This window comes from Vibrio antiquarius (assembly GCF_000024825.1).
GTDB classification, from domain to species: Bacteria; Pseudomonadota; Gammaproteobacteria; order Enterobacterales; family Vibrionaceae; genus Vibrio; species Vibrio diabolicus.
In genome coordinates this window covers 286,697-344,367 of record NC_013456.1, presented here as the reverse complement: position 1 = coordinate 344,367, position 57,671 = coordinate 286,697, and the positions used below count along the sequence as shown (strand labels likewise).

54 protein-coding genes (2 of these 54 running past the window's edge) are annotated in these 57,671 nt (G+C 45.7%); 36 read left to right on the top strand and 18 right to left on the bottom strand.

Annotated elements, in window-relative coordinates:
• The 3 genes from VEA_RS01665 to VEA_RS01655 form a co-directional block, all read left to right on the top strand.
• Window positions 1-2,672: the 3' portion of an EAL domain-containing protein gene (locus VEA_RS01665; RefSeq protein WP_006741762.1), read on the top strand. It extends 454 nt beyond the left edge of the window; the window shows 2,672 of its 3,126 coding nt (coding positions 455-3,126); the start codon falls outside the window, past its left edge; it ends in the stop codon at window positions 2,670-2,672.
• A 90-nt stretch (window positions 2,673-2,762) separates the two neighbouring features.
• Window positions 2,763-3,542 (top strand): class I SAM-dependent methyltransferase, encoded by a 780-nt coding sequence (locus tag VEA_RS01660; RefSeq protein WP_012841237.1) that lies wholly within the window; start codon window positions 2,763-2,765, stop codon window positions 3,540-3,542.
• Window positions 3,543-3,728: 186 nt separating this feature from the next.
• Window positions 3,729-4,301: a hypothetical protein gene (locus tag VEA_RS01655; protein WP_012841236.1), complete on the top strand. Its 573-nt coding sequence runs from the start codon at window positions 3,729-3,731 to the stop codon at window positions 4,299-4,301.
• A 72-nt stretch (window positions 4,302-4,373) separates the two neighbouring features.
• Here the strand turns inward: VEA_RS01655 and VEA_RS01650 are convergent, their stop codons facing one another.
• Both VEA_RS01650 and uspA read right to left on the bottom strand, forming a co-directional pair.
• A complete protein-coding gene (locus VEA_RS01650; RefSeq protein WP_006741764.1) occupies window positions 4,374-5,252 on the bottom strand; it encodes a carboxylate/amino acid/amine transporter in 879 nt (292 codons plus the stop codon).
• Window positions 5,253-5,316: 64 nt separating this feature from the next.
• A complete protein-coding gene (gene uspA, locus VEA_RS01645) occupies window positions 5,317-5,742 on the bottom strand; it encodes a universal stress protein UspA (RefSeq protein WP_005379165.1) in 426 nt (141 codons plus the stop codon).
• A 281-nt stretch (window positions 5,743-6,023) separates the two neighbouring features.
• Here uspA and ftnA point away from each other — a divergent pair, with 281 nt between their 5' ends.
• From ftnA to VEA_RS01630, 3 genes are all read left to right on the top strand, one after another.
• Window positions 6,024-6,551: a non-heme ferritin gene (gene ftnA / locus VEA_RS01640; RefSeq protein WP_005379167.1), complete on the top strand. Its 528-nt coding sequence runs from the start codon at window positions 6,024-6,026 to the stop codon at window positions 6,549-6,551.
• A gap of 91 nt (window positions 6,552-6,642) precedes the next feature.
• Window positions 6,643-6,966, top strand: coding sequence for a universal stress protein UspB (uspB, locus tag VEA_RS01635; RefSeq protein WP_005394407.1), 324 nt, complete (start codon window positions 6,643-6,645; stop codon window positions 6,964-6,966).
• A 180-nt stretch (window positions 6,967-7,146) separates the two neighbouring features.
• The gene (locus VEA_RS01630) at window positions 7,147-8,340 is read left to right on the top strand and encodes a BaiN/RdsA family NAD(P)/FAD-dependent oxidoreductase (protein ID WP_006741765.1); all 1,194 of its coding nucleotides are present in this window, start codon (window positions 7,147-7,149) and stop codon (window positions 8,338-8,340) included.
• A gap of 96 nt (window positions 8,341-8,436) precedes the next feature.
• Here VEA_RS01630 and VEA_RS01625 read toward each other — a convergent pair whose 3' ends face one another.
• Window positions 8,437-9,780: a sigma-54 interaction domain-containing protein gene (locus VEA_RS01625; RefSeq protein ID WP_012841235.1), complete on the bottom strand. Its 1,344-nt coding sequence runs from the start codon at window positions 9,778-9,780 to the stop codon at window positions 8,437-8,439.
• A 433-nt stretch (window positions 9,781-10,213) separates the two neighbouring features.
• On the opposite strand from VEA_RS01625, the gene VEA_RS01620 reads away from it, so the two are divergent.
• The 5 genes from VEA_RS01620 to VEA_RS01600 all read left to right on the top strand — a co-directional run bounded on the left by VEA_RS01620 (window position 10,214) and on the right by VEA_RS01600 (window position 13,529).
• Window positions 10,214-10,765, top strand: coding sequence for a BON domain-containing protein (locus VEA_RS01620; RefSeq protein ID WP_012841234.1), 552 nt, complete (start codon window positions 10,214-10,216; stop codon window positions 10,763-10,765).
• Between the two features lie 45 nt (window positions 10,766-10,810).
• Window positions 10,811-10,987: a DUF1328 family protein gene (locus VEA_RS23050; protein WP_012841233.1), complete on the top strand. Its 177-nt coding sequence runs from the start codon at window positions 10,811-10,813 to the stop codon at window positions 10,985-10,987.
• Between the two features lie 8 nt (window positions 10,988-10,995).
• Window positions 10,996-11,193 (top strand): hypothetical protein, encoded by a 198-nt coding sequence (locus VEA_RS01610; protein ID WP_012841232.1) that lies wholly within the window; start codon window positions 10,996-10,998, stop codon window positions 11,191-11,193.
• A gap of 103 nt (window positions 11,194-11,296) precedes the next feature.
• Window positions 11,297-11,728, top strand: a complete 432-nt coding sequence (locus tag VEA_RS01605) for a hemerythrin domain-containing protein (protein WP_005394414.1) — start codon at window positions 11,297-11,299, stop codon at window positions 11,726-11,728.
• 142 nt (window positions 11,729-11,870) lie between these two features.
• Window positions 11,871-13,529, top strand: a complete 1,659-nt coding sequence (locus tag VEA_RS01600; RefSeq protein WP_006741767.1) for a diacylglycerol kinase family protein — start codon at window positions 11,871-11,873, stop codon at window positions 13,527-13,529.
• A gap of 205 nt (window positions 13,530-13,734) precedes the next feature.
• Here VEA_RS01600 and VEA_RS01595 read toward each other — a convergent pair whose 3' ends face one another.
• Window positions 13,735-14,133 carry a hypothetical protein gene (locus VEA_RS01595; protein WP_005379193.1) on the bottom strand — a complete coding sequence of 133 codons (399 nt, stop codon included), beginning with the start codon at window positions 14,131-14,133 and terminating at the stop codon, window positions 13,735-13,737.
• 155 nt (window positions 14,134-14,288) lie between these two features.
• Window positions 14,289-14,726: a DUF2383 domain-containing protein gene (locus VEA_RS01590; protein ID WP_005394423.1), complete on the bottom strand. Its 438-nt coding sequence runs from the start codon at window positions 14,724-14,726 to the stop codon at window positions 14,289-14,291.
• Window positions 14,727-15,089: 363 nt separating this feature from the next.
• On the opposite strand from VEA_RS01590, the gene VEA_RS01585 reads away from it, so the two are divergent.
• Genes VEA_RS01585 through VEA_RS01570 form a run of 4 tightly spaced genes read left to right on the top strand, consistent with a single transcriptional unit; the run spans window position 15,090 to window position 17,351 of the window.
• The gene (locus tag VEA_RS01585; RefSeq protein ID WP_005394426.1) at window positions 15,090-15,338 is read left to right on the top strand and encodes a hypothetical protein; all 249 of its coding nucleotides are present in this window, start codon (window positions 15,090-15,092) and stop codon (window positions 15,336-15,338) included.
• 46 nt (window positions 15,339-15,384) lie between these two features.
• Complete coding sequence (locus tag VEA_RS01580; RefSeq protein WP_005394427.1) at window positions 15,385-15,897, top strand: hypothetical protein; 513 nt, start codon at window positions 15,385-15,387, stop codon at window positions 15,895-15,897.
• Window positions 15,887-16,237, top strand: a complete 351-nt coding sequence (locus VEA_RS01575; RefSeq protein ID WP_012841230.1) for a hypothetical protein — start codon at window positions 15,887-15,889, stop codon at window positions 16,235-16,237. Before VEA_RS01580 ends, VEA_RS01575 begins: the two co-directional genes overlap by 11 nt.
• Window positions 16,238-16,280: 43 nt before the next feature.
• On the top strand, window positions 16,281-17,351 hold the full coding sequence (locus tag VEA_RS01570) for an AI-2E family transporter (protein ID WP_006741768.1): 1,071 nt from the start codon (window positions 16,281-16,283) through the stop codon (window positions 17,349-17,351).
• Between the two features lie 18 nt (window positions 17,352-17,369).
• Here VEA_RS01570 and VEA_RS01565 read toward each other — a convergent pair whose 3' ends face one another.
• Window positions 17,370-19,817: an EAL domain-containing protein gene (locus VEA_RS01565; protein WP_006741769.1), complete on the bottom strand. Its 2,448-nt coding sequence runs from the start codon at window positions 19,815-19,817 to the stop codon at window positions 17,370-17,372.
• 191 nt (window positions 19,818-20,008) lie between these two features.
• Window positions 20,009-20,917, bottom strand: coding sequence for a DMT family transporter (locus tag VEA_RS01560; RefSeq protein ID WP_006741770.1), 909 nt, complete (start codon window positions 20,915-20,917; stop codon window positions 20,009-20,011).
• 168 nt (window positions 20,918-21,085) lie between these two features.
• Between VEA_RS01560 and rmuC the strand changes: the two genes are divergently transcribed.
• The 7 genes from rmuC (at window position 21,086) to tatC (ending at window position 27,275) form a co-directional block, all read left to right on the top strand.
• Window positions 21,086-22,618, top strand: a complete 1,533-nt coding sequence (gene rmuC, locus VEA_RS01555) for a DNA recombination protein RmuC (RefSeq protein WP_006741771.1) — start codon at window positions 21,086-21,088, stop codon at window positions 22,616-22,618.
• A gap of 78 nt (window positions 22,619-22,696) precedes the next feature.
• Window positions 22,697-23,476 carry a bifunctional demethylmenaquinone methyltransferase/2-methoxy-6-polyprenyl-1,4-benzoquinol methylase UbiE gene (ubiE, locus tag VEA_RS01550; RefSeq protein WP_005394436.1) on the top strand — a complete coding sequence of 260 codons (780 nt, stop codon included), beginning with the start codon at window positions 22,697-22,699 and terminating at the stop codon, window positions 23,474-23,476.
• 11 nt (window positions 23,477-23,487) lie between these two features.
• The gene (locus VEA_RS01545) at window positions 23,488-24,123 is read left to right on the top strand and encodes a ubiquinone biosynthesis accessory factor UbiJ (protein ID WP_006741773.1); all 636 of its coding nucleotides are present in this window, start codon (window positions 23,488-23,490) and stop codon (window positions 24,121-24,123) included.
• Window positions 24,120-25,754 carry a ubiquinone biosynthesis regulatory protein kinase UbiB gene (gene ubiB / locus VEA_RS01540; protein WP_006741774.1) on the top strand — a complete coding sequence of 545 codons (1,635 nt, stop codon included), beginning with the start codon at window positions 24,120-24,122 and terminating at the stop codon, window positions 25,752-25,754. Before VEA_RS01545 ends, ubiB begins: the two co-directional genes overlap by 4 nt.
• Before the next feature lie 52 nt (window positions 25,755-25,806).
• The gene (gene tatA / locus VEA_RS01535) at window positions 25,807-26,052 is read left to right on the top strand and encodes a Sec-independent protein translocase subunit TatA (RefSeq protein ID WP_005382958.1); all 246 of its coding nucleotides are present in this window, start codon (window positions 25,807-25,809) and stop codon (window positions 26,050-26,052) included.
• A gap of 3 nt (window positions 26,053-26,055) precedes the next feature.
• Window positions 26,056-26,454, top strand: a complete 399-nt coding sequence (tatB, locus tag VEA_RS01530) for a Sec-independent protein translocase protein TatB (protein WP_012841229.1) — start codon at window positions 26,056-26,058, stop codon at window positions 26,452-26,454.
• 68 nt (window positions 26,455-26,522) lie between these two features.
• The gene (tatC, locus tag VEA_RS01525; RefSeq protein WP_005394442.1) at window positions 26,523-27,275 is read left to right on the top strand and encodes a twin-arginine translocase subunit TatC; all 753 of its coding nucleotides are present in this window, start codon (window positions 26,523-26,525) and stop codon (window positions 27,273-27,275) included.
• A 460-nt stretch (window positions 27,276-27,735) separates the two neighbouring features.
• Here tatC and VEA_RS01520 read toward each other — a convergent pair whose 3' ends face one another.
• Window positions 27,736-28,497, bottom strand: coding sequence for a TatD family hydrolase (locus VEA_RS01520; protein ID WP_006741775.1), 762 nt, complete (start codon window positions 28,495-28,497; stop codon window positions 27,736-27,738).
• 184 nt (window positions 28,498-28,681) lie between these two features.
• Here VEA_RS01520 and hemB point away from each other — a divergent pair, with 184 nt between their 5' ends.
• The 4 genes from hemB (at window position 28,682) to spfP (ending at window position 33,953) form a co-directional block, all read left to right on the top strand.
• On the top strand, window positions 28,682-29,743 hold the full coding sequence (gene hemB / locus VEA_RS01515; protein WP_031777176.1) for a porphobilinogen synthase: 1,062 nt from the start codon (window positions 28,682-28,684) through the stop codon (window positions 29,741-29,743).
• A gap of 127 nt (window positions 29,744-29,870) precedes the next feature.
• Window positions 29,871-30,305 (top strand): GNAT family N-acetyltransferase, encoded by a 435-nt coding sequence (locus VEA_RS01510; protein WP_012841227.1) that lies wholly within the window; start codon window positions 29,871-29,873, stop codon window positions 30,303-30,305.
• A 620-nt stretch (window positions 30,306-30,925) separates the two neighbouring features.
• Window positions 30,926-33,712: a DNA polymerase I gene (gene polA, locus VEA_RS01505; RefSeq protein ID WP_006741776.1), complete on the top strand. Its 2,787-nt coding sequence runs from the start codon at window positions 30,926-30,928 to the stop codon at window positions 33,710-33,712.
• A gap of 193 nt (window positions 33,713-33,905) precedes the next feature.
• A complete protein-coding gene (spfP, locus tag VEA_RS24690) occupies window positions 33,906-33,953 on the top strand; it encodes a small protein SpfP (RefSeq protein ID WP_438356636.1) in 48 nt (15 codons plus the stop codon).
• Between the two features lie 507 nt (window positions 33,954-34,460).
• Here spfP and yihA read toward each other — a convergent pair.
• Entirely contained in the window at window positions 34,461-35,120 is a 660-nt protein-coding gene (gene yihA, locus VEA_RS01500) for a ribosome biogenesis GTP-binding protein YihA/YsxC (RefSeq protein WP_005394452.1), read from the bottom strand.
• A 159-nt stretch (window positions 35,121-35,279) separates the two neighbouring features.
• Between yihA and VEA_RS01495 the strand changes: the two genes are divergently transcribed.
• From VEA_RS01495 to hemN, 5 genes are all read left to right on the top strand, one after another.
• Window positions 35,280-35,897 carry a c-type cytochrome gene (locus VEA_RS01495; protein WP_005379248.1) on the top strand — a complete coding sequence of 206 codons (618 nt, stop codon included), beginning with the start codon at window positions 35,280-35,282 and terminating at the stop codon, window positions 35,895-35,897.
• An 839-nt stretch (window positions 35,898-36,736) separates the two neighbouring features.
• Window positions 36,737-37,375 (top strand): class I SAM-dependent methyltransferase, encoded by a 639-nt coding sequence (locus VEA_RS01490; RefSeq protein ID WP_006741778.1) that lies wholly within the window; start codon window positions 36,737-36,739, stop codon window positions 37,373-37,375.
• Entirely contained in the window at window positions 37,375-37,917 is a 543-nt protein-coding gene (yihI, locus tag VEA_RS01485) for a Der GTPase-activating protein YihI (RefSeq protein ID WP_005394455.1), read from the top strand. Before VEA_RS01490 ends, yihI begins: the two co-directional genes overlap by 1 nt.
• 7 nt (window positions 37,918-37,924) lie before the next feature.
• The gene (locus tag VEA_RS01480; RefSeq protein ID WP_005379254.1) at window positions 37,925-38,413 is read left to right on the top strand and encodes a DUF2489 domain-containing protein; all 489 of its coding nucleotides are present in this window, start codon (window positions 37,925-37,927) and stop codon (window positions 38,411-38,413) included.
• Between the two features lie 184 nt (window positions 38,414-38,597).
• The gene (gene hemN / locus VEA_RS01475; protein WP_006741779.1) at window positions 38,598-39,989 is read left to right on the top strand and encodes an oxygen-independent coproporphyrinogen III oxidase; all 1,392 of its coding nucleotides are present in this window, start codon (window positions 38,598-38,600) and stop codon (window positions 39,987-39,989) included.
• Between the two features lie 69 nt (window positions 39,990-40,058).
• Here the strand turns inward: hemN and add are convergent, their stop codons facing one another.
• From add to glnA, 6 genes are all read right to left on the bottom strand, one after another.
• Window positions 40,059-41,063 carry an adenosine deaminase gene (add, locus tag VEA_RS01470; protein WP_005395038.1) on the bottom strand — a complete coding sequence of 335 codons (1,005 nt, stop codon included), beginning with the start codon at window positions 41,061-41,063 and terminating at the stop codon, window positions 40,059-40,061.
• Window positions 41,064-41,210: 147 nt separating this feature from the next.
• A complete protein-coding gene (gene gepA, locus VEA_RS01465; protein WP_005395037.1) occupies window positions 41,211-43,757 on the bottom strand; it encodes a phosphodiesterase GepA in 2,547 nt (848 codons plus the stop codon).
• 102 nt (window positions 43,758-43,859) lie between these two features.
• Window positions 43,860-45,263, bottom strand: a complete 1,404-nt coding sequence (glnG, locus tag VEA_RS01460) for a nitrogen regulation protein NR(I) (protein WP_005395036.1) — start codon at window positions 45,261-45,263, stop codon at window positions 43,860-43,862.
• A 56-nt stretch (window positions 45,264-45,319) separates the two neighbouring features.
• Window positions 45,320-46,330, bottom strand: coding sequence for a nitrogen regulation protein NR(II) (gene glnL / locus VEA_RS01455; RefSeq protein ID WP_230198188.1), 1,011 nt, complete (start codon window positions 46,328-46,330; stop codon window positions 45,320-45,322).
• 168 nt (window positions 46,331-46,498) lie between these two features.
• Window positions 46,499-47,080, bottom strand: coding sequence for a DUF4124 domain-containing protein (locus tag VEA_RS01450; protein ID WP_012841225.1), 582 nt, complete (start codon window positions 47,078-47,080; stop codon window positions 46,499-46,501).
• Between the two features lie 196 nt (window positions 47,081-47,276).
• Window positions 47,277-48,686, bottom strand: a complete 1,410-nt coding sequence (gene glnA / locus VEA_RS01445) for a glutamate--ammonia ligase (RefSeq protein WP_005395023.1) — start codon at window positions 48,684-48,686, stop codon at window positions 47,277-47,279.
• A gap of 530 nt (window positions 48,687-49,216) precedes the next feature.
• Here glnA and typA point away from each other — a divergent pair.
• Together typA and VEA_RS01435 are read left to right on the top strand one after the other, a co-directional pair.
• Window positions 49,217-51,046, top strand: a complete 1,830-nt coding sequence (typA, locus tag VEA_RS01440) for a translational GTPase TypA (protein WP_006741782.1) — start codon at window positions 49,217-49,219, stop codon at window positions 51,044-51,046.
• Window positions 51,047-51,126: 80 nt separating this feature from the next.
• Window positions 51,127-51,669, top strand: coding sequence for an AAA family ATPase (locus VEA_RS01435; protein WP_012841224.1), 543 nt, complete (start codon window positions 51,127-51,129; stop codon window positions 51,667-51,669).
• A 31-nt stretch (window positions 51,670-51,700) separates the two neighbouring features.
• Here the strand turns inward: VEA_RS01435 and VEA_RS01430 are convergent, their stop codons facing one another.
• Window positions 51,701-52,342, bottom strand: coding sequence for a DUF2959 domain-containing protein (locus VEA_RS01430; protein ID WP_006741783.1), 642 nt, complete (start codon window positions 52,340-52,342; stop codon window positions 51,701-51,703).
• A 34-nt stretch (window positions 52,343-52,376) separates the two neighbouring features.
• On the opposite strand from VEA_RS01430, the gene VEA_RS01425 reads away from it, so the two are divergent.
• The 3 genes from VEA_RS01425 to VEA_RS01415 all read left to right on the top strand — a co-directional run bounded on the left by VEA_RS01425 (window position 52,377) and on the right by VEA_RS01415 (window position 54,751).
• Entirely contained in the window at window positions 52,377-53,321 is a 945-nt protein-coding gene (locus VEA_RS01425) for a virulence factor BrkB family protein (RefSeq protein ID WP_005379281.1), read from the top strand.
• Window positions 53,293-53,727, top strand: a complete 435-nt coding sequence (dtd, locus tag VEA_RS01420) for a D-aminoacyl-tRNA deacylase (protein WP_012841223.1) — start codon at window positions 53,293-53,295, stop codon at window positions 53,725-53,727. Before VEA_RS01425 ends, dtd begins: the two co-directional genes overlap by 29 nt.
• A 106-nt stretch (window positions 53,728-53,833) precedes the next feature.
• Window positions 53,834-54,751 carry a bifunctional GNAT family N-acetyltransferase/hotdog fold thioesterase gene (locus tag VEA_RS01415; RefSeq protein WP_005395003.1) on the top strand — a complete coding sequence of 306 codons (918 nt, stop codon included), beginning with the start codon at window positions 53,834-53,836 and terminating at the stop codon, window positions 54,749-54,751.
• A 13-nt stretch (window positions 54,752-54,764) separates the two neighbouring features.
• Here VEA_RS01415 and VEA_RS01410 read toward each other — a convergent pair whose 3' ends face one another.
• Entirely contained in the window at window positions 54,765-56,843 is a 2,079-nt protein-coding gene (locus tag VEA_RS01410) for an AsmA family protein (RefSeq protein WP_006741785.1), read from the bottom strand.
• Between the two features lie 192 nt (window positions 56,844-57,035).
• Window positions 57,036-57,671: the 3' end of a phosphoenolpyruvate carboxykinase (ATP) gene (gene pckA / locus VEA_RS01405; RefSeq protein ID WP_005395000.1), read on the bottom strand. 993 nt of this gene lie beyond the right edge of the window; 636 of the gene's 1,629 nt are visible here — the last part of the coding sequence; its start codon lies beyond the right edge, outside the window — the gene reads right to left on this strand; it ends in the stop codon at window positions 57,036-57,038.

Here is a 57,671-nt window from a genome sequence, read left to right as displayed (position 1 = left end):
ATTACACCCAAATTCTTATTGTCAGTGACCATTCCGTAACGGGAGAGGTATTACGCTATCAAATCGACGATTTTGTACATGAACATCCGCAATATCGCGACAAAATTGTGCAAGTTATTCCCGACAGTATCATTGACTTAAAGCAACAAGTGGCGAAGCTGAATAAAGATAAAGTCGTCCTGTTTTGGACTTATTACCGAGATAAACAGGGTGTGGTTGGCAGTGAACGTGACTGGATTGGCGTTAACAGAGCCTCAAATGCGCCGTTGTTTATGGTGCACGACATTGGCTTAGGGCATGGTGCGGTTGGTGGCGTGATCCAAAGTGGTTATCGGCATGGCATTGAGAGCGCTGAGATACTTGAGTTTGTGTTGGATAACCCTGACCAAGCTCTGCCAGCCGTGAAGAAAAGTGATTCTGAAATCAAGCTCGATTATCAAGCTGTAGTGCGCTGGGGGCTGGGTGCTGAGCAAGAGGTCTCTGCGGTATTTTTTAATAAACCGATGAAGTTTTCTGAGCGTTTTGCCAAAGAAATTCGCTTGTTTGGTAGCCTGTTTGTGGTGATGTCGGTGGTCATTTTGTTGATGGGTTACTATTTACAGCGGATTCGTCGCAGCGAGAGTGCCGCGCGAGAAAGCCAAGCCATCTTAGAGTCGATTTTTGATCAGAGCATGCAGTATATGGGCATTTTGGATGCCAACGGTGTACTTAAATCGGGCAACGATCACCTGCAATCTTTGCTGTATCACCAAGGGCTGCGTTTAGACCGACCACTTTGGTTTCATCCCAATTGGAGTGAGAAAGCACAATCGTTGCTTGAGGCGTATTTCCACGCGCCTCACCATCAAGTGTCGACGTTTGAGGCTGAAATTTGGAGTAAAGAGCACGGTACATTGGTGTTGGAAATTTCACTCAAGCCTTTTTCTCAGCAAGTAGGAAATCAAAACCAATACTTGTTTGAAGCGCGCGATATCACTAGTCGTAAGTTGATGGAAGATAAGCTCTATCAACGCGAATCAACCCTGCGTAACTATTATGAGCAACAGCCAGTCATGATGGTGACGCTCGACAGCAATAACCGCATTCAAGAAGTGAATCGATTTGCTCAGCTACTCCTCGGCTACAAACCGATGGACATGCTCGGACACCGCCTAAGGGAGTTTTATTTTGATGACAAGGTACTGTTTCCTCGCCAAGTGCTATTGCAACCCAATCAACAGGTGCATGGGGTCTGGCGACGTGAAGTCGAGTATCGCCATGCAAACGGTCATCGTGTTTGGGTACGCGAGAACATTCGTCCACTGAGTGAATCTGATCAGCTATTGATTGTGGGTGAAGATATTACTGAAACCAAACAGCTTTCCGAGAAATTGGAATATCAAGCGCGCTATGACTTACTGACAGGTACTTATAACCGAAACCACTTTGAACTAGAGCTCAAGACCGCACTGCGTGAGGTGGACAGCCATCGTCGCGTCCACGCCATGCTGTACCTCGACTTAGATCAGCTAAAAGTCCTCAATGATACGGTTGGGCATGATGCGGGTGACGCGGCGATTCAATTTTGCGCCAGCATGTTAGAGGAAGTGCTGCCATACAATTCCATCTTGGCTCGAATGGGAGGCGATGAGTTTGCGGTACTACTCAAAGATTGCGACGAATACGGCGCCATTAATATCGCCAAACTGATCATCTCGACGTTGAGTGAACATCTCTTTATTTGGGAAGATACGCGCTTGTTCATCAGTTGTTCTATTGGTATTCGTATCATCGACCATACGGCAGAGACGCCGCAAATGGTGCACGCTCAAGCAGACTCTGCGTGTCATGCCGCCAAGGAGCAAGGCCGTAACCGCTACAATCTGTTCAGCTTAGATAACGAAGAGCTACAACGTCGCCAGATGGAAATGCAGAGCGTCAATTTGGTGCATGAGGCATTGTCGAATCAGCGTTTAGAGTTGTTTGCTCAACCGATCAAAAGCTTACAACAGCACGATGCTCAGATGTATTTTGAGATTTTAGTGCGCATTCGCAATGGATATGGTGATTATGTTTCTCCTGCACTGTTTATTCCGGCTTCCGAGCGCTACAACATTGCGCATTGGATTGATAAACAGGTCATTACTCAAACGCTAGAATGGTTTGAGCAACGCCCAGAGGTGGTTGAAAAACTCGGCCGTTGTTCGATAAACCTTTCAGGTCAATCTATGGGGAATCAAGAGTTTATCGATTTCTTATTGGAGCGATTGGAACGTTCGTCCATGCCGTGTGAAAAAATCTGTCTAGAAATCACCGAGACAGCAGCGATGAGTAATCTTGAGCAAGCCATTGAGCTCTTCACCAAGCTCAAAGCGCTGGGTTGCATGATTGCATTGGATGACTTTGGTTCGGGCTTGTCTTCATTTGGTTACTTAAAGAAACTTCCCGTTGATATCGTGAAAATTGATGGTCTTTTCGTGCGAGATATCAACGTAAATGAAATGGACCGTGTGATGGTTCGCTCGATCAATGATCTGGCAAAACAGCTAGGCAAAGTGACGGTGGCGGAGTTTGTCGAAAACGAACAAGTCATGCAGCATTTGATCGATCTTGGTGTGGATTATGGCCAAGGCTACGGTATTGGGCATCCTCAACCGCTTTCTGAGTTAGTTGAGCGACTGACGGCTGAGTAGTCCTGTCATATCAAGCTCAACCTAGCATTGAGAGGTAACTTAGGTATACACTCAGCGCCAGTTACCGCGATTTTTTATTGGAGCCTCCTTTTGCAACTGCAATTGATCTGTGAAGACCCGTCTCAACAACCTCATCTGGATGAACTGGCAGCGCGCTGGCAGCTTTCTCACACTGACGAGAGCGATTTTGCTTTGGTGCTGACCACCGAGCGTTTAGAGCTGCGTAAAGTGGATGAGCCAAAGTTGGGCGCTATTTTTGTCGATTTAATTGGTGGCGCAGTGGGGCATCGCCGAAAATTTGGTGGTGGTAAGGGCCAAGCCATCGCAAAAGCCGCAGGTTTGAACAAAGGGGCAACGCCAACCGTTCTAGACGGCACGGCGGGGCTGGGACGTGACGCATTCGTTTTGGCTTCGCTCGGCTGTAAGGTACAGATGGTGGAGCGACACCCGGTAGTCGCAGCGTTGCTGGATGAAGGTTTGGCTCGCGCGAAACAAGACCCTGAAATTGGAACTTGGGTATCAGAGCGTATGTCGCTGATCCATGCCTCCAGTCATGATGCATTGGAACAGCTGGCACAAGATGAAGACTTTGTTCAGCCAGATGTGGTGTATCTCGACCCTATGTATCCGCACCCAGAAAACAAGAAGAAATCGGCGCTCGTAAAAAAAGAGATGCGCGTTTTCCAATCGTTGGTTGGCGCCGATTTGGACGCCGATGGTTTGCTAGATCCTGCCATGGCGTTAGCCACAAAACGCGTGGTGGTGAAGCGCCCAGACTATGCAAACTGGCTGAACGAGCAAAAGCCGACTATGGCGATTGAAACCAAAAAAAATCGCTTTGATGTCTACGTTAAAGCCTCAATGGCATAACTTCCTGACCGCTCAACTTTTCTTGTCACAGTACGGTGTATCGTGCTGTGATCAAGACTCTCTTTCTGAATCGTTACTGATAGTTTTCTCTTGCTAATTCTCCTCCCTGACTGTATATCTAACTAAGAATTATTATTATTTCACTTGTTGTGATGCGGTCGATAATTGGGAAGCTGGAGTAGTAGAATGGCTAAACGCTTATGTAAAATGAGTCGTAAACAGATCGCGGCGGAGCTTGGCGACATCCATCGTTTAGTTGTCGCACCAAAGTTTGTTTGTCGCTCTTGCGCACGCTCTTCAGCGGCCAAAGATACCCTGTGTAAGCCAGCCGCTATTCCGCCGCAAAAATGCCAAGACAAGCCATTGAACGAGCAACAATCATGTGGCTTATTGGCTGAAGCGCTGCCAGTACAACCGATTCCTATGACAACAAAACAAAGCAACGAAAAAGCAGCGATTGTGAAGCGTGTTGTTGAGCGCGTGAAAGAGAAAAAGCAAGCCGAAAAATCCCTGGAGCCAGTAAGAACCGACGCACCAGTATGGTTTGATTTAGCGGATAAAAAATCGCTTAAGAAAGCGAAAAAAGCACTGAAAAAGCATTATAAGCAGCAGAAGAAGTTGTTAAAAGTAGCGAAAAAACAACAAAAGTTACTTAAGCGTCAGCGCAAGCTTGAAGCGCGCAATGCGAAGCTAGAGGTGTTGCTATCAACGCCACCTAATGCGTTGATGAGAACAAGCTCGCAAGTCAAAGTGCATTAATCTAATCCAAAAAAACGCTCTCCAGTTGGAGAGCGTTTTTTATTGTCGGTATGTGTGTTGGGAGCGGTCGCTTTACTTCTTGGCGTAGCTCATTTCGACGCGCTTTTTCACCCAGGTTTCGTTAATCCATAGCGATAGCATGATGATCGCACCGCCAATGGCGAGTCGCATGACATCAACATCGCGGTTCCAAATCACAATGTTCACAATCAAACCTGCTGGCACTAACGCGTTGTTCATTACTGCAAGTGCTCCTGCGTTTACCATGGTTGCGCCTTTGTTCCACGCGAAGTAACCAAAACCGGAAGCAATTAAACCAAGGTACGTCAGAATGCCCCATTGCGTTGCGGTGGTGGGTAGTTTGTCGAGGTTGCCCATCAGAGCGAAAGCCACGGTTGCTACACAAAGCGCACCTAAGTAGAAGTAACCAAACACGGTGTGTTGTGGCAAATCAACCGGCTCACTTTCCATGATGTATTTGTAGCCTACCTGACCAATGGCAAAACAGAGGTTTGCTCCTTGTACGACCAAAAAGCCCAGCAGGAAGTCTTCATTAATGCCTGCAAACTTAATCCAGGCTGCGCCAAATACAGCAATCGCCGCGGTAACCAAATACCAAGGTGAAAAGCGACCTTTCAAGAAGTCATAGATCAGCGTGACGTAAATGGGTGTGAATACGGTGAACAGCAATACTTCTGGCACGGAAAGGAGCAAAAAAGATTGGTAGTAGAAGCAGTACATCAGACCAAGCTGAAAGCCACCGACCGTCATCAGTTTCGCGATTAAGGATTTGCTAACGCCACGGAATTTTAAAAAGGGAATGAAAACCAGACTCGCCAGTGCCACGCGCATGAACACCGAGAACCAAGAATCAACCTGACCAGCGAGGTAAACGCCGATCAGGCTAAATGAGAATGCCCAAAGTAGGGTAACTGCGGATAGATAAGCCATGGATGAGAATCTTTATCAACAACAAATGTGCCCGCAGTCTAACCAAGTTTTAACGTCGCGCCAATCAGTCTTTTAGCGGTACGACCAGCATATCGACTGGAGAGCAGTTAATCAGTTGTCGAGTCGAAGACAGAATCTTGCTCCAGAAATCTTGGTGATGACCACAAACCACCAAATCGATACTGTAGTCTTGAATGGTATCGCACAGCTCATTACTCAAATCGCCACTACCGACTAAAGTATGGGCAATTGGGTATTGCGCATATTCTGCGAAATTCGCCAATTGTGTGCGCGACGCTTCCATTGCTTGATGTTGCGCTTCAGCCATATTGATGTCGATAAGCCCGGTGTAGAGCTCTGCGTAGTTCACGTCGATGTGAATAAAAGAGACTTTCGCATCCAGAGGTTTAGCCAGTGATACGGCTTTTTTAATCAACACTTTACTGTCGTCTGACAGGTCGACTGCCACAAGTATGTGTTTGTAACTCATATTGCTATCTCCTTGTAAGGTCATAGTTTTAGATTAGCACTAACCCCCAAAAAAATTTGCTGAAGTGATCTCATATCAGTGTCGTAGGTACAAAGTCTTGTCTCAGTAATCATGTTATAGTGGCGTTATACCCAAGTGACTTTGAGATGCGGAGTTCAGCGCTCCGTTACTGACTATAGTTCAAGTAAAACCTTGCCTCTGATGTAGAGCAAGTCAATCTCGCGGCGTCGTTTATCTCGAGGTTACTTGGGTATATTGCATGCACATTAATAGGAGTTAACATGCTGTCTCAAACTATGGTCGAACAATTGAATGAGCAAATTAACCTAGAATTTTTCTCATCCAATCTATACTTACAAATGAGTGCTTGGTGTGAAGACAAAGGTTTTGAAGGTGCGGCTGAATTTTTACGCGCTCACGCCGTAGAAGAAATGGAGCACATGCAACGCCTATTCACCTACGTAAGTGAAACTGGCTCAATGCCAATTTTGGGCGCTATTGATGCACCAAAGCATGATTTTGCTAGCTTAGGTGATGTTTTCCGCGAGACCTTCGAACATGAGCAAATGATCACGGAAAAAATCAATAAATTGGCACATGTTGCATTTACTAGCCAAGACTACTCAACGTTTAACTTCCTACAGTGGTACGTGTCTGAACAGCACGAAGAAGAGAAGTTGTTTAAAGGGATTTTAGATAAGATCGAATTAGTAGGTGAAGATGGTAAAGCATTGTTCTTCATCGACAAAGATCTAGCACAAATGGCGAAAGAAGGTTCATCTTCAATCATGGATGCTCCAGCTGCGTAAACGCGTTTTTTGACGCTATAAGTAGCGGGTAAAGACGAAGCATTGATCGTCTTTTTCTCTTGAGCATTGTTGAAGATGTAGGGAGGAAAAGATGATCAGTGGAGACACAATCTTATTTGCGCTAATGGTGGTAACTGGAGTCAACATGATCCGGTATCTCACCGCTCTTCGTTCTCTAATTTACATCATGCGTGAAGCGCATCCGTTGTTATATCAGCAAGTTGATGGCAATGGCTTTTTTACCACCCATGGAAATGTCACCAAACAGGTGCGTTTGTTCCACTACATCAAAAGTAAAGAATATCACCATCACCACGATGAGATTTTTACTGGTAAGTGCGAAAGGGTGCGTGAGCTATTTGTTTTATCGACCGCTTTGCTCGGTGTTACCCTACTCGCGGCCTTCATTCTTTAAAGAATCAATAATCTAGCGAGTTAATCTCCTAGGATTGTACGGGTATGCATAGCGCTTACCGTTTAAGCGCTTTTCCCCTTCGAGATTTGTCGGTAGAATGTCGCGCCTAGAAAGCAAGGATGTGCAATGTGCACATCCTTTTTTATTTCGATTCGATCCCAATCAGTCTAAGAGCTACCGATGAGTAAGAAATTTGATGTTGTTGTAATTGGCGCAGGTGCAGCGGGTTTGATGTGTGCTGCAGAAGCCGGCAAGCGAGGCCGCCGTGTTTTGGTGCTCGATCATGCTAAAAAGCCAGGACGTAAAATCCTTATCTCAGGCGGTGGCCGTTGTAACTTCACTAATTACGACGTCTCAGCCAGCAACTACCTATGCCAAAACCCGCATTTCGTTAAGTCGGCGCTTTCTCAATACACCAACTGGGATTTTATCTCGATGGTGTGTAAGCATGGTATTGAATTTGAAGAGCGCGATCACGGTCAGCTGTTTTGTGTCGATGCGTTTACGGCGAAAGACATCGTGAAGATGCTGCTGGCTGAATGTGATATGCCGAATATCGAGCAGCGTTACCAATGCGATGTTCACTCAATTGAGAAAATCGATGAAGGCTTTCGTTTGCATGCTGGCACTGAGATTGTTGAGTGTGAGTCTTTAGTTATCGCAACAGGTGGCTTGTCGATGCCAAAACTGGGGGCGACACCATTTGGCTATAAAGTCGCGGAACAATTTGGTCTTCGAGTTATCCCAACTACGGCAGGGCTGGTGCCATTTACGTTGCATAAAGAAGACAAAGAAGATTTTGCTGAGTTATCTGGTATCGCGGTACCTGCGGAAATTACAGCTGAAGATGGCACCATGTTCAAAGAAGCCCTGTTGTTCACACATCGTGGTTTATCTGGCCCAGCCGTTTTACAGATTTCATCATTCTGGCGAGCGGGGCAAAAGGTGTCGATTAATCTGGTGCCAAACGATGATGTTGCCGAGTTATTAGAACGCAGCCGTGAAAAGCATCCGAATCAGTCGCTCAAAAATACGCTCGCTAAAGTGCTACCAAAGCGCTTGGTTGAAGTCTTGATTGAACGTAAAGAGCTGGTCGATAAACCGCTAAAGCAGTTCAATCAAAAGGAGCTTGCGGCGATTGTGGCGCGCTTAGAACATTGGGATATCGCCCCTAATGGCACTGAAGGCTACCGAACCGCGGAAGTGACACTAGGCGGTGTGGATACCGATCACTTATCTTCGAAAACCATGGAATGCAAAGACATCAAAGGGCTGTACTTCATTGGCGAAGTGATGGATGTGACTGGCTGGTTAGGGGGCTACAATTTTCAGTGGTGCTGGTCGAGCGGCTTTGTCGCGGGTCAGTGGGTGTAATCAAACGCTGCACATCCACATAAAAGATAAGATAAAAAAGAGCACTGAATCGTATTCCGTGCTCTTTTTATATTCTCATTGTATTCCCACAGCGAGTTACTCGTCTTGATACTTTTCGAGTTTGTTGTAGAGCGTTTTAACGCTAATGCCTAACTCTTGCGCAGATTCCGTTTTATTGCCTTGATTCTCTTCAAGCGTATTGAGAATGGCGGCTTTTTCTAGCTCTTCTAGCGAAACGCCCGCTGGAACAAGGTCTTCGATGCTGGTGCCTGTTTCCAATGGTGGCGTATCGAATATCAAGTGTTCATCTCGGATGGTGTCGTCAGCCAAAATAAACGCGCGCTCGATCGTGTGTTTGAGCTCACGGACATTACCTGGCCAATCGTGCACGGCGATTTTTTGGATGGCAGAATCAAGAATGGTTTTGGTTTTAGCCTCATTTGCGTTGCGGTGCGCGATAAAGTGCTTAGCCAGACCGACGATGTCACCGCCTCGCTCTCGCAGCGGCGGTATCGTTAATGGGAAGTGCGATAAACGGAAAAACAGATCTTCACGCAAGAACTGCTCTTCAATGGCGACTTTAGGATCACGGTTGGTGGCGGCAATGATGCGAGTGTTGGCGATATGCACTGTATTACTACCCACTGGGCGATATTCTCCGGTTTCCAACACACGCAATAGCTTCACTTGATGCTCGATAGGCATCTCGGTGATTTCATCTAAAAACAGCGTGCCGCCTTCTGCCTGTTTAAATACACCTTGGTGAGTTTTATTCGCTCCGGTAAAGGCGCCTTTTTCATGGCCAAACAGTTCACTATCGACCAATTCTGGGCTAATCGCACCACAGTTAATCGCGATAAAGGGTTGTTGCTTGCGATCGCTAGCTAAATGAATGGTCTGTGCGACTAACTCTTTACCTGAGCCGCTTTCACCGACAATGAGGACGTTGGCTTCTGTTTTTGCGACGCGTCGGATCATGCGATAGAGCTGATGCATTGGCGATGAGGACCCCACCAAAAGGCCAAACTGGTCGAGATCGCTAGTGGACACTTTACGTCCTTGATCTTGTTTTTGCTGATAGTACTGGCTGACTTCGCTTAGGGTGTCCGTCAAAATGGCAATATCGACGGGTTTTCTGTAGTGAAAAATTGCACCTAAGTTCATTAGCTTATCCAAATTTTCGTTTGGAGCACCAGAGCTAATGATGATCAAGTCCATATCGTAGATGTCTTCGATATTAGAAAGGCGCTGGTAATCTGCGCTAGTAAAGTGGGCGACTTCAACAATCGCAACTTCCGGTTTGAGTTGTAGGAAATCTTCAATCCAACCATCTGCGGCATCGGTATTATGCAGACGAAATTTGTTCAGTTCCTGGCAAGAGGCGATAGCATCTTTAAGTGTCGGGTCTTGTATTCGTAGAAACAGGCTTGGCAACGACATAGAAATGTCCTCTTTACTATGACAGAAACAATGTACGTGGATTATTCTAAGTGCACAAGACAAAATATTGTCAACAGAGATTTAAGGGTCTGTAGGCTATTTTAATTTTGTTGATCCTCTCTTGGTATATATCAGTAATAATTCTGATAAATATTGCTTATTTATTCGGGTGTCTCACGCTTTAAATAATAATTCTGCGATTAAGTGAAGTTGAAGAAATAATGTCTCATCTTTTATTGGTATTATGTAATTGATTGCGAAATTATTAACGATTAAAAATTACATTTCTTCTGTGTAAATAATTCATGCTTATATTTTCTTGTTTGTCTTATTTTTATCTCTTGCTTTTATTATTCATTTAAAAACAAAGAGTTAAAAACTTGGCACATGGTTTGCTCCTATGGAAATACAACGTCAATAAAGGAGAATTACCATGAATAACATCGCAGCTAAAATTGTACTTACGTCAGTTCTTGCTACTTCATCTACAGCAGTCTTAGCGAGTGATAAATGGGAAAAAGAATCCATGGACGCTTGGCTAGATGGTAAAGCTGAAACGACGCTGCTGCTAAACAGTAACCTTAACTCTTTTGATATCAACACCGATGTTGAAAATCAGGTAGTTACCCTTTCTGGTTCGGTAAACAATGACCTTGAAAAATCGCTTGCCGAAGAGCTTGTAACAGGTCTTGATGGTGTGAAAAAAGTAAACAACGAATTGTCAGTGGTGAATGAAGGTAAGAAAGAAACCGATTCAGAGGCATTAGCCACACTGACCGACTCTAAAATCACGACTATAGTTAAAACTCGCCTACTGATGGATACCAATGTAAGTGGTACGGACATTGATGTAACGACGGAACGTAAAACGGTAACGTTGGCAGGTAAGGTTAATTCAGATGCGGAGCATGATCTTGCACTTTCAATTGCAAATAATACCAATGATGTAAATAAGGTGATTGATAAGCTAGAAGTGGTTCAATAATAACGAGCCGAGTAACCTAACCCAATTTTATTAGGAGGTAACACTATGGTTCGTTGGATGTTTATTTTTCTGGCTTTGGCACTGGTTTCTGCACTACTAGGTTTTACTGGTATTGCAGGGGCGGCAGCCTCTATCGCGCAAGTGATATTTTACCTATTCCTATTGTCATTAATTGTATCAATAGTGATTGTTCTGCTAGGAAGAAAAAACGTAAATAGATAGGAGATTTCATGCGAATTACGTCATTAATTTACCGTATCGCCGCAGTATTTGGTTTGGTGTTCGCACTGGCTGCTTGTAGTGAAGAAGGGCCAATGGAACAGGCAGGCAAGAAGATAGATGAAGCCGCCGAAGAAACTCAAAACGCGATTGAAGATGAGTGTGAAAATATTAAAGAGAACTTGAACGCAGAAGACCAAGATTGTTAGTCGAGTAAGGTCAGCTTTTTGTTCACAGCAATGTAAGAGAAGGGCGGTCAATCACCGCCCTTCCTTTTATCCCAAGTGTTTACAATCAGATGAGGAGTCAAAGATGAAAAACATATTTGATGTACTAAAAGAGAGTCATGAAAAGCAACGCCTTTTACTCGATGCTCTGATGGAAACGTCTGGAGATTCCCCTGCACGCGAAGAGTTTTACCACAATCTGAAGGATGAACTCGAACAGCACGCCGCCGCAGAAGAGCGCTTTTTCTACGCGCCTTTAATCGAGAGCGATAAAACCATCGATCTTACTCGTCATGGCATCGCAGAGCACCACGAGATTGATAAAGTGATTGCACAGCTTGATGCAACCGACATGAGCTCGCCAGCATGGCTCAACCTCATGAAAACTTTGCGTCACAAAGTATTGCATCACCTCGAAGAAGAAGAGCAGCGTTTTTTCCAATTGGCCGGTAAGGTGATGACCGATCAGCAGAAAATGAAACTAGCGGATAGCTACGTCGAAGAAATGGCTAGTTAGGTGGAGTATTGGTCCTTTTCGTGCCATTTCGGCACGGGAAGGGGCCCAATCAAAGCGTTTACCAAGCTAATTAGCCTAAACTAGAACCAGCTTATTCTCACTTTCACTAAAAAAGCGCACTCGCTGAAGGCAAGGAGAGCGAATGTTTATCATCAAATATTATATTCTTGGCGCTCTGATCAGTTTATTGGCCGCTATTTATATTCCCCAAATCATGGTTAGCCTGTTGTTCTTGTGGGTATCTCTTTCTTTAGCATTAGTCAGCGTAGCCTACGTTTTCGACATTCCCTCCATTTTTAGAAAAAACCAAGACGGTAAGATTGTCAGATGGATCCGCTGGGCATTCATCCCCTTTTTGCTGGGTGCTAGAGCGTATAATGCCTGGGAAAGACGGCGCGATACCGTGCCTCCTATCCAAAAAGTCAGCGATAATTTATACCTCTCCCGTCGGCTATTTCAGAGTGACTTAGATTTTCTCGAATCCAATGACATCTCTTGTATTGTCGATGTCACCGCAGAATTTGCTGGGCTTGAAAGTGCGATGACCGACAAGCAGTTTCACTACCTTTCGATTCCGGTACTTGACCACAAAGCCCCAACGCTAGAGCGCCTTCGCCATGCGATTAACTGGATTGATACGCAAATCTCGTGCTCGCGAGCTGTGGTTGTGCATTGTGCGTTAGGGCGCGGTCGTTCGGTGTTTGTTGTTGCGGCGTATCTACTGAGCAAAGATCCGTCGCTGACGGTTGAATCTGTGATGAAAAAAATCAATGACGTGCGCAGTACCGCGAGATTGAATAAATTGCAGATCAAAACGTTACGAGCGATAAGTGAAAAAGGCGTACTGGGTCTGGATCAGTCCACTTGGATGGTGGTTAACCCTGTTGCAGGTGGCGGCAAATGGGAGGAAAACGAACAGCACTTGATTCGTGAACTAACCAAAAAATATCGTTTGAGTATTCATCAAACCACCACAAACCTCAGCGCCGAGCAGCTAACACAACAGGCAAAAGAAAGTGGGGCTAAGCAAATCATCGTAGCGGGTGGCGATGGCACAGTGACGGAAGTGGCGAGCCAGCTGGTAGGTACCGACCTCAAACTCGGTATTGTTCCGCTCGGAACCGCCAATGCGTTGTGTCATGTGCTCTATGGGGTTGGGGCAAAATTGTCACCCGTTGAAAAAGCGTGTGAAGCATTGCTAGCAGGTCACTGCCAACGTATTGATACGGCGGAGTGTAATCAGAGGCTTATATTGTTAGTCCTAGGTATTGGACTAGAGCAGAAAATGATCGAGCATGCGCAGCGAGAAGAGAAAAACACCTTTGGACAATTGGCCTATTTAACGGGCTTTTTTAACGCGGTGGTGGCGGAAGATACGCAAACGTTGACCGTTGCGATGGATGCGCCATTTGAAGATGAAAACCGCGAAAATGGATCACAAACGCTAGAAGTTCATAGCTTTGTCGTTGCGAACATCGCTCCTTTTAGTACGTTGCTCGCGCAAGGTGGTGGTGCTCCGCAGCCTGACGATGGCAAGCTGCATATCACGTATTTAGATAACACCGAATCTTTAGGCGGACGCCTCATCGCATTGTCTGATCTGACATTAACCAGCGTAGGTGCGCAGGAGGAATCGACTCATTTTCAATACGCGACGGCTCAGAATGTCACTATTTCTGCGAACAAACCGATTGAGTATGTGATTGATGGTGAGCTTTATTCTGATGAGCAATTAGCGATTAAGCTTCGTCCAAAATCGTTGAATGTATTTGTCCCAAGCGGGAGAAGTAAATCGACTTAGCTTTAAAACAGATAAGCAGTGGATAATGCGCCATTTGCCTAGTGCTTTATAGCGCGCCTTTGTTTACCGGTTTAGTCATAGTTTTGAGGGAACCAATAAGGTCGCTGCGTAGGTGCAGCGGCTTTTTTATATCGGCATTTTTTGTATTTGAGAGAGCGTCTATTTATCGTTCTCGAAGTGAAAGGAAGAAGGGGGGTGAGTATGACTACTCACCCTGGGGTAAGTGCTTTTCAATTTCATCGTTTTCGACTTGTAAAGCAGCTAACCAGTAAGAAACAAGCGCCGTTAAGTTGGTGTCGTCAATGGCTCTGAGTAGCGCTTTTAAATCATCTAACAACAACTTGTTCATGAAATGCATTTCTTTGTAATTACCTAGTTCGGCAACGCCGTATTCGGTGGCATTTTCTGCAATGAATTGTTCACCATCTTGGTCGAAGAACAACTTCGCCATCTTTTTGATCATCACTTTTTCTATTTTAACGAATCGATACGCCGCTCTTGCGAGTGTCATATGCGATTGCGGATTAACGAGAGGCAAACACGTTTGGCGATGGTGTGTCATTTTTACGAGTAGCTCCCTTACTCGATTATTATCCAATGTCATACTGACCTCTTTATTTATGACTACCGTGTTGATGACTCGGTTTAGTGTTTTCTAGTTTTGGTTGTATTGAGGTGCCTGTGGTCTTATCAGAAATGGCCAAAACGGGTTGGCCATTTTCTCTGCCAGCGCTTGATTGCAAAGGCGACCACTAAGGATCAGCTGATAAGGCTGATGCTGCTGAGCTTTTCTTTACAGCTTTTGATATCACTGCGAACTTTCAGTAGAACCGAATTATCCGCTTGCTCTGGGTGGCTAGTAATTAGGTTTTCGATCTCTTTGAGCACCTTGCTTTCAACACCTTCGAGCTGTTCCAAATACATGGACTCTTTGTCAGAAGACACCTCCTTCATCACATCGCTGTATACCTCACGCGCTTTAATGGTGTAGGAAACCGGAGTGTCGTCGGCAGAGTCTTCCTGGTTATTTGCCAATGTGTAGGGAGTAAGCTCAAGCACCGCTCGCTCACGTACTCTAAGCAGTTCTACCAACACATTATTCAAAGAAGTGTTGTCAATGTTCTCAATGGCCTTGTTGTAAATGTCATTTCCGCTCTCGATAAGCTCAATGATTGAGGCGATATTTTCATTTTTCATATCTCACTCCTGATTTGGTTGGTGATGGGAGTGTTTGTACGTATGGGGAACAAACACAGATGTTTCATCTTTAGTTGCAGGTTGTATGCCAAGGAATGTTATTTTTCTATTAATCAATTGGTTATGATTTTATTGCGCAAGAATTGGAGGGTTGCAGATGAGGCGCTAAGAAAAAATTACAAGAATGTTGGGGAAGTCTGGAAAGAATTACACGTACAGATAAGGATTTGTCGTGAAACAAAACAAAAATAAAATAAAAACAAATGCTTATAATTTTGGCACGGATATGGCTTAGTAGTGAGTAAGTGAGTTCAAAAGTTGTTTCACTTGATTTACTACTCAACTCATCAACGGAGGCTAGTTATGGCTACAACAAAAGAAAGCACAGTAAAACCTCAAGAGCAGTTAGAAGAAGCATATCACTTAGCGGAGCAAGCCACGACGGAAGCCGTCGGCGCAATGAAAGACCAAGCTAAAGAGAAATTTGATGTGGGCGCGGAACACGTTCAGCAGGCGACCAAGTCGGCAGAGAACGTTATCAAGGAGCGTCCATTGCTGAGCATTGGTTGTGCCTTCCTTGCGGGTTGGGCGGTTTCGAAGCTGATCAAATAATCACGGTCCAACGAATTAAGCCACATAACAGAAGGCGAGGGTTCCAATGAATAACTCCGGACAAGTCACCAACCAGCAACCAGGCTCGGCCGCAGCAGACAGCGGTCGAGCCCCAAGTGGGGCACAAGAGCAGGATATCCAACAAACCATCAATGGTTTGAGCAGTATTCTTTCACAACTGGACCAATTGACTCAATCGCTGAAAGCGTGGTCGGGTTCAACGTTGGATTTGTTCCTCTTGGAGGTGAAAGTTAATGCGTCCGCAGCGCGACAGATTTTGCTGTGCACCATTGTTTTTACCTTATTGTCGGTATTGTTCGTGTTCAGTTTGTGCCTTGCTTCTGGTGTGGTGGCTTATCAGCTGACCGCTAACGTGTATGTTGCAGTGGGCGTATTTATTGCGTCCTTAGGTTTGGCATTATTGTCTTTAGCTTGGTGGCAGAAGCGTTTAGTTGGTTTCCTTGGATTCAAAAATACGACAGAACAGTTGCAGGAGGGGTGGGATGCGCTCGCTACAAAAGCTCAATCGAGCCATGCGAATCAAGCGGATGGAAGGTAAGGCATCTTTAGAGCAATGCTGCTTGTCGATGGAAATGTTCACGTTTACCACTAAGAAGTTTGTGAAAGAAAATCCTTGGATGACGCTAGGTATTAGTGCTGTCGTTGCCGTTACCGCTGCCAAAGCGGGTCGATTGTCTCGACTGACTTCCTCTATCTCTTCCATGGGGCTATTGGCGAGTAGTGTCTCCGAACTAACGGATTCGCTTGCCAAGCCAGTTAGGGCCGCGTCTTCTAACCAGTCGGGCGTAGAACAAGAGCGAAATGCTGAACCACAAGCAAGCAATACTGCTTCGACAGAAGAGACCGCGACAGAAACAGAAGTCGAGCAACCCCAATAACGGCTTTCGCCGATAATTATTCCTACCGACCTTGAGCCTTTTTATGACAGCGAAATTGAACATTCCTGCCAACACCGCGATTGGTGCAACCCTTCTTGTCTTATTGCTCGTTCCTGGGCTGTATTTTGCTAAGCCAATCTTGTTACCTATTGTGCTTAGTACCTTTATTTCTCTGTTATGCAGTCCTTTCATTAACTATCTTGAAGACAAAGGTTTACCGCGCGCGATTACCGTCGTGGTGACTCTGTCATTCTTGGTTGGTGCTTCAATTATTGGCCTTGCTGCCATGTCGGAGCCTGCCAAGCAGTGGTGGTCTGAACTGCCCAGTATCGTGAAAAATGTGTCGCAAGAAGTGAGCGAAGTGACTCAAGCCTCGGCGGATCACCTTAATACGCCGCTGAATATTGCCAGCGATATGGGTATGGATGAAGTCGGGAACAATACCGTCTTTTCTTTGGTGAAGACACTCGCGACCACGACGCCGACCATTTTGACACAAGCGATGATAGTGCTGTTTATGGTTTATTTTATGCTCAATCACGGACGCAGCTTATTTCGAAAGTCAGTGTCGTACTTGCATGGGTTTGCCAAGCAGCGCCAAGCGATTGAACTGGTCAAAGCACTACAGAAAGACCTATCTCGATACATTGGTACTATCACGTTAGTGAATGCGGGACTTGGGTTGAGTGTTGGGGCGGTGTTTTTTGTTTTAGGCCTTGAGGACCCGTTCTTGTGGGGCGCGTTTGCTGGCGTGATGAATTTTGCGCCGTATCTTGGCCCAGTCATCTCCATGGTGAGTTTCGGTTTTGTGGCTTATCTGCAGTTGGAGTCGGTCAGTTTTATGCTCACTGTGGTGTCTATCTATTTGTTGATCAACTTGATTGAAAGCCAGTTTGTCACGCCAACGTTATTAGGGAAAAGATTCAACTTAAATCCGTTAGTGATCTTCGTTTGGCTCGTGTTCTGGGGTTGGCTTTGGGGCGGTATGGGGCTCTTAATCGGTGTACCGCTATTGGTCTGCATTAATATTTTGGTTGAGCGTCTAGAGTTGTGTCAATCAACTCAAAGTCAACCAAGACAAACCATCCCCGAGGATATGGCTCCACGAGAATGACTTGGGCTACAAGCTGGCTCAACGAAAAAGTTTTTCCGCACTTACAGGTCGGCTAAAAAGATACCCTTGACCGTAAACACAGCCTTTTTCGAACAAGTAATCGGCTTGCTCCTGAGTTTCTATTCCTTCCGCTACCACTTTCAATGACAGTGTTTTGCCCATGGCGATAATCGCATTCACAATCGCATTGCTATCGCTGTTGCTGGGTACATCACTGACAAACGAACGATCAATTTTCAGCTTATTTATGGGTAAACCTTTCAAATAAGACAAAGACGAATAGCCTGTGCCGAAATCATCCAGAGAAATCTCGATGCCTAACTCTCTTAGTTGATTTAACGACGCAATGGCTTGTTGAGGGTCGATCAGTAAAAAGCTCTCGGTGATCTCCAAATCCAGCCGTTGAGCAGGGAAACCAGTTTGATTGAGGATATCGCTCAATCTCTGAATGAAATTCGATTGCTGAAGCTGTAATGCCGACACATTAACCGCAATTCTGCCAAACTCAACGCCTTGTTCCAGCCAAGCATTTCCTTGCTGACAAGCGTGTAGCAAGACCCACTCGCCAATGCTTTGGATAAGCCCCGTTTTTTCTGCAATTGGAATAAAGTCGGCTGGTGGTACAAGGCCAAATTCGGGGTGCTGCCAGCGTAATAAGGTTTCAACGCCAACAATCGCATGTTGCTCCAAGTTATATTGTGGCTGGAACTCTAATCGAAGTTGCTGCTTTTCTATCGCTTGATGTAAAGCAGATTGAATGCGCACATGGGATACCGATTTATCGGTTAAATCTGGTGAGTAAAATGCGTAGCCGTTGCGCCCATTTTTCTTCGCTAAGTACATCGCCGTATCTGCGTTTTTGAGTAAGGTTTCGCTGTCTTGGCCGTCTCTTGGGTATAAGGCTATGCCAATACTGGTCGAGACGCGCAGTGAGTCGTGATTTGCCAAGTCGAACGGTTGTTGGAAAACGCTGAGAATATCGCCGACGGTTTCCAGCAAAGCCACATCACTGTGGACGTCCGGCAAAATGATCACGAACTCATCGCCGCCAATACGAGCCACATGCGCATTTAAGTGAAGAATATCTTGCAGACGGATAGCCAACTTAGACAGCAACTGATCACCACAAAAGTGACCCATGCTATCGTTGATGTGCTTGAAATGGTCGATATCCAGAAATAGGGTGGCAAACGTCTGTTGGTTCTTGTGCCCGGTTTCAATGTGTTGTTCAAGCAAGCTAAGTAAATGGGTGCGATTAGGCAGATTCGTTAACGGATCATAAAAGGCCATGCGCTGCAGTTTTTCTTCGTGCGCTTTACGCACGGAAATATCTTCAAATACACAGATGTAGTTAATGAGATGATTTTTATCGTCCATTACGGCACTAATGGTCGCTAACTGCGGGTAAATGCTGCCATCTTTCTTTCGGTTGATGAACTCGCCTTTCCATTGACCTTTGGTTTCGAGCTGATGCCACAACTGTTTATAGAAGCCTTGGTCATGATGACCAGATCGCAGAATTCTGGGGTTCTTTCCAATCACCTCTTCAGAGCGATAGCCGGTGATTTGAGTAAAGGCTGTGTTTACATCAATGATGTTGGCATTGCGATCAGTAATGACCATGCCTTCTTGTGAGTTATTAAAAATTTTGGACGCCAATGAGAGTTGCGTTTCGACCATTTTCCGGCGTGTGATGTTGCGCGTCATGCCCAGAATGCCAATTAAGTTTCCGTCATTATCACGGACAGGAGACTTAATGGTTTCTAGCCAAGTTGGGTTATTGTTTTCATCAATTTGGCGGCATTCTTCGACGATGTTCAGCGTGCCTGTCGCCACGACCAAGTTATCGGCCTCAATGAACTTCTCTGCTCGCTCGTGGCTAAATAGTGCGAAATCATCTTTGCCGATGATCTCACTGTTGGTCTTTTGCCACGCATTTTCTACGCTTCGATTGGTCATCGAATAAAGACCATCCATGCCTTTTATCCAAATATGGTCTTCAAGACAGTCGATAAACTCTTGCAGCGTCGGTAATGGTGTGGTCGCTGCAGTTTGATGGCGTGTTCGTTCTTGCTGGTAGTGTGAGCTGACATCAAAGCTCATTCGCCCCACTAATGCACTCAGCCAAGCAGACACTACCGTGATTTGATCGTCAGGGTGAGTCAGCGCTAATACGGCAAACAGATCGCCATTTGGTAGCCAAATCGGACCTATGCTCAAGGTTTGCTGTCCAAAGGATATGTGGCTTATCGTCAAGTCTGTCGGTGTAAATTGATCGGCAACTTGCACTACCACTTCGACGATAGCGCGATGATTTTGAGCCGAGGTAGACACCTCAGTTGATAGCCACTGCTGGGTATCGCTCAGAGTATAAAGTTGTCCCTGAGCTTGAGTAGCATCACAGCATTGTTGCAGAGCCTGTTGCCAGTCTGCCATCAAAGGCGAAGGAATAGCGAAGCGAAACATAATTAATAACGTGTCCTGAAGCGCCCAAAGATAGTGGTATTAGAATCTAGCTTAAGCTATTGGGCCGTGTTGGTATCGTATCCAACGCTTAGGTAATTCCCAGCAGCGTAAGGCGCTTTCTATCATTAAACTGTTAGCTATATCTCTTTTTTATCCAACTCATTGCATCGTTTATTGAGGTTTTTTGTTCATCATTGAGAAGTGCTCATGGCTTTGGTTTTTTTACCCCACGATACTTGTTGGACCACTAATCCACTGATGATCAGTATTAAACCAATCAAGGTTGATGGATGAATTTCTTCACCAATGATGGTTGCCAATAGCATCAGTGAGATGAATGGCGAAGCAAAGATCAGATTACTGATGCGGGCTGTGTTTTGCGTCGATTTGAGGGCGCTCAGCCATAGGACGAAAGTAATCCCCATTTCAAATAGCCCGACATACGTCACCGCTGCCCAGCCTTTAATTGAGATTGCCTGCCAGCTCGCACCTTCATAAATACTTAAACCAATGGCAAATGGAATAGCGACCAAAAAACCAAGTAATACACCAACCACAGGGTCGGCCTTATTTTTGGTGTTTAAAATCCAGTAACCAGCCCACAACAGTGTCGATAGCAGCGCCAACCCCACGCCCAGCGGGCTCTCGAATTGCATGCCGAGAACATTGCCCTGTGTGGCAATCACAATCACGCCTACATAGCTAAAACCGCAAGCGAGCCAATCCTTAGCTCGGATCTTCTGCCCTAAGAAAACAGCAGCCATTAGCGTCAAGGTAATGGCCCAGCTGTAGTTAATTGCTTGGGCTTGAGATGCAGGAAGCAAGTCATACGCTTTAAAGAGAATGACGTAATACGCCAAGGGGTTAATCAACCCAAGCAGTAGGTAATACCAAGGGTTTGAGAGGAAGGTGGCACTTAATTGGCCCAACTTGCCTTGCACACCACAGATTATCGTCAGCGCAATCGCAGAGACGATACTGGCAATGCACAGCATTTGGATTGGCGTAAATTCTGCCAACGTGAGTTTAAATGCGGTTGCAACGGTAGACCAAAGTAATACTGCTGAGAGCCCAAATCCTAGGGCGCGACGCTCGTTCATGATGCCTCTGCGTGATGATGTGCCGCTCGGTCTGGTTCATTTGAGCGGAAGAAAGAATATTATAGGAAGGCCTAGTGTATGCGAGGATTTTTCATCCAACAAACTGGACATTTATCCAGTGTCTAAATACCATTGTTATAGATACAAAACACAGGCTAACTCGCTATTATGCAATGGATTCTTGAGTACCAATCTCTCATTCTCTCTTCTCTTTGCGCTGCCACGCTTAGTGGTGTCGCCGTCGGTTGGTGGGTGAAACAGCGTTTTATCACCCAAACTCAGCTTCTCGAACAACAACTTGTTTCAGAAAAGCAGCTTCACCAACAGCAGCTTGAACAGGTTAAACAAAGCCTTGCCGATGCCCAGCAAGAGTTGGATGAATTAGATGATGAGCGCGATAAAGCTGCGTTTGAAGTACGCCAAACACACGGAAAGCTGATGGCCGCAATGGAAAAACTGCGTTACTTCGAGGCTGTAAAGCAAGAGCGCCAGCAATACTTTGATGAGCTTGGTCAGATGCGTGAGCACAAATCACGTCTAGAAACGCAACTACGTGAGCAGCAAGCACGTCATGAGCAAATCAACCAAGCCAATGCCGAAAAACTGCAAATTCTAGAGCAAGCGGAAGCGCGCCTGAAACAGCAATTTGAGCACTTGGCCAACCAACTGTTTGAAGAAAAAACCGCGAAGGTCGACTTGCAAAACCGTCAGAGTTTGGAAGGTTTGTTGTCACCGCTCCGAGAGCAGCTAGAAGGATTCAAAAAGCACGTTAATGACAGCTTTAGCCAAGAAGCTAAAGAGCGCCATACCTTAGTGCATGAGCTCAAAAACCTTCAACGTTTGAATGAGCAAATGACGCGAGAAGCGGTTAATTTGACCCAAGCGTTGAAAGGGGACAACAAGCAGCAAGGTAACTGGGGCGAAGTGGTGCTCGCTAGGGTACTTGCCGAGTCGGGACTGCGTGAAGGGCACGAATATCAGACTCAGGTGAATTTGCAAAATGAAGCAGGCAAGCGCTACCAACCTGATGTGATTGTTCATCTCCCACAAAACAAACAAGTGGTTGTGGATTCCAAAATGGCGCTAGTCGCCTATGAGCGCTATTTCAACGCCGAAACTGATGCCGATCGAGATCAGGCTTTGAGTGCGCACTTAGCCGCACTGCGTGCTCACATTAAGGGTTTAAGCATGAAGGACTACCACAAACTCAAAGGTATTCAGAGTTTGGACTATGTGCTGATGTTTATTCCGGTTGAGCCTGCTTTCCAAGTCGCGATTCAAGCCGATCCAAGTTTGATCAAAGACGCGATGGAGCAAAACATCATTTTGGTGAGCCCAACAACGTTGCTGGTGGCACTGCGCACCATTGATAATCTATGGCGCAATGAACGCCAGAATGAAAACGCCAAAATGATTGCGCAGCGCGCGACAAAACTCTACGACAAATTACGATTGTTTGTGGACGACATGGAAGGGCTCGGCGGTGCGCTGGATAAGGCGAATCAAAGCTATCAAGGCGCAATGAACAAGCTTGCCACAGGGCGCGGGAATGTGATTCGTCAAGCCGAAAGCTTTAAGCACCTTGGGGTTGAAATCAAACGACCAATTTCTTCTGACCTCGCACAGTTAGCGCAGAGTGATTCATTTTCAGAAAATGACCCGTTAGTAGAAAGACATCCGGCTGAGGATAAAGTAAACTAATCGCCCGCAGTGCAGTGGGCGATTTTATTTGTCAGCAAACGCCCCGCAGAGAGAAAGCGCTGCCTAAGAGGAATTAGAATGACGGACACAAGTTTGCAATCCAATACAGCGTTAGAGAATGAAACCACCCACTTTGGTTTCTCTACAGTGGCAAAAGACGAAAAAGTGACTAAGGTTGCCGAAGTATTCCACTCCGTGGCAACAAAATACGACATCATGAATGACCTGATGTCTGGTGGTATTCACCGCCTTTGGAAGCGCTTCACTATCGATTGTAGTGGCGCTCGCCCTGGCCAACGTATTCTTGACCTAGGTGGTGGTACGGGTGATTTAACGGCGAAATTCTCGCGCATTGTTGGCGATGAAGGCCATGTCATCCTTGCTGATATCAATAATTCAATGCTTAACGTTGGTCGCGATAAACTGCGTGACAACGGTATTGTGGGTAACGTGCATTACGTTCAAGCCAACGCAGAAGAACTGCCGTTCCCTGATGATTATTTTGATGCCATCACCATCAGTTTTTGTTTGCGTAATGTGACTGACAAAGACAAAGCGCTTCGTTCAATGTTCCGCGTACTGAAGCCAGGCGGCCGTCTATTGGTGTTGGAATTTTCAAAACCAGTGCTAGAGCCGTTATCGAAAGTATACGACGCATATTCATTCCACTTGTTGCCGAGAATCGGTGAGCTAGTTGCGAATGACTCAGAGAGTTACCGCTACCTAGCGGAGTCAATCCGTATGCATCCAGACCAAGAAACGCTGGAAGGCATGATGCAAGACGCAGGTTTTGAAAACACCAAATACTACAACTTAACTGGTGGTATTGTGGCTTTGCATCGCGGTTATAAATTCTAAGGGTTAACGGCATGCCATTTGAACCACTTATCACCGCTGTGATTGAAACGTCACTGAATACACTGATCAAAGACGACCCTGCATTGGGCCGTCGTTTAGCGCGTCTAAAAGGTCAAGTTATTCAAGTTCACCTGAAAGAGATCAATAAAACACTGACGTTCGTTTTTAGTCAGCAAATTGATGTGCTCGGTCATTATGAAGGACAGCCAAACTGCTACTTATCGCTCAACTTGAGCGTGTTGCCAGAGCTGCGTGACCAGGCCAACATCACTCGCCTTATTAAACAAGATAAACTTGAGCTTGAAGGCGATATTCAATTGGCGCAGAAATTCTCTCAGTTGATGGTGGATTGCAAGCCAGATGTTGAAGAGTGGTTGTCTCGCGTGACTGGCGATGTCGCCGCACATACCTTTGTGCAAGGTTCAAAAAACATAGGCAACTTCCTCGCATCTCAAGCAGAGAAACACCAGCGTCATCTTGCGCAAGTAGTGACTGAAGAGTGGAAGTTGGCACCTGCTCCTCTAGAAGTGGCGTATTTTTGCGACCAGGTTGATGAGGTTCGCAGCCAGGCTTCTCGCGTTGAAGCTCGCTTGACTGCTTTGCTGAATAAGCTGGATGCAGATAAGCCGACATTGGAGAAACCATGACGCCAGCAGAACTAAAGCGCTTATACCACATCGCCAAAGTACAACTGGAATACGGCTTAGATGAGCTGCTTCCCGATCACCAACTGACCAAAGCTCCGTTATTACTGCGCAAAAGCCTGTTCTGGATTAAGAACAAGCATCCAGAAAAACCGCTCGGTGAGCGCCTGCGTTTAGCGTTGCAAGAGCTGGGACCAGTTTGGATTAAGTTCGGTCAGATGATGTCAACGCGCCGTGACTTATTTCCTCCGCACATTGCTGATCCCCTGGCTTTGCTTCAAGACCAAGTGGCGCCATTTGATGGTGAGCTAGCAAAAAAGCAGATGGAGCAGGCATTAGGTGGCCCGTTAGAAAACTGGTTTACCGAGTTTGATATCAAACCACTGGCGTCTGCGTCGATTGCTCAGGTGCATACTGCGCGTTTAAAAGACTCTAACCAAGAAGTGGTATTAAAGGTTATCCGCCCAGATATTCGCCCGGTCATTGATTCAGATCTAAAACTGATGCACCGAATGGCGCGTATAGTCGCCGGAGCGATGCCTGAAGCACGTCGTTTGAAACCGGTTGAAGTTGTACGTGAGTACGAGAAAACATTGCTTGATGAACTCGACTTACGACGTGAAGCGGCGAATGCCATTCAGTTGCGCCGCAACTTTGAAGGCAGCGAAGAATTGTATGTTCCTGAAGTTTTTCCTGACTTCAGTAATGAAACTGTCATGGTTTCTGAGCGAATATATGGCATTCAAGTCTCTGATATTGATGGCTTGAAAGCAAATGGCACCAATATGAAATTGCTCGCGGAGCGCGGCGTGAGTGTGTTCTTCACTCAAGTGTTCCGAGACAGCTTCTTCCATGCCGATATGCATCCGGGGAACGTGTTCGTCAAACCCGAACATCCAGAGAACCCAATGTGGATCGGGCTAGATTGCGGAATCGTTGGTACACTTAATAGTGAAGACAAGCGTTATCTGGCGGAAAACTTCCTGGCGTTTTTCAATCGAGACTATCGCCGAGTGGCGGAGTTACATGTGGACTCAGGATGGGTGCCTGCCGATACCAATGTCGATGAGTTTGAGTTCGCGATTCGCATTGTGTGTGAGCCTATTTTTGCTAAGCCACTGTGCGAAATCTCCTTTGGTCATGTGTTGTTGAATTTGTTCAACACGGCACGTCGATTCAACATGGAGGTTCAGCCACAACTTGTATTGCTGCAAAAAACGCTGCTGTACGTGGAAGGTCTTGGTAGGCAGCTGTACCCTCAGCTTGATTTGTGGGAGACCGCAAAACCATTCCTTGAAGAATGGATGATGAATCAAGTTGGGCCGCAAGCTTTGGTGAATGCGATTAAAGATCGCGCGCCATTTTGGGCGGAGAAGTTACCGGAACTGCCAGAGCTGCTTTACGATAGCCTGAAACAAGGTAAAGCGATGAACCAACGCATGGATCAACTTTACCAAGGGTATCGTCAGAGCAAGCGTCAGCAGGCGACAGGAAAGTTTTTATTTGGCGTTGGCGCCACTTTAGTCGTATGCTCGGCAATATTGGTGAACAATGCTTTTGAGCAGCTTTCGTTGGCCAGCGGTATCGCAGGTGTCACATTTTGGCTGCTTAGTTGGCGAGCTTATCGTCAATAGACGTTAAACTCTTGAAATATTTTTGTTTATTTAAAGACCCGAGGTAAAGAGAATGGGTGGTATCAGTGTTTGGCAACTTCTAATCATTGCTGTAATTGTTGTATTGCTATTCGGAACTAAGAAACTACGCGGTATCGGTGGCGATCTGGGTGGTGCCGTTAAGGGCTTCAAAAAAGCGATGAGCGAAGATGAACCTGCGAAAAATGACAAAGACGCAGACTTCGAACCAAAAAGTCTAGAAGAGCAGCAGAAAAAAGAAGCTGCTCCTGAAACGAAAAAAGACAAAGAGCAGGCGTAAAACGTGTTTGATATCGGTTTTTGGGAACTGGTATTAATATCTGTTGTTGGTCTGGTCGTTCTTGGGCCGGAGCGTTTGCCTCATGCTATTCGCAGCGTGTCTCGCTTTATCGGTGCCGCTAAGAGTATGGCAAATAGCGTCAAAGACGAATTGTCACACGAGCTGAAAGTCCAAGAGCTGCAAGAAAACTTGCGCAAAGCAGAGCAAATGGGGATGGATGATTTGTCCCCTGAGTTGAAATCTTCAGTCGAAGAATTGAAGAAGGCAGCGCAATCTGTAAATCGTCCTTACGCAAAGAACACCGATTCAGAGGCTGAGCCTGTAAAAACAGAGTCAGCAGCAGAAAAGGTAGAGAAAGCGGAAGAGAGCAAGGTTACAGCGGCAGATAAGAAAGCCGAATAGTCTCATTAGGAGGAGCTACTAGTGATTGGTAGCTCCTTTTTGATCTGGTTTTTAATAAGAGGTTTGCCATGTCTACCGTCGAGCAGACACAACCTTTAATTAGTCATTTGTTGGAGCTTCGCAACCGACTACTGCGCTCAATTTTGGCAGTGTTGGTGGTGTTTGTCGGACTAATTTATTTCTCTAACCACATTTACGAGTTTGTTTCCGCACCTTTAGTAGAGCGTCTACCTGAAGGCGCGACCATGATTGCTACGGATGTGGCTTCACCCTTTTTCACGCCACTGAAGTTGACGTTAATCGCTTCGGTATTTATTGCGGTGCCGTTTATTTTGTATCAAGTTTGGGCCTTTGTTGCTCCTGGCTTATACAAACATGAGCGTCGTTTGATTATGCCGTTGCTGTTTTCCAGCTCACTGCTGTTTTATTGCGGTGTGGCATTTGCGTATTTTGTGGTGTTTCCACTAGTGTTTGGCTTCTTTACTGCTATCTCATTGGGTGGTGTAGAGTTTGCGACCGACATTTCTAGCTATCTCGATTTTGTACTGGCGCTATTTATGGCGTTTGGTATCGCATTCGAGGTGCCTGTTGCGATTATTTTGTTGTGTTGGACTGGGGCCACCACACCAGAAGATCTAAGACAGAAACGGCCTTATATCATTGTGGCGGCGTTTGTCGTAGGTATGGTGTTAACGCCACCAGACATGATCTCGCAAACCTTACTCGCTATTCCGATGTGTTTACTGTTTGAAGTCGGTTTGTTCTTTGCGCGTTTTTATACGCGTCGAGGCGAAGAGGCAGAAGCGGAAACCGAAGAATAAGTTTACTGTAGATGTAAAAAGCGGCTCAATTGAGCCGCTTTTTTTGCGGTTGGTTTGTTTCTTGGGCTAACTACTTAACTTTCATGACGTAACCACACTTTGTGCATACGTATACTTCCTTGATGCCCAGCAGCTTTTGAAAAAAACTGCGCGGTACGCGTTGTAAGTAAGCACCATGTGTACACACTTCAACTTCCATATTCATGCTGTTTTACATTTGTGCTAATTAATGGGCATAAAGCAGTATAGAAAAAGAATATGTCTAATTGTCGACAGTTTTGCAAAACAGACGAAGTAAAGTGGCGATATGAGAGGTAAGTAGAGTTGCTAGTTAATTATTATGTTTATCAATAACTTTGTGTGGGTTGTTCTATTGTTTCAATAGGTTGAATCATTCATTCAATAGTTTAGGTAATAAAAAAGCGACGTTGATTTCGTCGCTTTTTTCAATTTTCGTGAATTAAATATTAAACAGCTTTTTGGCATTTTCAGTCGTTATTGCATCGATAGTTGCGACATCGACATCACGCAAGTCGGCAACACGTTGTGCAACGAGAGAAGTGTAGGCTGGTTCATTACGCTTACCACGGTGCGGTACTGGCGCTAAGTATGGACAATCGGTTTCTAAAATGACCCACTGCATATCCAAATGTGGAATGACTTTATCCATCCCGCCATTCTTAAAGGTCGATACGCCACCCAAGCCTAAGTGGAAGCCTAGCTCATTGATTGCTTGCGCTTCTTCTAAGCTGCCTCCAAAACAGTGGAATACACCACGCAGACGACCATCTTGCTCTTGTCTTAGCAAAGTGAGTGTTTCTTCAATCGAATCACGAGTGTGGATAACGACTGGTAAATCCATCTCTTTTGCCCAGTTTAGCTGAGTCACGAATGCCATCTCTTGCTCGGCGCGATAGGTTTTGTCCCAATACAGGTCGATACCAATTTCGCCCACCGCAATAAACTTGTGTTTCTCAAACCAGCCGCGGATGATTTCCAACGTTTGCTCAACGTTGTTATCCACATAGCAAGGGTGGAGTCCCATCATTGAGTGGCACACGTCAGGATATGCCGCTTCGGTTTGTAGCATGGGCTCAATAGAGTCCAGATCGATGTTTGGCAACAGGATCTTATTAATGCCTTGCGCTAAGGCGCGTTGTACTACTTCATCGCGGTCGTTATCAAATTCGCTGGCATAGATGTGCGCGTGGGTATCGATCATCGTTACTCTCTGTGCTTCATGATTGGTTTCGTATTCGAAGTATACTTGAGTGTGAGTGCTGGGTCATTTTCAGTTTTTTTCATTACCTTTTTCCAGATTGTCACTCGCAACATGCATCAAGAGTGATATGATTTTGTTCACCAGATGATTTGATCATCATAACCGTCCAGACAAGGAGAAAATGGTGTCTGTATCAATTCAAGGTCCATTCCCTGCACGCCGTATGCGTCGTTTACGTAAGCACGATTTTAGTCGTCGTTTGATGGCTGAGAACCAACTTTCTGTTAATGATCTGATTTACCCAATGTTCATCCTAATGGGTAAAGATCGTCGTGAGAGCGTGGAGTCCATGCCGGGTGTAGAGCGTTTGTCGATTGATTTAATGCTAGAAGAAGCGCAATACCTTGCAAATCTAGGCGTTCCAGCAATCGCGCTTTTCCCTGTCGTAAACCAAGACGCTAAAAGCTTATGTGCTACTGAAGCCTACAACCCAGAAGGTTTGGTCCAGCGAGCAGTACGTGCGCTTAAAGAACATATTCCTCAAATCGGTGTGATCACAGATGTGGCACTTGACCCATTCACGACGCACGGCCAAGACGGCATCATCGATGAAGATGGTTACGTAATGAATGATGAAACCACGGAAGTACTGGTTAAGCAGGCTTTGTCTCACGCTGAAGCGGGTGCTGACGTCGTCGCGCCTTCAGACATGATGGATGGCCGTATTGGTAAGATCCGCGAAGCATTAGAAAATGCGGGCTACATTCATACACAAATCATGGCTTACTCGGCTAAGTACGCGTCGAACTACTACGGACCATTCCGTGATGCGGTTGGCTCTTCTTCAAATCTAAAAGGCGGCAACAAGAAAAACTACCAAATGGACCCAGCAAACATTGACGAAGCGATCCATGAAGTGGCGCTAGACATCAATGAAGGTGCGGACATGGTGATGGTTAAACCTGGTATGCCATACTTAGATGTAGTTCGCCGAGTAAAAACCGAACTTCAGGTACCGACGTTTGCTTATCAAGTATCTGGCGAGTACGCGATGCATAAAGCGGCGATCATGAATGGCTGGCTCAAAGAGCGCGAAATTGTGATGGAATCACTACTGTGCTTCAAACGTGCAGGTGCTGACGGCATCTTAACGTACTTTGCGAAAGATGTGGCTGAGTGGTTGGCAGAAGAGAATGCACAAACTGCTCAACACCTAAATCGTACTCCGGAAGCGACTGAAGAGTAATTATCGCTCAGTGAGAAACACCAGACCAACAAGAGTTGTTCGTCTGTATATACCCAAGTAACCTCAGGCGGATTACAACAGTAACAATCCAAGGTGCTTGGGTATTTTTATTTTGGAGAAGAGAACAATGACAATGCTGATTCGTGAAGGCACATTGGAAGAAGCACTTCAAGTTGTGGCACGTGTCACCGAATTTTCGAAAGGAGAAACGGTAGACTCCATGACTCAACGTTTAGAAGAGAAAAACAGTTTAATCCTCGTTGCAGAAAAAAATGGCACGATTGTCGGCTTCAAAATAGGTTACGAATTAGAGGATGGTGTTTTCTATAGCTGGTTGGGTGGTGTCGTTCCTGAGGCTCGAAATGAAGGCGTGGCACAATTGCTTTTGGAAGCACAAGAAGATTGGGCGGCTGAGCAAGGCTATAACACGTTAAAAGTGAAATCTCGAAATCAGTTTCCTGCTATGCTTCGATTGTTATTGAGAAATGGATATATCATTGAAAAATTTGAAGAAAAAATTAATCTTCGTGAATCTCGAGTTCATTTCATTAAAGCGATGTGAAAATAAATGAGATTTTTTCTCATTTAACTGTTGACTACGAAATGAGAATCATTATTATTAAACCTGTCTTAGGGAATGAGGAAGAGTTCACAAGGACGTTGAATGACTTATTAACAGAAGTTGATTAACTGAAAGTTGAGAAGTGATGAAACATTTTTCCGAGAACTTGCACGAATTCTTTTTGACACGACATTGCTCACATTGCTTCCAGTGTAATTTATAGCTTCTTGGTTAAGCTGCTCTATTTACAGAATTTGCTTTACCACTTCTGCTAGGCGACCCTATTCGGGTCGCTTTTTTCTTTTCTACGATTTCTATTTGACGTCACTATTCGTATTTTTTCCACACGCGATGATCATTTAAAGATCGTTGATCTTCTCGCCGTTTTATAAAATAAATATTTAAAAACAATAACTTACCGTGTGTGTTTTTTGTGTTTTCTATCATTGGATAACCAGTGGATAATTTCTATAAACAGAGTTATCCACAGGATGAGGTTATCTTCGTGAATAAAATCGAAAAATTTACGCGACCTAGATCGAGCGAACAAGATAGATTCGGATCAGCAGTCATGGCATCCTAGGCAGATCTCTCAAGTACTGAATTGGATACAGACAATTATGGCAAGTATTCCTGAAAATCCGTTGATCCTTATCGACGGCTCTTCTTACCTATATCGCGCTTTTCACGCCTACCCGGGCACCATGAGTAATGGTGAAATTCCAACGAATGCCGTTTACGGTGTCGTGAACATGTTACGTAGCATGATGCGTCAGTTTGCGTCTGAGCGCATCGCGGTGGTTTTCGATGCGAAGGGAAAAACCTTCCGTGATGATATGTATGCAGAATACAAAGCTAATCGTCCGCCAATGCCGGATGATCTGCGTTGCCAAATTGAACCGTTGCACAATGTTATTCGCGCGATGGGTTTACCACTGATCTGCGTTCCTGGTGTCGAAGCAGATGACGTCATTGGTACGTTGGCGCATCAAGCATCACAAAAAGGCATGCCTGTATTGATCAGTACTGGTGATAAAGACATGGCGCAGTTGGTGGATGATAATATTACCTTGATCAACACCATGACGAACGTCGTGATGGATCGTGAAGGTGTGGTTGAAAAGTTTGGCATTCCACCTGAGTTAATCATCGACTACCTAGCGCTGATGGGCGATAAAGTAGATAACATCCCTGGTGTACCAGGCGTGGGTGATAAAACAGCGACCGCACTACTGCAAGGTATTGGCGGTCTGACTAAGCTGTATGAAAATCTCGATGACATTGCTGCGCTCGGTTTCCGTGGTTCTAAAACCATGGCGAAGAAGCTCATCGATAACAAAGAAAATGCCATGCTGTCGTACGAGCTCGCAACCATTAAATTGGATGTTGAACTTGAAGAAACGCCAGAATCACTGCTGAAAGCGGAACCAAATAAAGACGAACTGGTGAAGCTGTATGGTCAACTGACGTTTAAATCTTGGTTGAACGAATTACTTGAAGGTGGTTCTGGGTCGGTAGAAGCTGTTGAGCTTGCTGGCTCTGCTCAAGCCTCTGCTTCTCATGCCGAGATGGAAACTTCCGCAGTGACAATCGACCGCAGCCAATATGAAACGATTCTGGATGAAGAAACCTTCAATGCGTGGCTAGACAAACTTCAAACGGCCGAGTTGTTTGCGTTTGATACGGAAACCGACAACCTAGATTACATGCTAGCGAATCTGGTTGGTTTGTCATTCGCTGTCGATGAAGGTATTGCTGCTTATGTGCCTGTTGCACATGACTACCTAGATGCACCTGAACAGCTTGATCGTGATTGGGTTCTAGAACAGCTGAAGCCAATTCTTGAAGATGCAGCGAAAGCAAAAGTTGGTCAAAACTTAAAGTATGATGCGTCTGTATTGGCTCGTTATGACATTGAGCTAAAAGGTATCAAGCACGACACGATGTTGGAATCGTACATTTACAACAGTGTCGGCGGTAAACACGATATGGACAGCTTGGCGCTGCGCTTCCTACAGCATAGTTGCATTTCTTTTGAGCAAATTGCAGGTAAAGGCAAAAATCAGCTTACGTTTAACCAAATCGAGTTGGAACAAGCATCGCCATACGCGGCAGAAGATGCGGATGTGACCCTTCGTCTGCACAATCGCTTGTTTGCGAATATCGAGCAGGATGAAAGCCTAAAGACAGTTTACGAAGAGATTGAAATGCCGTTGGTGCCAGTTCTTTCGCGCATTGAACGCACTGGGGTCTTTATCGATGAAATGAAGCTGAGTGCGCAGTCGGTCGAGATTACCGCTCGCCTTGATGAGCTTGAAAAGAAAGCGTATGAAATTGCAGAGCAAGAGTTCAACATGAACTCGCCAAAGCAATTACAAGCCATCCTATTTGAAAAAATGGGTTTACCGGTGGTGAAGAAAACGCCATCAGGTACACCATCGACGAATGAAGAAGTGCTGCAAGAGCTTGCCTTAGATTACCCACTGCCAAAATTGATTTTGGAATACCGTGGTTTGGCGAAGCTTAAATCGACGTACACGGACAAGCTGCCGAAGATGATCAACCCAACAACAGGGCGTGTGCATACTTCTTACCATCAAGCAGTAACCGCAACAGGTCGTCTATCTTCTACCGATCCGAACTTACAAAACATTCCAATTCGTAACGAAGCCGGCCGTCGTATTCGCCAAGCGTTTGTCGCACCATCTGGGCATAAGATCTTAGCGGTCGACTACTCGCAAATCGAACTGCGCATCATGGCTCACCTTTCTGGCGACCAAGCGTTATTAGATGCCTTCCGTGATGGTAAAGACATTCACGCTGCAACTGCGGCAGAAATTATGGGTCTGGATATTGAACAAGTATCCAGTGAGCAGCGTCGCCGTGCTAAAGCCGTTAACTTCGGGCTTATCTATGGCATGAGTGCATTTGGTTTGGCGAAGCAGCTTGGTATCCCTCGCGGCGAAGCACAAGCCTACATGGATAAATACTTTGAGCGTTACCCTGGCGTTATGCAGTACATGGAAGACACGCGCAGCACGGCTGCAGATAAGGGCTATGTTGAAACGATTTTTGGTCGACGTTTGCATTTACCAGAAATCAAATCGCGCAACGGTATGCGTCGTAAAGCTGCTGAACGTGCGGCAATCAACGCACCGATGCAAGGTACAGCTGCGGACATCATTAAGAAAGCGATGCTGTTGGTTGATCAGTGGATTCAGGAAGAAGGCAATGGCCGTGTGAAGTTGTTAATGCAAGTACACGATGAATTGGTCTTTGAAGTTGAAGAGTCATCATTGTCCGAAATTGAAAGTAAAGTACAGAAATTGATGGAATCTGCAGCAGAGCTAAAAGTACCGTTGGTTGCAGAAGCAGGGCACGGTGACAACTGGGATCAAGCTCATTAGTCACTTTTAGACCAAAATAACCAATTAATTATGAGCCAGCGCACAAACGCTGGCTTTTTTTTGCGATTAAAAAAGCTAGCGCAAAGTTAACTTTGATGTTGCTTAATAAAAATTTCATGAAAAAAAACTACAAAAATTCTTTGCAATTCTGACCAATTGTTGTACATTAATACTCGTAGGGTACAGAGGTAAGATGTTCTATCTTTCAGACCTTTTGTTTCACGTTATTGGATTAGGCTGATTCAGCCGCCCCAGTCAGCTTTTGACTGGGGCGTTTTTTATTGGGCGAAAGAAAATTTTTCTTTTTGTTCAATGTGTTGGCTTGGTAACGACTTGTCTTTATATTTCTCCCACCTTTAACCTATTGTCTACACTCCAATTTTCTTCAAAAACTCGCAAACTATTCAGTCTGTAAATTTATGCCAATCACACTATGATTTTTTCTTGAAGGAAACTAAGTTGACGTGGAAGTGGGTAGGTTTCTGTCTAACTTGTTGAATTGTATTTTCTTTATTGGTTATGGTTGTGAGTTGATTAAGCGAAAGCTAAAGTTAGGCGGCTTTTTAAGCTATTGAAATCATCCGATAGTTCAGCAATGCTTCGTCACATAACAATAATTACCAATTTTTCTCTCCCGTTATCCCTGCCAGGAAGGTGGGGATTTTTATTGCCTGTTATTTAGCTCAGATAAACAAAAGCCCCACCAAATGGTAGGGCCGTATCGAAAAGATTTAACAAATATTGTTAATTATTCTTCGTCGCTTGCTGGGGTATCCAGTTCGCCTTCTTCTATCAGGTGTGCGAGCGCCGGTGCAAACCAGGTATCCAGTTTTGCGCGCAGCTGATCAACGCCTAATCCTTTAAGGGAAGAGAACACATCAACGGAAACGTCGCCACCGAAAGTTTCCACCTGTTTGCGAACTTTCAGCAGGGTTTGTTTGCGTGCGCCACTTTTTAGTTTATCTGCTTTGGTTAGCAAAACTTGCACAGGAATGTGGCTATCGATGGCCCAGAAAATCATTTGCTGGTCGAGATCTTTCATTGGATGACGAATGTCCATCAGAACCACTAAGCCTTTTAGGCACTCGCGTTTCTGTAGGTATTCACCTAAAGATTTCTGCCATTTGTTTTTCATCTCTACCGGTACTTGAGCAAAACCGTATCCAGGTAGATCGACAATGTGACAACCTTCTTCTACTTTGAAAAGGTTGATTAATTGCGTACGACCAGGTGTCTTTGATGTCTTGGCTAAGCTTTTTTGATTAGTTAGACGGTTAAGTGCACTCGATTTACCAGCGTTTGAGCGTCCTGCAAACGCAATTTCGACACCTTCGTCTTCCGGTAGGTGACGAATATCGGGTGCGCTGGTGATGAAATGCGTATTTTGGTAATGAATTTTTACGCTCACTGTTAACTCCATCTCGACTTTGTGTAGTCGATTGATTACTTTTTTGTGAAAATGTGTAAAATAACCGTGCTCGGCATAAGGTCGCCTATTGTACCATGAGTGTACGCGGTATGTTCACATTCCGTGGTACTGGAAGCTTGATAATTATAATGGAATGTCATGAAGAAATTAGCGCTAATTTTGAGTCTTTTAGCCAGTTGCTCAGTATGGGCCCAAGGTAATATTGAGGCTGGTAAAGCAAAATCACAAACCTGTGTCGCCTGTCACGGAGCAGATGGCAACAGTGCAATAACAACGTACCCGAAACTCGCAGGCCAACACGCTAAGTATCTTGAGAAGCAGTTAAAAGAACTTAAGCTAGGCATGACAAGTGGTGGTAAACAAGGTCGTTACGATCCTGTAATGAGTGGTATGGCAATGCCACTGAGCGATGAAGATATCGCAGACCTATCTGCTTACTACGCTTCGCTACCAGTTTCAGAAAACTCAACACCTGAAGATGTGGTAGCAAAAGGCAAAACGCTTTATACCGCTGGTGATGCCGAGCGTGGCCTAACCGCATGTATTGCATGTCATGGTCCTCGTGGCAATGGTACTGAGCTTTCAGGTTTCCCGAAAATTTCTGGTCAGCATGCTGACTACATCAAAGCTCAGCTAGAAAAATTCCGTGATGGCGACCGTGGTAATGATATGAATGCCATGATGCGCGACATCGCGAAGAAAATGACAGACGAAGATATCGAAGTGCTGTCTAAATACGTTGGCGGTCTGCACTAATATACCTAAATCGCTCAAGATCCTGCATCTTGAGTTTATTGGGTAGATGTCCCTACATCGTTCGAGCAACTTATACAAAAATGCCCTAGTGAATTCGCTAGGGCATTTTTGTTCGTGACAAATATCACAGTCGACTTTGAGTTCGAAAGCGATAGTTAGCTCGGTAGTTTGTGAGACATTTGCCATACTTGATGTTGGCTTTTTCTTGTTGGTGTTTTTAAGTTTTTGATTAAATGATAATTTTGATGTTTTAGAAAAATAGGCGGATTATTTTTTCAACCCATTACTTGTGAGCATAGCGGGATGGCGTAAAGTAGAAGTTGTTCACAGGGGGTGAATGTAAGGATTTAAGACCACGGTTTAGGTCTCCAAGGATGTAGCTCGGATGCTTGGTGATTTAGAAAGGGATTTAGATAGGTAGGGAGCCTATCAGATAAGGATGGTCATCTAGTCTGACGGTTAAGACAGTGAAACGGATCAGGCACAGGAAGTTGCTCAGTAGACAGGAAGTAAACGGATAGCCAAAACTCATCAGGAAGATGAAAAACAACTCTTTTTGGCAGGGAAAGCTCGAAAAACAAAGGGAACATTGATGCACCAAATGCGTGCAACACAGTTTCGCCAATTGATGGCACTTAGAAAGCGACAGTCTGACTGTCGCTTTTTTTATATTCTTTTCCCTTGGTAAGTCGCAATCTGAATTACGATTACTGCACTTATTTACTTCGATGGGTTGTAAACAAAGTTTTTTAACAAAAATTGCTGAAAAAATGCTCAGTAACACTCCAATCTGAGTTCACTTTCTGGTATGTTTCGCATCCCTGTTTGAGGAAGTCAGCATGCATACCTGTCCTTTATGCCAAAATCAGCGTACTCACCACTATTTTGAAGATAAGCGACGTGAATATCTTCAATGTGAGCAGTGCAGTTTGGTGTTTGTGAATCCAGACCAACGTTTGGATGCGGAAACCGAAAAAGCTCACTATGATTTGCATGAGAACAACCCTGAAGATTTAGGTTACCGAGGCTTTTTGTCGCGTATTGCTGACCCGATCACAGAGCGAATTTCTCCACAATCAAATGGTATCGACTTTGGTTGTGGTCCTGGCCCAACGCTCTCCTTAATGCTGGAAGAGGCGGGGCACAACATGGCGTTGTACGACCTCTACTACCACCCTGATACGTCGGTTTTAGATAAAACGTATGACTTCATGACAGCAACAGAGGTGATAGAGCACCTCTACCACCCAGATTTGGTGTGGAAGCAATGGTTGAATTTAGTTAAGCCAGGGGGCTGGATAGGCCTGATGACGAAAATGGTCATCGACGTGGAGGCTTTCAAATCATGGCATTATAAGAACGATCTCACTCATGTAGTGTTCTTTAGTCGTGACACGTTCCAGTTCCTAGCAGAGCGGGATAAGCTCGAACTCGAATTTATTGGTAATGATGTAATTTTACTGAGGAAACCCCAGTAATGAGCCGTAGTAAAAAATCTAGAAAGCCAGGTGCCGCTGGCGCACCTGAGTTTGTTGTAACTCGTAACCGTACAGAATCTGATGTGGAAGGCCGCCTACGCAAGCGTGCTAAAAAGCGCAAAGGCTTGAAAACGGGTAACCGTAACTCAGAGGTTAACGAGCAGAAAAAGCAAGCTGCTGCACAAAACCGCGACCCGCGTTTAGGCAGTAAAAAGAAAATTCCTCTGGTTGTTGAGCCTGCGAAGAAAATGACGAAGCAAGAGCGTCGTTTGTCGGCAGAGCAAGAACTAGAGATGCTAGAAAATGACGCGCAATTGAACGTGTTGCTAGACCGTATTGAAGCGGGTGAAAACCTAGGCACAGGTCTACAGAAATACGTCGATGAGAAGCTCGACCGCATTGAGAAGCTAATGGACCAACTAGGTTTGTTGGAACCTGAAGAAGAGGAAGACTTCACTGCTCCTGCTGAGAAAAGCACGCGCAATGATGATGACTTGCTGGCAGATTTCGACGACATTAACTTCGACGACTACAAAGGATAATTAAGCTATGAATGTAACCTTATTAGCTATTGCTGGTGTTGTGATTATCATCGCACTTGCTTCTTATGCAGGTTACCTTCTGCTTCAATTGAAAAAGCAAAAGGAATTGCAGCTAAAGCATCAAAAATTGGCGATAGATAAACGTAACGCCAACATTTTTGAGAATGTGCATACCTTGTGTCAGGCGGGTATTCAAGGCCAATGCGATTTATCTGAAATCAGTATTCGTGTGTATAACATCATGGATTATGTACAAGGTGAAGACCGTGTCGATTTCGATAAAACGTACCCTGCAATTTCTGAGCTTTACCATATCGTGAAAGATATGGCGCGTGGTGAAGAACGCCAACAACTTGCCAAGAAAGAGCGTATGCAACAGAACTTGACGCGTCATAAAGCGGAAAGCCGCCTTACTGACGCGATCATTGAAGAGCTCAAAGTGTTGCAGAAAAACGTCCAGCCACTGAATAATCAAATCAATATTCAGATGATTTAATAGTTACCCCCAATGGTTTCCTTATGACTGCTGGGGGTATCGTGATCACGCTAGCACTTCTTTAGTTTTATAATTAAAAAGCCAGTCGGCGTTGCCACGCTTGTCATCGTCGTATGGCAAAATAGCGGCTCTGAATATCGGGTGACGGTTTTCGTTGCCCTAGCATTTAACGGAAAGTACCACCATGTCGAATCAACACACTGAATCGAAGCAGCAAATCGTCTGGGATCAAGCGGTATTGGATAAGTACAACTATTCCGGTCCTCGCTACACGTCGTACCCAACGGCGCTGGAGTTCCATGAAGCGTTCACCATTTCTGATTATGATATGGCATGCACTCAGTACCCAGACCGCCCATTATCGCTGTACGTACACATTCCGTTCTGTCACAAGCTTTGTTACTACTGTGGTTGTAATAAAGTCATCACGCGCCACTCGCACAAAGCGGACGAATACCTCGATGTGCTTGAGCATGAGATTCGTCAACGTGCAGCCTTATTGGTGGGCAGAACGGTAACGCAATTGCACTTTGGTGGTGGTACGCCAACGTTCCTTTCTGAAAAGCAAATTACACGCGTAATGAGCCTGTTGCGCCAAGAGTTTACCTTTAGCAGTGATGCTGAAATCAGTATCGAAGTTGACCCGCGTGAAATTCAGATCACCATGTTGGATCACCTGCGTAGCGAAGGCTTTAACCGCTTGAGCATCGGTGTTCAGGACTTCAACAAAGAAGTGCAAAAGCTGGTGAACCGTGAGCAAGATGAAGAGTTCATCTTTGCGATGGTTGCGCGCGCAAAAGAGTTGGGTTTCCGTTCGACAAACCTAGATTTGATCTACGGCTTGCCAAAGCAAACCAAAGTCTCTTTTGCCAAGACGTTAGAACAAGTACTGGAAATGCAGCCGGGCCGTCTGTCCGTATTTAACTACGCGCACATGCCACAGCTATTTGCAGCGCAGCGTAAGATTAAAGACGAAGATCTGCCTAAAGCAGAAGAGAAGATGGCGATTCTGCAAGACACCATCGCGACACTGACTGGTGCTGGCTACCAGTTCATCGGTATGGACCATTTTGCATTGCCTGATGACGAACTTGCCGTTGCTCAGCGCGAAGGTATTTTGCATCGCAACTTCCAAGGCTACACCACACAAGGTGAATGTGATTTGGTTGGCTTTGGTGTCTCTGCAATCTCGATGATCGGCGATGCATACGCGCAAAACCAGAAAGAGCTGAAGAAATACTACGCTCAAGTCAACGAACTTCGTCACGCACTGTGGAAAGGGGTTTCGCTGGATTCTGATGATTTGCTACGTCGCGAAGTGATCAAGCAGCTGATTTGTAATTTTAAACTAGACAAGAAAGCGATCGAGTCTGAGTTTAAAGTGAAGTTTGATCAGTACTTTAAAGAAGACTTGCAGCTACTTCAGACCTTCATCAACGATGAGCTGGTGGAAGTGGATGACAATGAGATTTGTGTGACGCTGCGAGGTCGTTTGCTGATCCGTAATATTTGTATGAGCTTCGATAAGTACCTGCGAGCGAAGGCGCGTCAGCAACAATTCTCTCGTGTTATCTAATCATAGACGCCGATTCAAGATATAAAAAATGCCAGCAGATGCTGGCATTTTTTTATGTTTTCGCTGGATTTAAGCGCGATCTTTTACTTTTGCTTTCAGTTCCGCTTTTTCTGCTTCTGAAAGGAACGCAATCTCAAGGCCATTGATTTGCGCTTGGCGAATCTGGTCTTGGCTCAGACCAGCTGCTGGTGCCGCTACTTCGTATTCGTATGGCAGTTCGATGCCTTCTACCGCTGGATCATCAGTGTTCAGACACGCAAGAACGCCATGCTCTAGGAACTGTTTGAGAGGGTGGTTTTCCAACGTTTCTACCGTGCTTGTTTGGTAGTTTGATGTTAGGCAAGACTCAATACCAATGCGGTTTTCTGCTAGGTAATCCATCAGTTTTGGATCGTGGATCGCTTTTACGCCGTGACCGATACGAGTTGCGCCCAGCTCATTGATTGCTTGCCACATGCTCTCTGCACCTGCTGCTTCACCAGCATGAACCGTTACCCCAAGGCCAGCGTCGCGTACTTGTTTGAAGTGAGACACAAAGCGATCGCCCGGTTGGCCCAGTTCGTCACCCGCCAAGTCGACGGCAACGATGTGATCTTTTTGGCTCAGAATGCCGTCCAGTTCTTGTTGGCATGCGTCGGTGCCAAATGTGCGACTCATGATGCCGATCAGGTTGGCTTTCACGCCAAAATCGCGCATACCCGCTTGCACACCGTCCACGACTGCTTCAACAACACCCGCTACTGGTAACTTGTGTTTCATTGCCATGTAGTATGGTGAGAAACGCAGTTCAGCATAATCGATTTGAGCGTTTAGTGCGTCTTCCACGTTTTCGTACGCCACACGACGACACGCATCTAGGTCGCCCAGTACCGCAACACCCCAGTCGAGCTTAGAAAGGAAAGCTACAAGAGAGGGTTCCGCTTCGACAATTTGAACGTGAGGAGTTAGAGACTCAATATCGTACGCTGGCAGAGCAATACCAAATTTTTGGCCAAGCTCAAGAATCGTTTTAGTACGAATGTTACCGTCAAGGTGGCGGTGCAAATCAGTAAGAGGAAGGTTCTTCGTTATCATTATGTCGATCCGGATAGTTATGAACTGGAACAGGGCCCAAACATCATCTGTGACAATACATGGGTAAGATTTGCAGTTAAGTATAAATAACAGTTAGGTAGATTGTCAGTAGAGGATGACTAGGAAATCAACGATTCTCGCTCTTTTCTACTTCATGTTAACCAAATGTGTTGGCCACTCTTCTAGTGGCATTGGACGGCTGTAATAGAAGCCTTGCACTTGGTTGCAGCCTAAAGAGCGCAGTAATTGTGCTTGATTGCTATCCTCTACGCCTTCTGCGACGACATTGGTTTTGAGGCCCGCGGTGATATTGATGACCGCAGCAACGACCGAACTGTCTAAGTTTTCTTGCGTGAGTTGATTGATGAAGGTGCGATCAATCTTCAAACAAGTAAATGGCAGTGAATGAAGATAACCCAGTGATGAGTAACCGGTACCGAAATCATCGATCGCGATACCAATCCCCATATCACGCAGTTTGGTCATATTTTCCAGTGTGGTTGGTGCGCTATCAATAATGCGCGACTCGGTGATCTCCAGTGTTAGGTTACTGGCGGGTAATTTTGTGATATCCAATACGTTGGTCACTGTATCGACAAAATCAGGGCAGGACAGTTGATTAACGGAGATGTTCACATGCAGTTGGAAGTCTGATGGCCACTGATTACTTTGAATGGCTTGGTATGTATCGCGGCAAGCTTGTAACAGAATTTGTTGGCCAATGGCTTTGATCATGCCGCTTTCTTCTGCGATTGGAATAAAATCTAATGGTGACACCATTCCTGAGTCACTGTGCCAGCGCGCCAGCGCTTCTGCGCCACACACATTACCACTAGCGAGATCCACAATAGGTTGATAATGAGGGACAAACTCTTGGTTTTCGATGCCAGTTTGAATCTTAGTCAGCATTTGGGTGCGGAACTTTGAAGCGCTTGCCAGTTCAGGGCTGTAATGACAGACACCGGTCAGTGAGTCTTGCTTGGCGTAGCTTAATGCGATGCTGGCGTTGCGAAGCCACAGCGGCATGGTTTCATTTGGTTGGGTTTGCACAATGCCAAGTGAAATCTTCATCACTACATTCTCACCTTCCACCATAAATGGGGTGGAAAAGAGTTGCTGTAATCGACGCTCGGTTTGTTTAACTTTGGCTTCAGTATCGGCGTTTGAGAGAAACACTGCGAACTCATCACCACCAATCCGAGCCAGTAACGCGTTATCACTAAACTCTTGTTTTAGCCTTTCTGCGATGCTGACCAACAGTTGATCACCGTTATGATGCCCCACACTGTCGTTGATATCTCTAAATTTGTTGATACCAAGTAAAAATAAACTGCCGTGGCACAGGTGAGATTGGTTCTCACAGATTTCGACCAAGCCCTGACGACTGTATAAGCGTGTCAGAGAGTCATAAACCAACTGCTCACGCAACGCTTTAAATGAGGCTCTGAGGTTACTCGTCATCTCATTAAAGGCATGCACAAGTACCGTTGTCTCATACACATAACCAGGTTTTGGCATACTGCTGTCCCAATCGCCATTCGCAAGGTGTTGGGCGGCGTCAGCCGTCGCGTTAATCGGTCTGGTGACTCGGTTGAAAATGATCCAACTGATGGCGATACCAAATAAGCTGACGATAAACCCGACTAGCCAACTCTTTTGTTGGCTTTTCGGCAATGTACCCAGCAACTCGGATTCAGATATAGAGGTGCCAATAAACCATGTTAAACCGTTTTGATCTCGGTATGGGGTTAGTCGGCTGAAAATACGTTGGCCGTCATGCTCAAATGAAAAGGTGTAAGGTTGCTTAGTATTGTTGAGATCAAACGACCGAACGCGGCTCGCACTGATTTTGATGATCGGATCTGCGTTTTCAGCCGCAAACAAACGCTGCCCTTTATCAGAAAACTTTGTGCCCCATGAGATAACGCTTCCCGGGCCTGAGTGAGCGATTAAACGATGCTCTGGGTCCATGATGTAGACCGAAGCTTTGGTGTTGTATTTTAACTCACGTAGAAATTCGTTAAATGTGTTGATGCGAATGTCTGTCACCAACACGCCAGCAAATTGGTCGTGTTTATACACCGGTGTCATGGCTGACAGCGTAATATCCTGGCGTTCATCGGCATTCGTATAAATCTCAGACCACATCGAGGTTTGAGTCTCTGCGACGGGCGTATACCATGGGCGAGTGCGAGGATCGTATGGAGAGATAACCGTTCGAATGCTATTACTTACATGGTTGGTGCCATAAATAATCAGATCACCATCGGTATATCGATCTTGAACCATTAAGGTGTAATCGTCGGAAAGCTCGCGGCGGAACCCGGCAAAGTCACCGCTTTCTGAACCAAATGCGATGACATCCAACTGCGGTATCGATTGGTAAAGGTTTTTGAATGCACTCAGCAGGTAGCTTTGAATATCTGAGGTGTCGTGAGGGTGATAAAGGTTGTGATAGCTGACGTTATGTGCGAGAGCCATAACTGCAGTAAACGGCTTGCGCAGATAGCTATTAAGGTGGTCGTGGACACTTTCGGTTAACACGGAAAGTTGTTTGTCGCTGATATCTGTGACCACTTCTTCGTAGCTTTGTTTTTGGACGTAGACAATGACACCGATCGCCAGTAAGAAGATCATGACAAATGGAATGAGAACAGCGGTACGCAGTGTAATTTGAGTCGTAGCAGTAGACATTGCCTAATCACATAGATGGTGGTGCGCCACAATTGTACTGATATTTTTGTTAATATCGAGTGACAAACGACTCTCGTTGTTAACGCACCACGTAAGTGATTGTCAGTACAATTCTTTTAATTTTCTGGTAAGCGTGTTTCGCCCCCAGCCTAATACTTTAGCGGCATCTTGCTTGTGACCTTTAGTGTGCTCCAAAGCTGCCTCTAATAAAATGCGCTCAAATTCTGGTAAAGCATAAGAAAGCAGTTCTTTATCTCCTGCCGCGAGTGATTGACGTGCCCAATCCGCCAATTGTTCTTGCCAGCTGCCATGCTCAGAGTCCGAAATGGATTTTTTCTCTTCGAGCAGTTCGCTTGGTAAGTCGTTTGGCAATACCTCGCTACCACTGGCCATGACGGTTAACCAACGGCAAATATTCTCTAATTGACGCACGTTGCCCGGCCAATCAAGGCGGTTAAGAATTTCAACGGTCGACGGATGCAGAGTTTTGGTTTCGACCCCCAGCTCATCAGCCGCTCGGATAAGAAAATGCTGCGTAAGTTTTTCGATGTCTTGCTTACGTTCACGCAATGCCGGAATCTGCACTCGAATCACGTTCAAGCGATGGAATAAGTCTTCACGGAAATCGCCTTCATGCACCAGCTTTTCTAAATTCTGGTGTGTTGCCGCGACAATCCTTACGTCGACGCTGATTGGGGAGTGACCGCCCACTCGATAAAACTGTCCGTCGGCCAAAACACGCAGCAAACGGGTTTGAATATCTAACGGCATGTCACCGATTTCGTCTAAAAATAGGGTGCCGCCATTGGCTTGTTCGAATCGACCCTGACGAACATTGTTCGCCCCGGTAAATGCCCCTTTTTCATGACCAAACAACTCTGACTCAATCAGATCTTTGGGAATCGCCGCCATATTGAGTGCAATAAAAGGTTTGTTGGCGCGAGGACTATGGCGGTGCAACGCATGAGCAACGAGCTCTTTACCCGTGCCCGATTCACCGTTAATCAATACTGAAATTGAGGAGCGAGAAAGACGACCAATGGCGCGAAATACTTCTTGCATGGCTGGCGCTTCACCGATGATTTCTGGCGTTTCTGCTGGAATGTCTTCTGGAGAGAGTTGCTCACGTTTATTTTCGTGACTGTGTGCAATCGCTCGCTCAACTAACGTTAAGGTTTCATCGATATCAAAAGGTTTTGGTAAGTATTCAAAGGCGCCTTTTTGGTATGCATTCACTGCCGCATCCAAATCTGAGTGGGCGGTCATGATAATCACGGGAAGGTCTGGGTAATCGCGCTGTACTTGTTTTAGCAGCTCTAATCCATCAATACCCGGCATGCGAATGTCCGATACCAGCACATCTGGTACTTCGCGTTCGAGCGCCATCAAAACGCTTTCCCCATCGGCATAGGTTTCGCATTTTATGTTGGCAGAGGAGAGCGTTTTCTCCATCACCCAGCGAATGGAACTGTCGTCATCAACGACCCAAACATATCCTTTACTCATGTAGTAATCCTTGCAGCAAACCGAAAACTGATGCGACTTGAAGTCCATTAGCGCAATCAGATCGGCAAATAAATAGTAAATGTTGTGTGACCAGGCCAGCTTTCTACGTCTATTTTTCCATTGTGCTGGTCGATCAAATTTTGTGAAATAGATAGCCCTAAGCCAGTTCCTCCCTCGCGGCCACTGACCATGGGATAGAACAGCGTGTCTTGTAATTCCGGTGGAATGCCTGGGCCGTTGTCTGTGATTTCGACACGCGCAGCGAGTTTACAGCGTTTGCCGTGAATATTAGCTTGATGCACCGTTCTGGTGCGAATGGTGATTTTGCCGTGTTCTTGATGGCTAAGAATTTGCGCTGCATTACTGACGATATTAAGCATCGCCTGTTCGATTTGGTCCGCATCCATCAAAATTTCTGGCAAGCTCGGGTCGTAATCACGTTCAATCACGATTGAACGTTGCGATTCTAGTTCAACCAACTGGCGGACCTTTTCCAGAATTTGATGCAAGTTTTCTTGTGTCTTCTTACCTGGCTTTTGTGGTCCGAGTAATCGATCAACGAGCGCTCTTAAACGGTCGGCTTGCTCAATAATGATGTGCGTATATTCGGTGAGAGAGGGATCTGGCAGCATTTTTTCTAGCAATTGCGCTGCACCACGTAATCCACCTAGCGGGTTTTTGATCTCATGTGCAAGCCCTCGGACTAACAGTTTCGCCGCTTGTTGTTGGGCGTGCTGGTTCAGTTCTTGAGAGAGTCGGCGCTGCTGATCAATTTTGCGCATCTCAACCAGAAGCATCAACTGCTTTTGCCAAGTGATTGGGCTAACTGTCACCTCTAGCATTAAGGGGCGGCCATCAACAACGAAAGTGACGTCACTGTCGGTGATGCTTTGGCCACTTTGCAATGGTTGAGTGAGCAGCGCGAGATCCAGCGACGCATGTTGAATCAATTGAGAAAGCGATTGTTCAACAATACGTTTCGCGCTTTGAGAAAACAGCAACTCGGCAGCCGGATTGGCATAACGGATAGCCAATCCATCATCAAGAATCAGCGTTGCTGTCACCATGTTGTTGAGAATGGCACTAGGAAGACTGGTATCCACATTACGTCCTTGTTTTGCTTTAAGATTGTGCGTTGCACAATAATGGTGCAATTGAACGTTAAGTATGGCGAATAAATCTCAGAAGAAAAAGTGAAAAGCACCGCAGTGATGCTATTTTTTTCACCAGATATTCTATTTTGCCCCTTTTACGGTCGGCTTAACACTTGCTCTATGTAAATGCACCGTTATAGGGCTAGTAGATGCAATAAGCTTGCCGCTTCTTTTCGCGTGCACGGCCAGTGTGTGGGTGCCTCGGTCAATATTGTTTAACTGCCACATCATATGGCTTTGTGGCGCACCATAAGGTTTTCCGTCGAGCAGCAGTTGCAACTGTTCGCCGATACCAAGCTTGCGATTGGTTTCCAGTTGAATATTGATGATGCCTCGGTTGCTGCGGATGGTTTCGTTATGTTGAGGAGTCAGCATCGAGAGCTTTAATGGGAGAGGTTTATCGGTTTTCTTTTCCGGCTTGTCTTGTGGCTCTTTCGATGGCTTGGTCTGAGGGGCGAGTGATTCCGTGCTTTCTACCTTAGGAGCGGGTGCGCTGGCTTCAAGGTTTGGCAACGCGATGGCTTTTGCACCTTGGTTTGGCGTATCACTAAAATGAACCACGCCATTTTTATCTACCCATGTATAAGCAACCTGCGCTGATGCGATGGAGACGATTAATAATCCGCTGAGAGCACATAGCGATGGAATAAGCTGAACTTTCATTGCTCACCTTCTTTTGATCGATGATTTCACGTTTCAATGGCTTAGCTCTTTGACCTACAAGGTAAAAAGTCCAAGCGTATTTTTATTATCCCCTCATGTTAAACGTCGAATCTTGACTGACGAATACAAAAAAGGCCCGCCTGCGAGGCGAGCCTAATATTTTGTTGCTGTGTTTACATTTTACACAGTGTCGACCTTATACAGAGTAGTAAAGTTCGAACTCAACTGGGTGAGTTGTCATGTTCACGCGCTCTACGTCCTGAGATTTCAGCTCGATGTAAGAGTCGATGAAGTCGTCAGAGAATACACCACCCGCTGTTAGGAATTCACGGTCAGCATCTAGCTCTGCTAGTGCGTCTTTCAGTGAGTATGCAACCGTTGGGATTTCTGCTGCTTCTTCTGCTGGTAGATCGTAAAGGTCTTTATCCATTGCTTCGCCTGGGTGGATCTTGTTCTTAATACCGTCAAGACCAGCCATTAGCATTGATGCAAAGCATAGGTATGGGTTAGCCGCTGGGTCACCAAAGCGAACTTCGATACGACGTGCTTTCGGGCTTGGTACCACTGGGATACGGATTGAAGCAGAGCGGTTACGTGCAGAGTAAGCAAGCATAACTGGCGCTTCGAAGCCTGGTACAAGACGTTTGTACGAGTTTGTTGATGGGTTAGCAAATGCGTTGATTGCACGAGCGTGTTTGATGATACCGCCAATGTAGTAAAGCGCCATTTCAGATAGACCGCCGTACTTGTCACCAGCAAATAGGTTTACACCATCTTTCGCTAGAGATTGGTGAACGTGCATACCGCTACCGTTGTCACCAACAAGTGGTTTAGGCATGAACGTCGCTGTTTTACCAAACGCGTGAGCAACGTTGTGTACAACGTACTTGTAGATTTGGATTTCGTCAGCTTTGGTTGTTAGCGTGTTGAAACGAGTTGCGATTTCGTTTTGACCCGCTGTTGCCACTTCGTGGTGGTGTGCTTCAACAACAAGACCCATCTCTTCCATTACTAGACACATAGCAGAACGGATATCTTGAGATGAATCCACTGGAGCTACAGGGAAGTAACCACCTTTAACGCCTGGACGGTGACCTTTGTTACCTTCTTCGTAATCAGAACCTGTGTTCCATGCTGCTTCTACGTCATCGATCTTGAAGAAAGAGCCTGACATGTCAGTCGCGAATTTCACGTCGTCAAATAGGAAGAATTCTGGCTCAGGACCGATAAGTACAGTATCTGCAACGCCAGTAGAGCGCATGAAGTCTTCAGCGCGTTTTGCGATAGAACGTGGGTCACGGTCGTAGCCTTGCATTGTTGCCGGCTCTAAGATGTCACAACGGATGTTTAGTGTTGCGTCTTCCGTGAATGGGTCAAGCACAGCAGAAGATGCGTCAGGCATCATTACCATGTCTGATTCGTTGATACCTTTCCAGCCAGCAACTGATGAACCATCGAACATTTTACCTTCTTCGAAGAAGTCTGCGTCGATTTGGTGAGCAGGGATCGAAATGTGCTGCTCTTTACCTTTTGTATCAGTGAAGCGTAGGTCAACAAACTTAACTTCGTTTTCTTGGATCAGCGATAGAACGTTTTCTACTGACATCTTGGATAACCTCCAGTGTTAATAAGCGGTAAAAGCTCGATTTATGAATTATTCATGAAACCTGGCATTGATTAATCAATTTGACTTTTCATTAATCGATGCTGTTTTAACTAAAGCCAAAACCGTGCCAAAAAAAATATTCCATTAATTTCAAGCAATTGTGTTTTTTGGCGCTAGCTTGGTGCAGATGATTGCACCAAAATGATCTTTGCTTGCACTGTTGTGGTGCGTAAAATCATTATTGCACCATAATGTGACAGGCGCATTGCTTATTCAGCCCAGTTTTTGAGCAAGAGTCAATTTGAATTATGCATCGATTGGAATAAAGTTGCGTTTAATCAATTCGTTCTGAGGAAGAAAATGGGCATTAAGCGTAAAAATCGCAGAAATGCTCGGGAGTAGATCACATATTTCTAGGCTTTTTGCTAAAATCTGGTACATTATGGCCGTTTTTTTAATCAGCAAATGTCGCCAGAGAGCATCCGTTCTCAGCGTGGGGGCATTTCATCTATCTAAGTGAATCAATATCCATGGCTACTCCACAGATTGATAAATTAAGAAATATCGCGATCATCGCGCACGTTGACCACGGTAAAACCACGTTGGTTGACAAGCTGCTACAACAATCAGGCACGCTTGAGTCTCGCGGTGAAGCTGAAGAGCGAGTCATGGACTCGAACGACATCGAGAAAGAGCGCGGTATTACCATTCTTGCTAAAAACACAGCAATCGACTGGAACGATTACCGTATCAACATCGTAGATACTCCGGGACACGCGGACTTCGGTGGCGAAGTTGAACGTATCATGTCGATGGTAGACTCTGTACTACTTATCGTTGACGCGGTTGATGGTCCAATGCCTCAAACGCGTTTCGTAACACAAAAAGCGTTTGCTCATGGTCTAAAACCAATCGTTGTTATCAACAAGATTGACCGCCCTGGCGCACGTCCTGATTGGGTTATGGACCAAGTGTTCGACCTATTCGACAACCTAGGTGCTTCTGACGAACAGTTAGACTTTAAAGTGGTTTACGCTTCTGCTCTTAACGGTTGGGCTTCTCTAGAAGAAGGCGAAACTGGCGAGAACATGGAACCGCTATTCGAAACTATCGTTGGCGAAGTAGCTGCACCAGCAGTTGACCTAGATGGTCCACTACAGATGCAAATCTCTCAGTTGGATTACAGCTCTTACGTTGGCGTTATCGGCGTTGGCCGTGTAACTCGTGGTAGCGTTAAGCCAAACCAGCAAGTAACGGTTGTTGGTGCAGACGGCAAAACTCGCAACGGTAAAGTGGGCACAGTAATGGGCTACCTAGGCCTAGAGCGTCACGAAGTTGAGCAAGCTAACGCGGGTGATATCATTGCAATCACTGGTCTTGGCGAGCTTAAAATCTCTGACACTATCTGTGCACAAAACGCAGTAGAAGCACTACCAGCACTGTCTGTTGATGAACCAACAGTAACCATGACGTTCCAAGTAAACACGTCTCCATTCGCTGGTAAAGAAGGTAAGTTCGTCACTTCACGTAACATCCTTGAGCGTCTAGAGAAGGAACTGGTACACAACGTTGCACTGCGCGTTGAACAAACAGACGATCCAGACAAATTCCGCGTATCAGGCCGTGGTGAGCTTCACCTGTCTATCCTGATCGAAAACATGCGTCGTGAAGGCTTCGAGCTTGCCGTATCTCGTCCAGAAGTAATCATCAAAGAAGAAGATGGTCAGCTAATGGAACCGTTTGAAACGGTAACTATCGACGTAATGGAAGAGCACCAAGGCGGTATCATGGAGAATATCGGCCTACGTAAAGGTGAGCTGAAAGATATGGCTCCAGACGGTAAAGGCCGTGTACGTATGGACTTCATCATGCCATCTCGTGGTCTGATCGGCTTCCAAACGGAATTCATGACACTGACTTCTGGTTCTGGTCTTCTATACCATACGTTTGACCACTACGGCCCACACAAAGGCGGTAACATCGGTCAGCGTATCAACGGTGTTCTGATTGCTAACGCTGCGGGTAAAGCGCTAACTAACGCACTGTTCAACCTTCAAGAACGTGGTCGTCTATTTATCGGTCACGGTGTGGAAGTTTACGAAGGCATGGTTATCGGTATTCACAGCCGCGACAACGACCTAACAGTAAACGCACTGAAAGGTAAGCAGCTAACCAACGTTCGTGCATCTGGTACAGATGACGCACAGGTTCTAACTCCGCCAATCATCATGACACTAGAGCAAGCGCTTGAGTTCATCGATGACGACGAGCTAGTAGAAGTAACACCTGAAAGCATCCGTATCCGTAAGAAATTCCTAACGGAAAGCGATCGTAAACGTGCTTCTCGTGGCGCGAAATAATTTTCGTTAAGCGATTCAATTAAGAAGAAGCCCTGAGTTATGCTCAGGGTTTTTTGTATCTAGAGAATGAACATATCAGCATGAAGCCAATTGTGATTACTGGTGGCCCTGGTGCGGGGAAAACCACCCTACTGAATGCATTAGAGCGGCAAGGGTATGCGACGTTTGCAGAGAGCTCTCGTACGCTGATTGAACAGCAAAGCCAGTTAGACGACGGTATCTTGCCGTGGACGAACCTGCCTGAGTTTGCTCAATTGTGTCTCGACTTGATGAGCAAGCAAAAGAGTGATGCGCGTTGTCATGACGTTGCGTTTGTTGATCGCGCCATCCCAGACATCATTGCTTACTTACAAGTGGGCGGTTGTAAGGTTGACCAAGCTTTCTTAACCGAAAGTGCTGGGTACCATAGTCAGGTGTTTACTTGTCGACCTGAAGCATCCATTTACGTGCAAGATGAAGTGCGTCCACACAGCTTTGAAGAAGCATTGGAGATTCATCAATCCTTAGTGGATATCTATGCTGAGTTGGGTTACGAAGTGGTAGAAGTGCCATGGGGCAGTGTGCTAGAACGAGTAGGCTTTGTTCGAAGAGTCATCGGTTTAGTTGGTGAGGTCACAGACTAAAACCTCCTCGCTAGGAGGAGGTTTGAATCATTTACTTTTGATTGAGCTTTTGTAGGAACTTATCAGACTCTGCAATCGCCTCGTTCATCTGTTTGATGGCAAACTGAATGTCTTTCTCTAAGCTAGAGAACTCACCTTGTAAAGAACCAATCGCACTGGCGTTAAGGTTGTGTTTTAAGTACAACGTGTTGTCACGCAGTGTATTTAGTACAGGCGTCATCTTTTTCTCTGCACGCTTCATTGCGCTAAGCATGGTTTTGTACGAAGCTTTGGTTTCACGTAGCTTTTGTTCGCTTGAACGGCGCAATTTCGCGCTCGAGTACAGCTCTAGTTCGTCTTGCCATTCATTAAACAGTGCGCCGGAAACGTCTTCAATCGCAGCAATGCGGTCACGAACGTCTTGCGCCGCTTTTTCGCTGTCTTCGTACTTGTCATTGATTTTGTTGTAGACACTTTCTAGCTCACCACCATCAAAATTAGTGATCGCAGATAAGGCTTCGAGCGCACTGGTGAATTCTTCTTGTGCATCTTGTTGAGATTCTTTGGCATCTTCAACGCGGTCGACCATAATATCTCGTTTATGGTACCCAACTTGCTCCATCGCTGAGTAATAAGCAGATTGACACCCTGTTAAAGTGAAAATTGATAGTACAATTGCTAATAAATAAGGCATTCTTATGTCCTCGACGCTAATTATGGGATGAACTATGAACCAGTTATCAGAGAGTTACAAGGCAAGATTAATCAATCTACTGCCAAGTTGCGTCGCGTTTTTTAAGTATCTTCTTAAGCGATTAACGCATGATCGCGTCAATGTGAACGCGGGCTATCTTGCCTACATTACCTTGTTATCCATTGTGCCAATGCTGACGGTATTGTTATCAATATTGTCGAAATTTCCCGTTTTTGCGAACGTCGGTGAGGTGTTGCAAGGCTACATTATTGAGAATTTTGTTCCGGCATCTGGGGAAGCTGTACATACGGCATTGCAGGAATTTGTGGCGAATACGGGCAAAATGAGCGCGGTTGGCGGTGGGTTTTTATTCATTGCTGCAGTCATGCTGATTTCGAACATTGATAAGAACTTAAACTACATTTGGCGAGTTAAAGACAAGCGCCGTTTAGTCTTTTCATTCTCTATGTATTGGATGGTACTCACGTTAGGGCCGATCATGGTCGGTGCGAGTATCGCGGCGACGTCCTACGTAACATCACTGCAAATTTTAGAGAACGAGACATTATCTGGTGCGTTCAATCTGTTTTTACGTTGGTTACCGCTGTTGTTGTCTTTTTTCGCTTTCCTTGGCTTATATATTCTGGTGCCGAATAAAAAAGTGCACCTGGCTCATGGCGCGATGGGGGCAGCAGTCGCTGCGATACTGTTCGAATTAAGTAAAAAGGGCTTTGCACTCTACATCACGCAGTTCCCATCTTATCAGCTCATTTACGGAGCGTTAGCCGCGATTCCTATCTTGTTTGTTTGGGTGTATTTATGCTGGATGATCGTGTTATTGGGTGCGGAAGTCACAGCAGCGCTTGGTGAGCGAGAGCACTGGAGTGAAGATTTAGACATGATACACTCGACCGCTGAATCTCAGTTAACAGATGAAGGAAGCGAGAGTAGTGATAGCGCTAATTCAACGAGTCAGTGAAGCTGCCGTCCGTGTGGATGGTGAAGTCGTAGGGGAAATTGATCGTGGTCTGCTGGTCTTATTAGGAGTAGAGAAAGACGACGATGAGGCCAAAGCAAAACGCTTGATGGAGCGTGTTACGACCTACCGCGTGTTCGAAGATGATGAAGGTAAGATGAACCTGAACGTCAAACAGGTAGAAGGCAAAGTGCTGGTGGTTTCTCAATTTACGTTACCTGCGGATACAAAAAAAGGCACTCGTGCTGGCTTTTCTCGCGGTGCGCATCCTGCTGATGCTGAGCGCTTGTATGATTACTTTTCTGATTTGTGTGAACAAGTTTTACCCACACAGCGTGGCCGCTTCGCTGCCGATATGAAAGTGTCCTTAGTGAATGACGGTCCGGTGACGTTTTGGTTGCAGGTCTAGTCTGGTAACACCGGTGCCATAGTCTAAGCTTTAACTCCAAGCTCATGGAATTGGCTTGGAGTGATTTTTCCGACATTTATTAGTGTTGTGCTTTCAAAGGATTGATATGTTCAAACTCATTACTCCCAAAACCGATAATCAGATAAACAAGTATTATCAGTTTCGCTGGCAACTGCTTCGTGAGCCATGGCGTATGCCAATTGGCTCTGAACGCGATGAATACGATGAAATGAGCCATCACCGTATGATTGTTGATGGCCGAGGTCGTCCTATGGCGATCGGTCGTTTATACATTACGCCGGATAATGATGGCCAAATCCGCTATATGGCGGTTAAAAATAATCGCCGCAGTAAGGGGATGGGTTCGCTGGTTTTGGTTGCACTAGAGTCGTTAGCGCGCCAAGAAGGGGCGAAGCGCTTGGTGTGTAATGCCCGTGAAGATGCCATCGCCTTTTACGAGAAAAATGGCTTTGAGCGTCGCGGTGAACTGACCGACGAGCGCGGTCCTGTGCGTCACCAGCAAATGGTGAAACCATTGGATCCGATGGCGAATGTGTTGCGTCGCCCAGAATGGTGCACTGAACTTCAGCAGCGCTGGGAGCAACAGATCCCAATTAGTGACAAAATGGGGATAAAAATTAACCAGTACACGGGTTACCAGTTTGAATGCTGCGCGCAACTTAATCCAAACCTTAATCCGCATAACACCATGTTTGCGGGGTCGGCTTTTACTTTAGCTACCTTGACGGGGTGGGGTATGACGTGGCTGCTGCTTAAAGAGCGCGGTTTGCATGGTGATATTGTGTTGGCCGACAGCTCGATTCGTTATCGTCAACCAGTCGAACAAAACCCTGTGGCAAGTACTTCGTTAGATGGGATCAGTGGTGACCTAGATCGATTGGAGTCAGGGCGTAAAGCACGCATCGTCATTCACGTGGTGATTTATAGTGGCGACACGCCAGCCGTAGATTTTGTTGGTACCTATATGCTGATACCGAACTATTCGCAATTACTCAGCTGTTAATTGAGAGGGCGCCTTACTGATCTGTAGGGCGCTTATCTGTTTCGTTTTCTCGCTCTGTCGGTGGGAGGATTTGTTCCTCTGTGGTGGGATCAGTGACAGATGCTTCGTCTTCTTCGACAATTTCTTCGGAAAATTCTTCCTCTTGAATCTCCACATTGATGTTATCAATCGCAGTTGGCAGCTCCATGGCTGATTCACTTGTTTGTGGAGTGCTTTCAACATCAGCCGGTGCTTTTAAACATTCATTATGATGGATTTCGCCACTGAGTAGATCGCCTTCAACGCTCCCGCACGACTCTTTCAATTGATAAACAATGCCATTTAGCGGGTTGTTGGCCATATCAAACTCGCCCCAAACCCTACCACTTATAGCTTTCCCAGAAATGGTGACTGGTTCTATGGCGACTTTTCCTCGTTGCGCGCTTAAACGCAGCGGACTTAAGGTAATGGCTTTGAGCGAATGATTCGCTTGGGATTTAAAACGGGTATCTCGTAGGTTGGCTTCCACTTCACCAGATAAGCTGTAGGCCAGCATGTTGCGATCACCTGATAATCCTTGTAAATCGAGGCTGAGATCGGAAAAACCATCAATGGCCAGTGTGTTGGGTAAATAATCGTGGAAGAGTGATAAGGGAATGCCATCGGCATTGAGGTTGAGTGCCCAAGGCTGGCTCGGAGTACTTAGGTTTATCTGTCCGATGCCTTCTACGTAGCCTTGCTCGAGTGGTGCAAAAAGGCGTGTCAGTTTCCAAAAGCCATTCTCACTTTGCATGGCAAGTGCAGCATGAGACGTGAGCACTTGGTTATAACTGGCGTTTACAACGCTAGCGTCCAGATCGCCATGCCAAAGGCCCCAACTTTGATTGACCTGTTTAAGATCAAGCTGCTGCCCTTCGATATTTAAACCGGAGAACTGCCAATAAGGTTCGTGAGATAGCTGAATGATTTGGCTGCGCTCGATGTCGAGTCGTTGGACTGTGACATGATCTAACTTACTGATGGCGGCGTGCCACCAGTTTTGGTTATCTTCAGGTTGTATTGTCCACTTGAGGCCTTGAATGGAGGCTTCTTCGAGTTGCCATTGCGTTGGAGTGAACACCCCAGAGACCTGCACACGACCTTGCTGCCAATCTAAGCTGAGCTCGTTGAGCTGGATTTTTTCAGGCTTGATAACAGCACTTAAACGTGGCTCTATTGCGGTTTGCTGTTGGAATCGGACGCTATCCACCTGCAATGAAACTTGAGCCTTTGTCTCCCAGAGAGACAGTGGCAGTGTGGCGTTTTCTACGGAGAGCTCTAAGTTTTGCCAGTGCCAATCGCCCCATTCAATATCGGCGTTTAGTAAGTCTAAGCTATTAATGTGATTAATCTTGAATGGCATTGCTTGCCAAGGCTTAGCAAGCAGTGATTGGAGCTGGGTATCATTGAGTTGCAACTTATTGATGGTCACATTCACTAAAGACCAGCCTTGTGGATACTGCTCGCCTTGCCCTGAAATTTGACTGTTACGCCAGTTAAATGAGGTGCCATAGAGCGTACTGTCTTGCGGTTTGTAGTCCATGTCGACCAAGACCTGATTAAAGGCTTCGCCATTCCAATAGATCTGGTCGGCTGCAAGTTGAACCTCGCCATATGGTATTAACTGGCCATTCCATTGTGGTGATTGAATTTGAAGGTCAATGCCATTACCAGAAAACTGCTCGTCGGCGTAATCAATATTTTTGAGCGCGATTTGATGGAATAAAACGTTATCTAAAGGCGGGAGCTTTGGCGAGCCATACTGCAAATTAAGTCCATCAACCAATAAGCTATCAACGATCCATTTACCATCGCGATAAACATCGGGATTCATCCATAAATCGACTTGCTCGATGTAAGAGCCGTCGTCTACGCTTGTGTTCACACCCTGTAAAGTTAGGTGGTAGGGAAAATCGTAACGCACGCTTTCTGCTTGAAAGGGCAAGGAAATGCTGTTTGATAGCAGACGCCAAGTTGCATCGGCGTAAGATGTTGTTAACAGCGCAATCGTAGTGGCCGGAATGGCAACTAAGATAACCAGTAACAGAATTAGAAATCGACGCGCTGTTTTCATCCCTGCTAGAGCCTACGTTTGCTATTAAATAAAACTAGATAGGCTTTAGCTTGTATCAATATTCTGCGGTATTCAATAAAAAGCCCCTCAAAAGAGGGGCTTGAAGCGGTTTTTTGTAACTTGGTCTACGTAAAAGTGATAAGTGGCTGCCCACTTATCACTGTGGTTTACGCGACGTCGTTGTTACTCGACTTAATCAATCTGAGGGCCAGCGGCAACCAGAGATTTACCTTCCGCATTGTCCGTGTATTTATCAAAGTTATTGATAAAGCGTTCAGCCAAGTCTTTCGCTTTGCTTTCCCACTGAAGTGGATCAACGTACGTGTCACGAGGGTCTAGAATGCTTGGATCCACACCTGGTAGTGAAGTCGGTACTTCAAGATTGAAGATAGGAATGTGCTTAGTTGGTGCATCTTCAATCGAACCATCAAGAATCGCATCAATAATTCCGCGCGTATCTTGAATCGAGATACGTTTGCCAGTGCCGTTCCAACCTGTGTTCACTAGGTAAGCCTCAGCGCCTGCTGCTTCCATACGTTTAACCAGTACTTCTGCGTATTTAGTTGGGTGAAGCGTTAGGAACGCTGCGCCAAAACATGCAGAGAAGGTTGGCGTTGGCTCAGTAATACCACGCTCTGTTCCTGCCAATTTTGCAGTAAAGCCAGATAGGAAGTGGTACTTAGTTTGCTCAGGTGTCAATTTAGACACTGGAGGTAGCACACCAAATGCGTCCGCCGATAGGAAGATCACTTTATTCGCGTGACCGCCTTTTGATACTGGCTTAACGATGTTGTCGATATGGTAGATAGGGTAAGAAACACGAGTGTT

What these genes read in the sequence shown, in the direction of transcription:
- VEA_RS01655 (WP_012841236.1), top strand. Translation starts at nt 3,729, where the DNA reads ATGGCTAAACGCTTATGTAAAATGAGTCGTAAACAGATCGCGGCGGAG.
- VEA_RS01650 (WP_006741764.1), bottom strand. Translation starts at nt 5,252, where the DNA reads ATGGCTTATCTATCCGCAGTTACCCTACTTTGGGCATTCTCATTTAGC.
- uspA (WP_005379165.1), bottom strand. Translation starts at nt 5,742, where the DNA reads ATGAGTTACAAACACATACTTGTGGCAGTCGACCTGTCAGACGACAGT.
- ftnA (WP_005379167.1), top strand. Translation starts at nt 6,024, where the DNA reads ATGCTGTCTCAAACTATGGTCGAACAATTGAATGAGCAAATTAACCTA.
- uspB (WP_005394407.1), top strand. Translation starts at nt 6,643, where the DNA reads ATGATCAGTGGAGACACAATCTTATTTGCGCTAATGGTGGTAACTGGA.
- VEA_RS01630 (WP_006741765.1), top strand. Translation starts at nt 7,147, where the DNA reads ATGAGTAAGAAATTTGATGTTGTTGTAATTGGCGCAGGTGCAGCGGGT.
- VEA_RS01625 (WP_012841235.1), bottom strand. Translation starts at nt 9,780, where the DNA reads ATGTCGTTGCCAAGCCTGTTTCTACGAATACAAGACCCGACACTTAAA.
- VEA_RS01620 (WP_012841234.1), top strand. Translation starts at nt 10,214, where the DNA reads ATGAATAACATCGCAGCTAAAATTGTACTTACGTCAGTTCTTGCTACT.
- VEA_RS23050 (WP_012841233.1), top strand. Translation starts at nt 10,811, where the DNA reads ATGGTTCGTTGGATGTTTATTTTTCTGGCTTTGGCACTGGTTTCTGCA.
- VEA_RS01610 (WP_012841232.1), top strand. Translation starts at nt 10,996, where the DNA reads ATGCGAATTACGTCATTAATTTACCGTATCGCCGCAGTATTTGGTTTG.
- VEA_RS01605 (WP_005394414.1), top strand. Translation starts at nt 11,297, where the DNA reads ATGAAAAACATATTTGATGTACTAAAAGAGAGTCATGAAAAGCAACGC.
- VEA_RS01600 (WP_006741767.1), top strand. Translation starts at nt 11,871, where the DNA reads ATGTTTATCATCAAATATTATATTCTTGGCGCTCTGATCAGTTTATTG.
- VEA_RS01595 (WP_005379193.1), bottom strand. Translation starts at nt 14,133, where the DNA reads ATGACATTGGATAATAATCGAGTAAGGGAGCTACTCGTAAAAATGACA.
- VEA_RS01590 (WP_005394423.1), bottom strand. Translation starts at nt 14,726, where the DNA reads ATGAAAAATGAAAATATCGCCTCAATCATTGAGCTTATCGAGAGCGGA.
- VEA_RS01585 (WP_005394426.1), top strand. Translation starts at nt 15,090, where the DNA reads ATGGCTACAACAAAAGAAAGCACAGTAAAACCTCAAGAGCAGTTAGAA.
- VEA_RS01580 (WP_005394427.1), top strand. Translation starts at nt 15,385, where the DNA reads ATGAATAACTCCGGACAAGTCACCAACCAGCAACCAGGCTCGGCCGCA.
- VEA_RS01575 (WP_012841230.1), top strand. Translation starts at nt 15,887, where the DNA reads ATGGAAGGTAAGGCATCTTTAGAGCAATGCTGCTTGTCGATGGAAATG.
- VEA_RS01570 (WP_006741768.1), top strand. Translation starts at nt 16,281, where the DNA reads ATGACAGCGAAATTGAACATTCCTGCCAACACCGCGATTGGTGCAACC.
- VEA_RS01565 (WP_006741769.1), bottom strand. Translation starts at nt 19,817, where the DNA reads ATGTTTCGCTTCGCTATTCCTTCGCCTTTGATGGCAGACTGGCAACAG.
- VEA_RS01560 (WP_006741770.1), bottom strand. Translation starts at nt 20,917, where the DNA reads ATGAACGAGCGTCGCGCCCTAGGATTTGGGCTCTCAGCAGTATTACTT.
- rmuC (WP_006741771.1), top strand. Translation starts at nt 21,086, where the DNA reads ATGCAATGGATTCTTGAGTACCAATCTCTCATTCTCTCTTCTCTTTGC.
- ubiE (WP_005394436.1), top strand. Translation starts at nt 22,697, where the DNA reads ATGACGGACACAAGTTTGCAATCCAATACAGCGTTAGAGAATGAAACC.
- VEA_RS01545 (WP_006741773.1), top strand. Translation starts at nt 23,488, where the DNA reads ATGCCATTTGAACCACTTATCACCGCTGTGATTGAAACGTCACTGAAT.
- ubiB (WP_006741774.1), top strand. Translation starts at nt 24,120, where the DNA reads ATGACGCCAGCAGAACTAAAGCGCTTATACCACATCGCCAAAGTACAA.
- tatA (WP_005382958.1), top strand. Translation starts at nt 25,807, where the DNA reads ATGGGTGGTATCAGTGTTTGGCAACTTCTAATCATTGCTGTAATTGTT.
- tatC (WP_005394442.1), top strand. Translation starts at nt 26,523, where the DNA reads ATGTCTACCGTCGAGCAGACACAACCTTTAATTAGTCATTTGTTGGAG.
- VEA_RS01520 (WP_006741775.1), bottom strand. Translation starts at nt 28,497, where the DNA reads ATGATCGATACCCACGCGCACATCTATGCCAGCGAATTTGATAACGAC.
- VEA_RS01510 (WP_012841227.1), top strand. Translation starts at nt 29,871, where the DNA reads ATGACAATGCTGATTCGTGAAGGCACATTGGAAGAAGCACTTCAAGTT.
- polA (WP_006741776.1), top strand. Translation starts at nt 30,926, where the DNA reads ATGGCAAGTATTCCTGAAAATCCGTTGATCCTTATCGACGGCTCTTCT.
- VEA_RS01495 (WP_005379248.1), top strand. Translation starts at nt 35,280, where the DNA reads ATGAAGAAATTAGCGCTAATTTTGAGTCTTTTAGCCAGTTGCTCAGTA.
- VEA_RS01490 (WP_006741778.1), top strand. Translation starts at nt 36,737, where the DNA reads ATGCATACCTGTCCTTTATGCCAAAATCAGCGTACTCACCACTATTTT.
- yihI (WP_005394455.1), top strand. Translation starts at nt 37,375, where the DNA reads ATGAGCCGTAGTAAAAAATCTAGAAAGCCAGGTGCCGCTGGCGCACCT.
- VEA_RS01480 (WP_005379254.1), top strand. Translation starts at nt 37,925, where the DNA reads ATGAATGTAACCTTATTAGCTATTGCTGGTGTTGTGATTATCATCGCA.
- hemN (WP_006741779.1), top strand. Translation starts at nt 38,598, where the DNA reads ATGTCGAATCAACACACTGAATCGAAGCAGCAAATCGTCTGGGATCAA.
- add (WP_005395038.1), bottom strand. Translation starts at nt 41,063, where the DNA reads ATGATAACGAAGAACCTTCCTCTTACTGATTTGCACCGCCACCTTGAC.
- gepA (WP_005395037.1), bottom strand. Translation starts at nt 43,757, where the DNA reads ATGTCTACTGCTACGACTCAAATTACACTGCGTACCGCTGTTCTCATT.
- glnG (WP_005395036.1), bottom strand. Translation starts at nt 45,263, where the DNA reads ATGAGTAAAGGATATGTTTGGGTCGTTGATGACGACAGTTCCATTCGC.
- glnL (WP_230198188.1), bottom strand. Translation starts at nt 46,330, where the DNA reads ATGGTGACAGCAACGCTGATTCTTGATGATGGATTGGCTATCCGTTAT.
- VEA_RS01450 (WP_012841225.1), bottom strand. Translation starts at nt 47,080, where the DNA reads ATGAAAGTTCAGCTTATTCCATCGCTATGTGCTCTCAGCGGATTATTA.
- glnA (WP_005395023.1), bottom strand. Translation starts at nt 48,686, where the DNA reads ATGTCAGTAGAAAACGTTCTATCGCTGATCCAAGAAAACGAAGTTAAG.
- typA (WP_006741782.1), top strand. Translation starts at nt 49,217, where the DNA reads ATGGCTACTCCACAGATTGATAAATTAAGAAATATCGCGATCATCGCG.
- VEA_RS01435 (WP_012841224.1), top strand. Translation starts at nt 51,127, where the DNA reads ATGAAGCCAATTGTGATTACTGGTGGCCCTGGTGCGGGGAAAACCACC.
- VEA_RS01430 (WP_006741783.1), bottom strand. Translation starts at nt 52,342, where the DNA reads ATGCCTTATTTATTAGCAATTGTACTATCAATTTTCACTTTAACAGGG.
- VEA_RS01425 (WP_005379281.1), top strand. Translation starts at nt 52,377, where the DNA reads ATGAACCAGTTATCAGAGAGTTACAAGGCAAGATTAATCAATCTACTG.
- VEA_RS01415 (WP_005395003.1), top strand. Translation starts at nt 53,834, where the DNA reads ATGTTCAAACTCATTACTCCCAAAACCGATAATCAGATAAACAAGTAT.
- VEA_RS01410 (WP_006741785.1), bottom strand. Translation starts at nt 56,843, where the DNA reads ATGAAAACAGCGCGTCGATTTCTAATTCTGTTACTGGTTATCTTAGTT.